Consider the following 55,064-nt stretch of genomic DNA (forward strand, 5'->3'; position numbering starts at 1 on the left):
GGGTGACCACGGCGCTGCTCTGCGTGCGCACGCTCGTCGGCTACCTCACCGGCAGCGTCTTCCTCTACTTCCTCCAACCGACCGTGCAGAACTTCGCGTTCGCCGCGATCCTGCTGGCCACGCTGCCGCTCAACCGGCCGCTGCTGGCCAAGCTGGCCGACGACTTCTGCGCGTTCCCGACCGTGGTCACCGGCCACCCCCACGTGCAGCGGTTCTTCCGTCAGGTCTCGTTCCTGTGGGCGCTGGTGTTCATCACCAACGGCGTCACCACGCTGTGGGCCCTGGCCAGCGCCACCGTGGGCAACTTCCTGATGGTCAGCACCGCCGGCTCCTACAGCATGGTCGCCCTCGGCATCGCCGTGTCCCTGCTGTGGTTCCGTCGCCTGCTGCGGGCCCACGGCATCACGCTCCGCCTGGGCCAGAAGGCCGTCACCGCCTGACTCTCCCGGCGAATCGGGCGTCGTTCTCCGGAACGGCGCCCGATTCGTGTGTTCAGGCTAGGCGCTTCTCGAACCAGTGGTCGGCGTAGGGGGAGCTGTTGTACGCCGGGATCTCCACGTAGCCGTTGCCCGCGTACAGCCGGCGCGCCTCCACCAGATCCTTGCGGGTGTCCAACCGCGCGGTCGTCAGGCCCGCGGCGACGGCCGCCCGCTCGATCGCCGTCAGCAATGCCACGCTGCCGCCGCGGCCGCGCAGCGCCGGCCTCAGGAACACCCGGGTCAGCTCGGCGACGCCGGGGGAGAGCACCCGAAACCCGCCGCAGCCGCCCAGCTCGCCGTCGTAGGAGGCGGCGAGCAGCAGACCCGTCGGCGGAACCAGGTCGTCGCTGGGCTCGTCCTCGAGGACCCGCTCGATCTCGGCCTCGGTGACCGGCCGACCCCAGTAGCGGGCGGCGATGTCCGTGAAGTACTCCCTAATCAGGAGCCCGCCCACCGGCCCGTTCGGATCCACCGCCTCGACAGTCCACGCCACGCCGGCATCGTCATCGAGGAACCGCCGTCGGCGCGACCGAATTTCGCGCATGCCGTTGCCAGTATATTCCCGTTTGGCTATATTCGCGGCCATGGACCCGACACTCGGCACCCACGCCGACGGCCGCCCCGCCCTGCGCTTCGAACGCCACCTCAAGCACGCGCCGCAGACCGTCTGGCAAGCCATCACCGAACCCGACCAGCTCAGCGCCTGGTACCCGTTCCGCGCACTGGAGATCGACCTGCGCGTCGGCGGCCGCATCCGGTTCGAGGGCATCGACGCCGTCGTCACCCAGCTCGACCCGCCCAAGGTCTTCGCCTTCTCCGAACACGCACCGGCCGCGATGACCCGCGAGAGCGACGACCTCATCCACTTCGAACTCATCCCCGACGGCGACGGCTGCGTGCTCGTCTTCACCCACGTATTCGACGACCGCCCCGCGGCCGCCAGCTACGGCAGCGGCTGGGCGATGTGCCTCAACGCCCTCGAAGCGCACGTCAACGGCGACGAATTCCGCATGGAACGGCCCTCCGACGCCCACCACGAGCAGCTCGTGCACGCCTTCGGTCTGGACCAGGGGAGTGTCGAACGCGTCGGCGACGGCTACCAGGTCCGCTTCGAACGCCAGCTCACCCGGCCCGTCGAGACCGTCCAAGCGGCGCTCGGCGACCTGGCCGAACACGTCCAGCTGTCGCAAGGCACCGGCCACGGCGCGCGCCTCGAGCTCACGCATACCGTGGCCAGCGAGGCCGACGCCGACCTCGACGGCTGGCGCCGACGCATCGAGGACCTGGTCCGCCGCCTCACAACCGGTTGAGCGCAGCCTTCAGGAACTCGTCCCGACGAGCGTTCAGGGTCGGCCCATCCAGATCGGGGCGGCCCTGGTCGACGGCGTTCGGCACCCACTCGCCGACGTCCGGCGGGGTGCTCAGCGACGCCACCACGTCCCAGTACGCGACATCCGGGGCCGGCTTCCCGGCCCGCTCCTGCCACCCCCGCAGCACAACATCCGCGTACTCCGGGCCGAAGAACAGGGCCGCATCCGCACGCAGCGACCCGATGTCCACGCCCGGATGCCCGACGCCGGAACAGTCCCAGTCGATGACCGCCGTCAGCGCGCCGTCCAGCCACATCGTGTTGCCCTGCCACAGATCCCCGTGCACGAACACCGTCGGATGCGGCGGCTCCGGCCGTGCGCCAACGGCTTCCAGCGCCTCCAGGAGCAGGGGAGAGGCGCCCTTGAGCTCGCGCCAGCGGTCGAAGTCCTCAAGCTCGATCGGACGGTGGCGCACCGGCAAATCCTTGCTGGGAGCCAACTCCACGGTGTGGATCACCGCCGCGGCCGCGCCGAGCGCCTCCAGCCGGCCCGACTCCGGCGTCAGGGGAATCTTGCTCGTGCCAGGGATCACCGACAGCAGCAGACCCTTGTCGCCGAAGTCGACAATGCGCGGCGCGGGCACACCGTGCTCGGCGGCGACGGTGAGCGCCGCGATCTCCGTCTCGAACGGGCCCCGGTCGCGCAGCACCGCCCGCTGGCCGTCCGCGAACGTCAACAGCCACGGCGTCTTGCCTTCGCGCAGGCCCTTGCGCTCGATCACATCCGAATCCGGCCACATGATCGGGCAGCGTAGGGGAGACCCCATACTGGGCGCAGGCCATTTCACGCAGGGGAGCACTTGAACAACATCGTCACCAAACTCCGCGCCGCCGGTTGCGTGTTCGCCGAGGACGAGGCCGAACTGCTCACCGCCGCCGCGGCGACGCCGGAGGAGCTGGCGTCCATGGTGGACCGGCGCGTGTCGGGGCTGCCGCTGGAGCAGATCGTCGGCTGGGCCGAGTTCTGCGGGCTGCGCATCGCCGTCGAACCGAGCGTGTTCGTGCCACGTCGCCGTACAGAGTTTCTGGTCGAACAGGCCTCCGCACTGGTTTCGCCGGGCGGCGCGGTCGTGGACCTGTGCTGCGGCACCGGCGCGATCGGTGTGGCAGTAGTGGCCGGTATGTCCGAATTCTCGCTGTACGCCGCCGACATCGACCCGGCCGCCGTCCGCTGCGCCCGCCGCAACGTCGAGCCCGTCGGCGGCCAGGTGTTCGAGGGGGACCTGTACGCCGCGCTGCCACCGGAGATCCGTGGGCGCGTCGACGTGCTGGTGGTCAACGCTCCGTATGTGCCGACCGACGACATCGCGCTCATGCCGCCGGAGGCCCGTGACCACGAGGCACCCGTGGCCCTCGACGGCGGCTACGACGGTCTCGCGGTGCACCGCCGCGTCGCCGCTGAGGCTCCCGCGTGGCTTCGGCCCGGCGGTCACGTCCTCATCGAGACCAGCGTTCGCCAGGCGGCCTCCACAGAGCGTTTGCTCGCCGACGCCGGTCTCACTGCTCGTGTCGAGCACTCAGAGGAGGTCTCCGGCACCGTCGCGATCGGTCGACGGCCGGTCTAGCCGGAACATCCTGCTGCGGCGTTGGGTCCCGTCGCGCCGCACGCGGGTGTCCCGGTGCACGCCCAGATCCCGTGCACCAAGCTTGCGAATCGCCGCCGCCGACCGTCCGTTGCGTTCATCGGTACGGAACCGGATCCAGTCCGCACCGTGCTCGAAGATCGCCGCGATCAGCAGCCGCTTCGCCCGGCCGTTGACGCCCGTACCCCAGATCGCCGGATCCAGCTGCGTCCCACCGACTTCCACGCCAGCCGCATCGTTCGCGTCGTACAGAACGGCAGTCATGCCGACGACTCGGCCGCCAGAGCGAACGGTCAACGACACACGTTGACCGTCGGCCAGGTTGCCCTGAATCGCCATGTCGAGTTCGACGGGGCTCACGGGAATCGGGTGCGGTATGTGTTCCCAAGCGCGGACGTCAGCGAGCGCGTTGAACATCGCAGTGCTGTCGGCTTGGTCGTAGGGCCGGAGCGAGACCACGCCATCGGTCAACTCGTCCGGCAACCGCAGGGGCCACCGCATGTCGATCATTCTGCACGGCGGCGCAGGGGAGACCCCGTCAATTCCGCTTCCGTCGCGGGCCGGTGAGCGCATCGAGGTCAATGGTCACCTCGTGGCCGCCTATGGCACCGGTGTAGCGGCCGGTCATTGGAGACGTGAAGTGGTACTGACCCGTGTCGTCGAGCGTGTAGACCGTCAGGCTGAGCGGATTCTCCTGAATGTCGATCACCCAGGTGTTCGGGATGCCATTGGCGGCGTACTCGGCCGGCTTCTTGATGTAGTCGCGGGCGGCCGACTCGCCAGGCGACACAATCTCAATAGCGAGCAGGATCTGCTCGGCCCGCACCCGGACCTGGTCACAGGCATCGGCCCCACACACGACGACATCGGGAATCCGACGCGGCGACGCGCCCACCAACTCAGCCTGGAACTCCAGCATCGCCTCAAGTTCGTCAGGGAGCTGGTCGTTGAGATGGCTGACCAATCGCTGGGCCGCCTTGATATGCGGGCCAGCCGGGCGGTTCATCACGAGCAGTCGACCGTCCTCGATCTCCAAGCGGTGCGAGCTGTCCGCGGGCAGCTCGTCAAATTCCACGACGCTGATCGGGTGGCCCTCACGTGCGAGTGCTGTGCTCACCGGGCTCGCTCCGATCGATTGGGTCAGCGGGGACGCCCTCAGCATGCCGTAACTCTAGCGGCAAGGCTGCGCCGAATGGAGTAGGACCCGTTCGGTCGCCACGAGAGAGGCCCGAGATCATCACTACTTAACATAATGTAGATTATCGGCCTAATGCGTATCAGGCTGACGAGCTGTACGGAAGGCGTTGTCGCCGAGCCGACTCGGCCCAGACATCGCCTCCACGGGCAAACGCCGCCGACGTTCACACACCGAGAGCCATCGTCGGCACGATGCCGTCACAGGAGCCAGCGCGGAGGGGCGACGGGGCGCTCAGGCGTGTCACAGGAGCGTCGGATCCCCCTGGAGGCGCCGCCACACGAACCGCCCGAGACAAGCGGACTTTTCATGCATAATCGCAATTATGCAGCAAAACGGACAGTGATCCAGTCTAGCTCAGTGGGCACAGGGGAGTCACGCATGTCGGAGGAGGGAGACGTTCAGGTCCCCGGCCAGGCGCTCGCGGAGTTGGCGGTCGGCACTCGGGCGTCTTCTCCCCTGCCGCAGAGTGACACGACCGGCGGGAAGATCACGGAGCTGACGGTCGTGCGCGGAAAACTGTCAGGGGTGTGCGGTACAAGATCCACATGAGGCTTGTGGACGCTCAGCAGGCGTTCTTCGCGGCCCGGCGGCCGCGCAAGGACTCGCCGCACACGACGGACGCCTACCGGCGCGACCTGACGGGCATCACCGCGCTGCTGGTGGCCGAGGTGGGCGGCGACGCGGAGATGCTGACGGTGGACGACCTGACGGGACCGGCGCTGCGGGCGGCGTTCGGCGCGTTCGCGGACACGCACGCGAAGTCCTCGGTGCTGCGGGCCTGGTCGACGTGGAACCAGTTCCTGACGTTCTGCGTGGCGGACGGGTTGTTGGCGGGCAATCCGATCGGGGCGGTGGCCCGCCCGCGCACTCCTCCCCTGTCCCCCAAGCCGCTGCGCGGCGAGGACACACCGGAGCGGCTGCTCCAGGCGGTGGCGCACGGCGAGCGCAAGGCGCGGGATCCCTGGCCGGAGCGGGACGTGCTGGTGATCGCGCTGGGTCTGCTGGCGGGCCTGCGGTCTGCGGAGATGCGCACCCTGACGACGAATTCCCTGGTGGGAAGGTCGGGTGAGATGCGTCTGCACGTCCACGGCAAGGGCAGCCGGGACCGGTCGATCCCGGTGGAGCCGTCGATGGAGAAGGTGATCAAGACGTACCTGACCTCGTGCCGGACGAGGTTCCCGCACGAGCGGTTCGGGCGCGGTGCTCCCCTGCTGCGCGACCGGTCGGGCGGCCCGATCGGCCGGGGCGCGCTGGAGTACCTGGTGAAGTCCTGCTACCGGTGGGCGGGTCTGCACGACCGGGTGCCGGTGGGGGCGAGTCTGCACGCGCTGCGGCACACCTTCGCCACGCGGCTGGCCGAGGACGGGGCGACGGCGTCGGAGATCATGGCTCTGCTGGGGCACGCGAGCCTGGCGACGAGTCAGAACTACATCGAGGCGACGGGCCGGGAGCAGCGGGCTGCGGTGGCCAGCAACCGGACCTATCGTGCGCTGGAAGGTGTCGAGACTCCCCCGTCGGCTCCGACCTCGCCGTGACGGGTTCGCGAGGAGGATGCGCTGTGAAGTACCTGCTGATGATCTACATGAACGACCAGACCTGGGTGGGGCTGTCCGAGCAGGAGCGGAGCGCGCTGATGGCCGGGCACGACGAGCTCCAGCGGGTGACGCGGGAGTCGGGCGAGCTGGTGGACACCAATGCCCTGGGCAGTCCGGAGACGTCGTCGGTGGTGCGGGTGCGCGACGGCGAGCCGGTGGTGACGGACGGCCCTTTTCTGGAGGCGAAGGAGTACCTGGCGGGGTATTACCTGATGGACTGTGAGTCGCGGGAGCGGGCGCTGGAGCTGGCGGCGCTGATCCCGGATTCGAGGCACTGCGCGACGGAGGTATGGCCGGTGATGATCTCCGCTGGGGTGGATGTGTGACTCCTGAGATGACGGTGGAGGGCCTGCTGCGCGAGTTGGCGCCGCAGGTCCTCGGCCTGCTGGTGCGCCGGCACGGTCAGTTCGACGCGTGTGAGGACGCGGTGCAGGAGGCGTTGCTGGCGGCGGCGACGCAGTGGCCGGTGGAGGGGGTGCCGGACAGTCCGCGGGCGTGGTTGTTGACGGTGGCGTCGCGGCGGTTGGCGGATGCGTGGCGCAGCGAGAGCGCGCGGCGGCGGCGCGAGGAGGCGGTGTTCGTTGCGGAGGTCGACGACGCCGAGGTGCCGGCGCAGGACGACACGTTGACGCTGCTGTTCCTGTGCTGCCATCCGGCGTTGACGCCGGTGTCGCAGGTGGCGTTGACGGTGCGGGCGGTGGGCGGGTTGACCACGGCGCAGGTGGCGCGGGCGTTCCTGGTGCCGGAGGCGACGATGGCGCAGCGGATCTCCCGTGCGAAGTCGAGGATCAAGGCGGCCGGGGCGCGGTTCTCGCTGCCGCCGGAGGGTGAGCGGGACGAGCGGCTGCGGGCGGTGCTGCACGTGCTGTACCTGATCTTCAACGAGGGCTACACGGCGACCGCCGGTGATCAGTTGTTGCAGGGCGAGCTGACGGGTGAGGCGATTCGGCTGACGCGGGCGGTGCGGGGGTTGCTGCCGGCGGACGGCGAGGTGGCCGGGCTGTTGGCGTTGATGTTGTTGACGGAGTCGCGGCGGGCGGCGCGGTCGCTGCCGGACGGGTCGCTGGTGCCGTTGGCGGAGCAGGACCGGTCGCTGTGGGACGCGGCGGCGATCGCGGAGGGCGTGAAGCTGGTCAGCGATGCGTTGTCGACGACACGGTTGGGGTCCTTCCAGCTCCAGGCGGCGATCGCGGCGGTGCATGCGGAGGCGCCGTCGGCGGCGGAGACGGACTGGGCGGAGATCGCGGGCCTGTACGGGTTGTTGGCGCAGATGGCGCCGAATCCGGTGGTGACGTTGAACCATGCGGTGGCGGTGGCGATGGTGCGCGGGCCGGAGGCGGGGCTGGCGATGCTGGCCGAGCTGGAGGGTGACGACCGGGTGGCGGAGCACCATCGGGTGGCGGCGGTGCGGGCGCATCTGTTGGAGATGGCCGGCGACGTTGCGGGTGCCCGGGAGTCGTATCTACGGGCGGCGCGGTTGACGTTGAGCATGCCGGAGCAGCGGTATCTGCTGGCGAAGGCCGACCGGGTGTCTTGACAACATGTTGTCACCATGACAAGCTGTTGTCATGGTGAGCTTGGTGCATGTCGCGGTGTACGAGGGCCTGTCGGACTGGGAGATCGGGCACACGGTGGCGAACCTGCGGGGCGGGATCGGTCAGCACTCCCCCGGCTCGTTCGACGTGCGGACGGTCGGCCTCACGGCGGAGCCGATCGTGACGATGGGCGGGCTGCGGATCGTGCCGGACATGGTGCTGGCCGATCTGGAGCCCGCTGACAGCGCGATGCTGGTGCTGACCGGTTCGACCGGGTGGAATCCCGGCGACGCGCCGACCGAGGCGTTCGCCGCGAAGGCGCGGGAGTTCCTGGACGCCGGTGTGCCGGTGGCGGCGATCTGCGGCGCGGTGGCGGGCTTGGCGCGGGAGGGCCTGCTGGACGACCGTGGGCACACCAGCGCGGTGCCGGAGTTCCTGGCGGCGACCGGGTATGCGGGCGGTGCGCTGTACCGCGAGGGCGATGCGGTGACGGACGGGGACCTGATCACGGCCGGTCCGACCGAGCCGGTGGCGTTCGCGCGGGAGATCTTCGCGCGGCTGGGCGTCTACAAGCCGGACATGCTGGACGCGTGGTTCCGGCTGCACGCGCACAGCGATGTCGCCGCCTACGCGGAGCTGATGTCGGCGTGACGGCGCCGGAGTTGCTGTCCCGGACGGCGTTGGCGGTCTTCCGGGTGCACGGCCAGATGCTTGAGGTGTCGGAGGAGTTGGCGCGCCCGGTCGGGTTGACGGCGGCGCGCTGGCAGGTGCTGGGCGCGGTGCTGCCGGAGCCGCTGCCGGTGTCGGGGATCGCGCGGGCGATGGGGTTGACCCGGCAGGGTGTGCAGCGGACCGCGGATCTGTTGGTGGAGCAGGGTTTGGCGGAGTACCGGCCGAATCCGGCGCATCAGCGGGCGAAGCTGCTGGCGGTCACCGAGGAGGGGCTGGCGGCGATCCACCGGATCCAGCCGGGGCACCGGGAGTTCGCGCAGCGGCTGTCGGAGAAGCTGGGTGCGGAGAAATTCGCGCAGGTGGCGGAATCGTTGGAGCAGTTGATCGCAGCTCTGGACTCGTTGGAGTGAGCCGATTCCGCGCCCAACTCCTGCACCGCCCTCTCGTCGGTGTGACCGACGTCGTGCGGCAACTGGTGGCGGTGCAGGCGCAGGACGTGTCGGCGTTCCCGCTGGCCATCCGGGTGCGCTCCACCGGTTTGTCGGCGGCGGATGTGGTGGCGGCGCGGGAGCGGCGTGAGATCGTCCGGTGCTGGGGTCCGCGCGGCACGTTGCATCTGATCGCCGTTGACGACCTGCCGTGGCTGTATCCGCTGGTAGCGCCCTCCCCTGCCGCCGCGCTGCGTCGGCTGCGGCAGCTCGACACCGACCCGGCAAAGGACGCCGCCGAGGCGCTCAAGGACCAAGGGCCGGTGACGAAGGCGGAGTTGGGTGAGCTGCTGGGCGCCGAAGGCCAGGCGATCGTGCACCTGGCGGCGTTGGCGGCCGGTCGCGGGCAGCTCGTGCTGGGTCCGGAGCGCGGCGGCAAGGCGACCTACGTGCACGCCGGTGACTGGCTCGGCGCTCCCCTGCCGACCTCTCTCGTCGACCGGGACGACGCCGTGCGGACGTTGGCCGCGCGCTACCGGGCGTCGCATGATCCGTGTGTGCCGGAGGATCTGGCGCAGTGGTCGGGTTTGCCGCTGGGCGAGATCCGACGCGCCTGGGGTACGGAGTCCACTGTGGAGGACGAGCCCGGCGAGGGCGTGCGGCTGTTGCCCGCCTACGACGAGTTCCTGCTGGGGTGGCGGTCGCGGGATCACGCGGTGCCGGCGGCCTACCGGAAGGCGATCCATCCCGGCGGCGGCGTCATCCGCTCCGCGGTCCTGGTGGACGGGCGTGTGGTCGGCACGTGGAAGGCGGGGCCGAAGGTGGAGCTGTTCGAGCCGGTCGACGCCCGTCTCGACGAGGAGATCGCCGACATGGCCCGGTTCCGCTAGGGGCGGGTGGCGCGGTCGAAGGTGTCGGCGAGTTCGCGGCCGAACTCGGTGGCGTCGACTTCGGGGTAGTGCACGAGGCCGATGACCATGGCGTCGATGGCGCCGATGATGGACACGGCCATGGCGTCGACGTTGAACCGGCCGAACTCGCCGGCTTCCTGGCCGGCGCGCAGGTGCCCGGCGAACAGGCCGAAGCGCGCGTCGACGAAGTCGGGGGTGGTCGGTGCGTTGCGGGCGATCTCCATCAGCGCGCGGACGTGGCCGGGGTGGGCGCGGACGAGTTCCATGTTGGACTCGAGGCGGGCGCGCAGCTTGGCGCGGTAGCCGGTGGCGGCCTCCATGCGGGGGCTGACGAAGTCGTACGCGACGGTGGTGGCCTCGGTGAGGACCTCGCGGATGAGGTCGTCCTTGTTGGCGAAGTGGTAGGAGATCATGCCGGTGCTGGACAGGCCGGCCTGTTTGGCGATGCGCGTGAAGGAGGTGGCGGCGTAGCCGTGCTCGGCGATCACGGCGATGGCCGCGGCGACGATCTGGGCGCGCCGGGCGCTCTCGGTGAAGGTCCTCCTCTTGGGCGGGTTTGCGCGCATGAGCAATATGTAGCACGAGTGAGCTAGGGAGGTCGGTTGCGGTGGAGGCGTTCGTGCGGGAGCACACCACTGCCCGGGCGACGGAGTTCGTGCCGGAGGTGGTGTTGCGGGTCGCCGAGGACGTGACGCCGCTGTGGGAGCTCACGGGGGCGTCGGAGCCGCCGTTCTGGGCGTTTCCCTGGGCCGGCGGGCAGGGCGTGGCCCGCTACGTGCTGGACAACCCGCAGGTCGTGGTGGGTAAGCGGGTGTTCGACCTGGCGTGCGGGTCGGGGCTGGTGGCGATCGCCGCGGCGCTGGCCGGGGCGGGTGCTGTGACGGCGTGCGATGTGGACGAGATGGCGCTGGTGGCGGCGCGGATCAATGCCGAGGCGAACGGGGTGACGCTGGAGACGCTGCACGCGGATGTGCTGGCGACGGGCGTCGACGCCGAGGTGGTGCTGGCCGGGGACGTGTTCTACGACCGGGACATGGCCCACGCGGTGCTGCCGTTCCTGCGGCGGGCCGCGGCCGGTGGGGCGGTGGTGTTGGTGGGCGATCCGAGCCGGCCGTACCTGCCGAAGGCGGAGTTCGAGCGGGTGGCCGGGTACGAGGTGCCGGTCCCCCGGTCCCTGGAGGGGGTGGCGGTGCTGCCGACCACGGTGTGGCGACCTAGGGTCTAGATCATGGCTGTTGCGACCACGAATGCGGTGGACCGCGCCGCGCTGACGGAGTTCCTGCGCACGCGGCACCGGGCGATCATCATCACCACGCGGGCCGACGGCGGCCCGCAGTCCTCGCCGGTGACGTGCGGGGTGGACGGGCAGGGCCGGATCGTGGTGTCGACGTATCCGGAGCGGGCCAAGGCGCGCAACGCCCGGCGGGATCCGCGGGTGTCGTTCTGTGTGCTGTCCGACGAGTGGGACGGCCCCTACGTGCACGTTGAGGGCCGGGCGGAGGTGCTGGACCTGCCGGAGGCGCTGGAGCCGCTGGTGGACTACTTCCGGGGCATCTCCGGCGAGCACCCGAACTGGGACGAGTACCGGGAGGCGATGGTCCGTCAGGGCAAGTGCCTGATCCGGGTGGAGCCGACCCGGTGGGGTCCGGTGGCCACGGGTGGTTTCCCGGCGCGGCTGGCCTGAGGCCCTTCCCCGAGTGTCGCTGCGGCGGCATTCGGGGAATTAGCTGACCGAATGCTCGTGAGGGAGATCCCTGGATTCGATTTCGTTGACGGCGTCGCCGTCAACGCCGCCGAAGGAGCTGTGCCGGCCGCTGCCGCCCGGCGTCCAGCACCCGTGCCCCCGGCCGCACACCGGTCGCGTCGAGGATGAAGTCGATCTCAGCGGCGGTCTGGGCCGGCGGCACGGCGGCGCGCCAGAACGTGTTGGCCAGTTCGGTGAAGAAATCCGTGCACCACGGCAAGGTGACTGCGAGAAACGGAAGTCGCTGGGTTCACCGGGCACGGCGAACCACACGCCCGGTGGGTCCGGGGGTGCCCATGGCATCAACCTTTGCCTTGACGGTACGTCGGAGCTGGTCTTACAGCGCCGCCCAGGCGCCGCCCCAGCCGATGGGGTCCTCCAGCAGCGTGCAGACCGTGCCGAACGGGTCGGCGACGGCGGCCATCACGCCGGTGGGGACCTCGCGGGGGTCGATGAGCACCGTGCCGCCGTTCTCGGCGGCGGTGTCGGTGACGAGCTGGATGTCGGTGGCGGCGAGGTAGCACATCCAGGAGGTGCCCATGTCGGCGGCGATGGCCTCGTCGACGAGCAGCCGGCCGGCGATGGCTCGGGCGCCGGTGTCGTCGGGGGCGTCGAACAGGGCGAAGGGCTTGATGTCGGCGCCCTCGCCGGGGGCCCGCAGTGTCCAGCCGAGGTGCTGGGCCCAGTAGTCGTCGGTGGTGTCGGCGGTCATGAGCTCGACCCAGCAGGGTTCGCCGTGCCGGGGCGGGGGCGCCCACGGTCCGTGCCGGACGCGCCCGGGGTCGAGGGTGGCGGTGACGCCGGCGGGGTCGGCCAGCAGCGCCGTCGGCCGGCCGCCGAGTACGACGTGCCAGCCGGGGGTCTCCCACTCGACGGGTCTTCGGATCAGGGCGGCCAGCCGGTCGCCGACCCAGCACCGCATGGTCCCGTCGTCGGCCGGCATCACGATCCAGCCGAACAGGGCGCGGTAGTAGTCGGCCGATCCGGCCGGATCGTTGCTGCGCAGTTCGACGCGGCGCAGTCCCTTGACGGGGACGTCCTCGGGCACGGGGCGGGTCCTTCCCTGGGCGCGTGCGGGCGTGGCGGCGGCAGGCGTCAGGAACGCCCATCCTCGGCCGTGGGCAGGTGGTCGGACAATGCGCCGTCCGGCGGCTTCAGCACGCTGCCCAGGGGTTTGGGCTTGCCGAGGTGGAAGCCCTGGCCGACGGAGACGCCGAGCTTGGACAGCATCTCCACCTGGGCGGGCCGCTCGACCCACTCGGCGACCACGGACAGGTCGAAGCCGCGGGCGATCTCCAGGATGCCGGAGACCAGCACGGCGTCGCGGGTGCCGGAGTCGATGCCGCGGACGAACTCGCCGTCGATCTTGAGGCCGGTGATCGGCAGGTGCTTGAGGTGCACGAAGGAGCCGAAGCCGGCGCCGAAGTCGTCCAGGGCGATCCGGCAGCCGGTGGCGCGGACCTGGTGGGCGAGGCTGCGGGCGGCGTCGAGGTTGGTGACGGCCGCGGTCTCGGTGATCTCGAAGCCGAGCCGGCCCGGGGCGACGCCGGAGGAGGCGAGCCGGTCGAGCACGAAGTCGGCGAAGTCCTCGTCCTCCAGGGTTCGCCCGGAGACGTTGACGTCGAAGCGCAGGTTGGGGTCGGGGTGGGCGACCAGGGTGTCGATGGCCTTGCCGAACACCCAGCGGTCGATCTCCAGGACGAGGTCGCTGCGTTCGGCGGCGGGCAGGAAGTCGGCCGGGCCGAGCAGCGGGAGCTGACCGTCCTCCAGGCGCAGCAGCAGCTCGTAGCCGAGGGTTCGGCCGGAGGACAGGGCGACGATGGGCATGGCGTGCAGCGCCAGGTCGCCGTGTTCGAGGGCCTTGCGCAGGCGGTCCTGCACGGAGACGCGCTTGGCGGTGTCGGCGTAGTGGCCGGGGTCGTAGACGGTGACGCGGTTGCGGCCGGCCGCCTTAGACGCGTAGAGGGCGAGGTCGGCGTTGGCCAGCACCGCTTCCCAGCCCTCGCCGGAGGTGAAGCCGGCGACGCCGGTGCTGACGGTCATCCGGGTGGTCGCGCCGCCGGCGACCAGCGGCAGGCCGGCGACGGCGTCGCGCAGGCGGCCGGCGACCTCGGCGGCGTCCTGCTCCTGGTAGCCGGGCAGCACGACCGCGAACTCGTCGCCGCCGAGGCGGCCGAGCAGCTGGCCGGGGTCGAGGCGTTCGCGCAGGGCGGCGGCCATGGTGCGCATGAGCCGGTCCCCCACGGCGTGGCCGCGCAGGTCGTTGACGTCCTTGAAGTTGTCCAGGTCGAGCAGCAGCAGCGAGCCGGTGCCGCCGGTGGCCAGGTGCCGCTCCAGCTCGCGGGTCAGCGCGCGGCGGTTGGGCAGGCCGGTGAGCGGGTCCTCCTCGGCGAGCTGGCGCAGCTCGTCCTGCAGGCGGCGGTCCTGGGTGACGTCGTGGCAGGTGCCCATCATGCGCACGGGCGTGCCGTCCTCGTCGCAGATGACCTCGCCGAAGCACTCGAAGAAGCGCTCGTTGTCGACGCCGACGAACATGCGGTGGGAGTAGGTGAACCGCTCGCCGTTGGCGCGGGCCACCGCGAGGCTGGTCTCGATCATCTGGCGGTCGTCCGGGTTGACCAGGGCGATGTAGCCGGCGTAGTCCAGCTCGGTGCCGGGCTCCAGGCCGAACATGTCCAGTAGGGCGTCCGACCACAGCACGCGGTCGGTGGTGATGTCCCACTCCCAGTTGCCCATGCGGCCCAGCACCTGGGCCCGGCGCAGCGCGTTGGCCTGCTGGGTGGCCTCCAGCTCGCGGTCGCGCCACGAGGTGATGTCCATGATCCGGTAGAGCAGCTGGTCGCCGCCGGGCAGCGCGGTGCAGCTGATCTCCAGCCAGCGGTGCTCGCCGTCGTCCTGGCCCGCGGCCTGCACGACCAGGCCGGTCTGCGGGGTCTCCGGGGCGCCCGGCAGCAGCGCCGGCAGCGACCTGCCCAACGCCTGGTCGGCGGGCACGCCGATGAGCGTGCCCAGCGCCGGGTTCGCCCAGCTCAGTTTGCCGTGCAGGTCCGTGACCCCGAATCCGACGTCCGCCCAGCGCAGGACGTGGTTGTGCACGGCGCCGTGGTCCGCCACCAGCTCCTCCTTGCCACCCGGCGCCATAGTTGTCGGTTCACCGCCCACTGGGCAAGCCCGCGCCGGTCACCGTAGGCGTTCCAACCCCGTGGCGGTGCCCAGCAGTGCCCGCGCCATGGAGTGCAGTTCGTCCGGTTCCGCCCCGTCGGCGACCGCGGTCGCGATGTCCTCGGCGGCGCACCGGAGCTGGAAAAGTCGGTCCTGGAGGTTGGCCAGCTCGGTGCTGGACAGCACCACGGCGTCCTCGGGCAGGCCGCCGCGCTGCACGGCGCTGCGACGCTCGTAGGCGCGCTGCCGGCAGGTCTGGGCGCAGTACTGGCGGCGGCGCCCGAACTGGCCGTCCGCGGGCAGGCGTTGGCCGCACCACGCGCAGTGGCGTGCCGCCTCCCGTCGCCGGGTGGTGGTGACCTCCATGGGCGGCGAGGTTATCCGTACATCTGATGGACACCGAAAGCGCCACGCCGCTGAGGCAGACTGCGCACTGTGCGAAGTGGACATCCCTACCTTGACGACGGACCGCACCCGCGCGCGCTGGCGCACCGGGGCTGGCACGTGGGCGACCTGGCCGGCATGGAGAACTCGATGAGCGCGTTCCGGCGTGCGATCGAGGAGGGCTACCGGTACATCGAGACCGACGTGCAGGCCACCACGGACGGGGTGGTCGTGGTGCAGCACGACGACGTGCTGGACCGCACCACGGACCGGCAGGGGGTGATCGCGAAGCTGCCGTGGTCGGAGGTCGGGCGGGCGATGGTCGGCGGGCGGGAGCAGATCCCGACGTTGGAGGCCGTGCTGGAGGAGCTGCCGGCCGCGCGGCTGAACGTGGACGTGAAGGCGGACAACGCCGCCGGTCCGGTGCTGCGGGTGCTGGAGCGGTGCAACGCGTGGGACCGGGTGTGCCTGGCGTCGTTCTCCGACGCGCGGCTGGCCCGGCTGCGCAAGATCGCCGGGCCGCGGCTGACCACGTCGATGGGGCCGGGGACGGTGTTCGCGCTGTGGTCCTCGGGGCGGTGGCCGGTGCTGGGGACGCGCCGGTTCGTGCGGGGTCAGATGGCGCAGGTCCCGGAGCAGCAGGGGCCGCTGCGGGTGGTGGACCGCCGGTTCGTGGACGCCGCGCACCGGTTGGGGGTGGAGGTGCACGTGTGGACGATCAACACCGAGGACCGGATGCGGGCGCTGTTGGACCTCGGTGTGGACGGCATCGTCACCGACCGTCCGGATCTGCTGCGTGACGTGCTGAAGTCGCGGGATGCCTGGCCGGCCTAGGGGCGGTAGCCGGCGGGCGGGTTGCCGAGCCAGGCGGCGGTCCAGGTCAGCCGGCCGAGCTGACCGGTGACGGTGATGCCGTTGGTGGCCTGGAGGTCGCGGACGGCCTGGCGGGTGGCGCCGTCGTAGCAGCCGGCGCTGGCGAAGACGTAGCCGAAAGTGGCCATGCGTTGCTGCCAGGTCCGCAGCGGCGGGTCGCAGTCGCCGGCGAGGTAGACCTTGCCGGGCCAGACTGGCACGGCGATGTAGGCGGCGTCGGTGGGTGTGGGGATGCGGCGGGAGGCGGCGTCCGCGTCGGGGGTGAGGCCGAGCTTGCCGCCGCACTCCCACGGCTGCCAGCCGCGCATCCGGTACAGGTAGAGCGCCCGGTAGTCCTGCTCGGCGGGACTGGCCTGGCTCGGCAGTCCGGTGCCGCCGACGCTGGCCCAGGTTGCCTGGTCGAACTGGTAGGCGCCGAAGTACTTCCCGTCCGGGGACACCGCGGTGTAGTTGTCGGTGGACTCGCACATCCGCAGCCGGTACCAGTCCAGCTTGGCGGGATCGGCTGCCGCCACTCCCGCGCACACGATCAGCAGTGCCGCGACGACCAGCGGCAATCGGGTGATCACGGTCCGAAGGTAGGTGCCTTGCGGTGCTGTCACAACTTGGTGACCCGCATGGCTGGCGGCTGGTGATCATGGGTACGGTTTCGCACCACCCCGACGACGACGCCGGAAGGCAGCGATGACTGAGGCCACCACCCAGGCCGCCGGCGACCCGGCGATCAAGCGGCTGCGTTTCGGCTGGTACAGCTACGGCTGGGCGGCGCAGGTGTTCGAGACCACGGTGCTGGCGGTGTTCATGAGCCGCTACCTGCCGGCGGTGGCCACCCACGCGGTCGGCGAGACGGGCCGCCTGCACGTGCTGGGCATCCCGATCGCGCCGGGCTCGCTGTTCACCTACACCATCTCGCTGGGCTCGATCCTGCTGATCGTGCTGATGCCGATCGTGGGGGCGTTCGCCGACCGCACGGGCCGCAAGCGGCAGATGCTGTTCGCGTTCGCCTACGTGGGCGCGTTGTCGTGCGCGTTGATGGTGTTCGTGGGCCTGAACGACTGGGTGCTGGGCTCGGTGCTGTTCATGGTCGCGTTCCTGACGTACAAGTGCGCGCGGGTGGTCTACAACTCGCTGCTGCCGGACCTGGCCGGCTCCGACGAGCGGGACGCGGTGTCGTCGGTGGGCTGGGCGGCCGGCTACCTGGGCGGCGGCACGCTGCTGGCGCTGAACTTCGTGGCGAGCTTCCTGATCAGCGACAGCGCGGTGCTGGCGCGGATCTCCCTGTGCAGCGCCGGCATCTGGTGGGCGGCGTTCATGATCATCCCGGCGGTGATCCTGCGGCACATACCCATGCACTCCGACACCCACGCGCCGGCGGCGGGCTCGGCGTTCACCGCGGGCTTCAAGGAGCTCGGCGACACGCTCAAGCACCTGCGGCTGTACCCGTGGACGCTGCTGTTCCTGCTGGCCTACCTCGTCTACTACGACGGCATCGCGACCACCACCACACTGGCCGCCGACTACGGGCAGAACGAGCTCAAGCTGGGCGAGACGACGCTGCTGTCGGCGATCCTGCTGGTGCAGTTCGCCTCGTTCGGCGGCGTGCTGCTGCTGGGCAAGCTGTCCGAGCGGTGGGGCGCCAAGGTGGTCGTGTCCTGGTCGCTGGTGGTGTGGTCGGTCCTGATCACGCTGGCCTACTTCCTCCAGGCCGGCCAGCCGGTGCAGTTCTACCTGCTGGCGATCGGGATCTCGCTGGTGCTGGGCGGCAGCCAGGCGCTGTCGCGGTCGATGTTCGCCAGCATGATCCCGAACGGCAAGGAGGCGGAGTACTTCAGCCTGTTCGAGATCTCCAGCTCGGGCACGTCGGCGCTGGGCCCGCTGGTGTTCGGGCTGGTGCTCCAGAACACCGGCAGCTACCGGTCGGCGATCTTCTCGCTGATCGCGTTCTTCGTGCTCGGCCTGATCCTGTTGCTGCTGGTCAACGTGCGCAAGGCGATCACCGCCGCGGGCAATCCGCTGCCGGCCACCTTGAACCGTGAGCGGTAACAAATTGAACGTTCAAAATCAATGCCTGCATTGTGTGATGTTGACTACAGCTCTAGGCTGAGACAGTTCTGTCCGGGCTATCTCTCAGCGTGAGGGAAGTGAACCCCCAATGGCGTGGGCATCCGGCAGCGTGACGCCGCGCGCGCTGTTCGACCGCCGCACCGCTCCCATCGACGACCTCGCCGGGCACGCCGAGGACGTCGCACGTGCCTGCCACGCCATGGCCGTCCGCTTCCACCGCGGCGGCAAGCTCGTGGTGTTCGGCAACGGCGGGTCCTGCACCGACGCCCAGCACGTCGCCGTGGAGTTCGTGCACCCGGTGATCGTGGGCAAGCGGGCGCTGCCGGCCATCTCGCTGACCTCCGACGTCGCGACGCTGACGAGCGTGGCGACCGACGAGGGCCTCGAGGAGGTGTTCGCGCATCAGATCCGGTTCCTGGCCGAATCCACCGACATCGCGCTGGCGCTGTCGGTCGACGGCGACTGCCCCAACGTGCTGCGCGGCCTCGCCGCGGCGCGCGAGCTGGGCATGCTGACCGTGGCGCTGATCGGCGGGGACGGCGGCCGGATCGCGCGGGAGCGGGCCGCCGACCATGTGCTGGTGGCCCGCTCCGACGACCCGCGGGTCGTCAAGGAGGTGCACGTGACCACCTACCACGTGCTGTGGGAGCTGGTGCACGTGTTCTTCGAGCAGCCGGGCGTGCTTGATCCGACGGTCCTGCGATGATCACCGGATCAGGGGATTCCCCCCACTGCTCGGCTAACGGCTGCATCACCTGTGGCGACACGGCGGTGGTGGTCACCGTGGTGGAGCTGCTGCCCGACGGGCTGGCGATCGTGGACACCGGCTCGGGTCGGGAGGAGGTCAGCGTCGCCCTGGTGGACGCACACGTCGGCGGCAGCGTGCTCGTGCATGCGAGCGAAGCGATAGCCGTCATCCAGGAAGGTCCGCAATGACCACCGACGAGGTGGAGTCGCTCTACCCGTTCCTCTACGCCGACAAGGTCGACCTGGACGCGGTGCTGGCGCAGGTCAGCGCCTCCACCGCGGCGAAGGCGGCCGAGATCACCCAGCTGCGCGCGAAGGTGCTGGCCGCCGACGGCGACCGGCTCGCCGCATGCGCGGCCGAGATGGCGGCGCGGTTCGCCGACGGCGGGCGGCTGCTGTCGTTCGGCAACGGCGGCTCCTCCACCGACGCGCAGGAGGTCGCGGGCCTGTTCCTGGCCCCCGGCGAGGGTTTCCGGCCGCTGCCGGCGTTCTGCCTGACCAACGACATCGCCGTGGTCACCGCGCTGACCAACGACATCGGCTTCGACGTGGTGTTCGCCCGCCAGCTGGCCGCGCTGGCCCGGCCGGGCGACATCGCGGTGGGGCTGTCCACCAGCGGCAACTCGGCCAACCTGCTGGCCGCCTTCGACGAGGCGGGCCGGCGGGGGCTGCTGACCGTCGGCATCGCCGGCTACGACGGCGGCCGGATGGCCGAGCTCGACTCCATCGACCACCTGTTCACGGTGCCGTCCGCATCGGTGCACCGCGTGCAGGAGGCCCAGACCACCATTTACCACGTGCTGTGGGAACTCGTTCTCGACCAGCTCAGGGGTGATGACCAGTGAGCACCACCGAAGAACAGCCCATCCACATTCTCTGGATCAACGCCGGGCTGAGCTGCGACGGGGACTCCGTCGCGCTGACCGCGGCGACCCAGCCCAGCATCGAGGAGATCGTGCTGGGCGCGCTACCCGGCCTGCCCAAGATCGCCGTGCACTGGCCGCTGATCGACTTCGAGTGCGGTCCGGTGCAGGGCGCGGACAACTTCATCGACTGGTTCCACAAGGCCGACGCCGGCGAGCTCGAACCGTTCGTGCTCGTGGTGGAGGGCTCGATCCCGAACGAGTCGATCAAGTCCGAGGGCTACTGGTGCGGGTTCGGCAACAACCCCGACACCGACCAGCCGATGACCACCAGCGAGTGGCTGGACCGGCTGGCGCCCAAGGCGCTGGCGGTGCTCGCGGTGGGCACCTGCGCCGCCTACGGCGGCATCCACGCGATGGCCGGCAACCCGACCGGCGCGATGGGCGTGCCGGACTACCTCGGCTGGGACTGGAAGTCCAAGGCGGGCATCCCGATCGTGTGCGTGCCGGGCTGCCCGATCCACCCGGACAACCTGTCCGAGACGATCCTGTACCTGCTGTACCTGGCCGCGGGCCAGGCGCCGATGATCCCGCTGGACGAGCAGCTGCGCCCGCAGTGGCTGTTCGGCAACACCGTGCACGAGGGCTGCGACCGGGCCGGCTACTACGAGCAGGGCCAGTTCGCCTCCGAGTACGGCTCCCCCAAGTGCCTGGTCAAGATCGGCTGCTGGGGGCCGGTGGTGAAGTGCAACGTGCCCAAGCGGGGCTGGATCAACGGCATCGGCGGCTGCCCCAACGTGGGCGGCATCTGCATCGGCTGCACCATGCCGGGCTTCCCCGACCAGTTCATGCCGTTCATGGACGAGCCGCCCGGCGCCCGGGTGTCGGCCGCGGCCAGCGGCGCGTACGGGTCGGTGATCCGCCGGCTGCGCGGCATCACGCTGCGCAAGGCCAACCGCGAGCCCAAGTGGCGGGCCAAGGGCAAGGAGCTGCACACCGGCTACACGTCGTCCTGGCGGTAGGAGACCCCACCATGACCACATCATCGGACAACCTCGTTGAGATGTCGTGGGACCCGATCACCCGGATCGTGGGCAGCCTCGGCATCTACACCAAGATCGACTGGGCGGCCAAGCGCGTGGTGGAGTGCCACTCCACCTCCTCGGTGTTCCGCGGCTACAGCATCTTCATGAAGGGCAAGGACCCCCGCGACGCGCACTTCATCACCAGCCGGATCTGCGGGATCTGCGGCGACAACCACGCCACCTGCTCGGTCTACAACCAGAACATGGCCTACGGGGTGCGGCCGCCGCACCTGGGCGAGTGGATCATCAACCTCGGCGAGGCCGCCGAGTACATGTTCGACCACAACATCTTCCAGGAGAACCTGGTCGGCGTGGACTACTGCGAGCGCATGGTCCGCGAGACCAACCCGGGCGTGCTGGAGCTGGCCAACCGCACCGAGGCGCCGCACGCCGCCGAGCACGGCTACCGGTTCATCGGCGACATCATGCGGTCGCTCAACCCGCTGGAGGGCGAGTTCTACCGCGAGGCGCTGCAGGTGTCCCGCTCCACGCGGGAGATGTTCTGCCTGATGGAGGGGCGCCACGTGCACCCGTCCACGCTCTACCCCGGCGGCGTCGGCACGGTGGCGACGGTGCAGCTGTTCACCGACTACCTGACCCGGCTGATGCGGTACGTGGAGTTCATGAAGCGGGTCGTGCCGATGCACGACGACCTGTTCGACTTCTTCTACGAGGCGCTGCCCGGCTACGAGGAGGTCGGCCGCCGCCGCGTGCTGCTGGGCTGCTGGGGCTCGCTCAACGACCCGACCGCCTGCGACTTCACCTACCGCAACATGGCCGACTGGGGCCGCAAGATGTTCGTCACCCCCGGGGTCGTGGTCGACGGCAAGCTGGTCACCACCAGCCTGGTCGACATCAACCTGGGCATCCGGATCCTGCTGGGCTCCTCGTTCTACGAGGACTGGGAGGACCAGGAGATGTTCGTGACGCAGGACCCGCTGGGCAACCCGGTGGACCGGCGCCACCCCTGGAACCAGCACACCATCCCCCGCCCGGCCAAGCGGGACTTCGACGACAAGTACTCGTGGACGATGTCGCCGCGCTGGTTCGACGGCACCGACCACCTCGCCCTGGACACCGGCGGCGGCCCGATCGCCCGGCTGTGGACGACGGCGCTGGCCAACCTGGTGCACACCCCGTACGTGAACTCCACCGGCCACTCGGTGCGCATCGACCTGCCGCGCACGGCGACCAGGCCGGAGGCCAGCTTCGAGTGGAAGATTCCACAGTGGAGCAACGCCCTGGAGCGCAACCGGGCGCGCACCTACTTCCAGGCCTACTCCGCCGGCTTGGCGCTGCACTTCGTGGAGCAGGCGCTGGCCGAGATCCGCGGCGGGCACACCAAGACGTGGGAGAAGTTCGCGGTGCCGGACGAGGCGATCAGCTGCGGCTTCACCGAGGCGGTGCGCGGCGTGCTGTCGCACCACATGGTCATCCGCGGCGGCAAGATCGCCAACTACCACCCGTACCCGCCGACGCCGTGGAACGGCAGCGTGCGGGACTCCTTCGGCACGCCCGGCCCGTACGAGGACGCGGTGCAGAACACACCGATCTTCGAGGAGAACACGCAGGAGAACTTCAAGGGCATCGACATCATGCGCGCGGTGCGCAGCTTCGACCCGTGCCTGCCGTGCGGCGTCCACATGAACCTGTCCACCGGAAAGGTGATCGACAAGATGCACACCCCGCACGCCTTCGGCTCCGCCCTCGGGGAGTGACGGGTGGCCTCGGCTGGTGAGGTCGGCGACCGCGTCGAGCGGCTGCTGGCGGAGTTCGAGCAGGTCGCCGACCCGACGCTGGCGGCCCGCGCGGAGGAGCTGGTCCGCACGGTCGTCGAGTTCTACGGGGCCGCGCTGGAGCGGGTCGTGGAGCTGGCGCCCGAGCCGGTGCTGGAACGGCTGGCCGACGACCCGCTGGTCTCCGGCGTGCTGGTGGTGCACGACCTGCACCCGCACAGCCTCCAGCAGCGGGTGCAGCACGCCCTGGACGCGGTGCGGCCCTACCTGGGGTCGCACTCCGGGGACGTCAGCCTGGTGGAGATCACCGACGAGGGCGTGCTGCGGCTGGCGCTGGGCGGCAGCTGCAACGGCTGCCCGTCCTCGATGGTCACCGTGAAGCTGGCCATCGAGCAGGCGATCGAGCACGCCGCCCCGGAGATCGCCCGCATCGACGTCGAGGGCGCTGTGTCGGATCCTTCTGGTCCGCAGCAGACCGGGCCCGGCGGGCGGCCGCTGCTGCCGATCGTGACCGCCGAAAAAGGATCTTGGGCGGACAAGGCGTCGTGGGTGGAGCTCGGCGAGGCCCGCATGGTCGCGGTCGGCACCGTCTCCTCGGCGCAGGTCCGCGGCGCGGCGACGGTCGTCTGCAACGCCGAGGGCACGTTCTACGCCTACCGGGACCGCTGCCCGGCGTGCCGGGAGGCGTTGTCCGGCGGGCACTTCGACGGCCGGGTGCTGTCCTGCCCGGCGTGCGGCGCGGGCTACGACGTGGTGCTGGCGGGTCGGGCGGTGTCCGGCGACGGGCACCTGGATCCGCTGCCGCTGCTGGCCGAGGACGGGACGATCCGGGTCGCGGTGCCGGCATGACGTCAGGGCTCAGGCGGTTCGCGAAGCGCGTCCCCACCGAGCAGGTGGAGCGGTGCGAGATGTGCGCGCGACCGATCGCCCACGAGCACTCGCACGTGGTCAACACCGAGTCGCGGGCGATCCTGTGCGCCTGCCGGCCGTGCTATCTGCTGTTCACGCACGAGGGCGCCGGCAAGCACCGGGCGATCCCCGAGCGGTACGTGCACGTGGCCGACCTGGCCGGCGGCCGGGCGCTGTGGGAGTCGGCGGGCATCCCGGTGCGGATGGCGTTCGTGTTCACCAACTCCGAGCTGGACGCGCCGGTGGCGTTCTACCCGAGCCCCGCCGGCGCGACGGAGTGCCTGCTGCCGCTGGAGTCCTGGACTCAGCTGCTGGCCGACAACCCCGCGCTGGCCGATCTCGCGCCGGACGTAGAGGCGCTGCTGGTGTGTGTTAATTCCCTTGGGCAGGACGGGGACCGGTTCGAGGGGTTCCTGGTGCCGATCGACGCCTGCTACCGGCTGGTGGGCGTGGTGCGGCTGAACTGGAAGGGTTTCGACGGCGGCACCGAGGCGTGGCGGGAGATCGACGCCTTCTTCGCCGACCTGCGGGAACGGGGCCGTCATGGCTGAGCTGGCCTTCGAGTGCCTGGACGTGCACCCGCTGCGCTACGGCGTGGCGCCGGCGCTGGTGTTCCGGCTGCACATCGCGGAGGTCAACGCCGCCGAGCTGCACGCCATCGCGCTGCGGGTGCAGATCCGCATCGAGCCGCAGCTGCGCCAGTACGCCGAGCACGAGGCCGAGCTGCTGACGTACCTGTTCGGGGAGCGGGCGCGGTGGGGCGAGACGCTCAAGCCGATGCAGTTCACGTCGGCGTCGGTGATGGTGCCCAGCTTCACCGGATCCACCGAGGTGGACCTGGAAGTGCCGTGCACGTACGACATGGAGGTGGCGGCCGGCAAGTACTTCCACGCCCTGGACGACGGCGTGGTGCCGATGGTGCTGCTGTTCTCGGGGACGGTGTTCGCCAAGGGAGACAAGGGTTTCTGGGTGCATCCGATCCCCTGGCACCAGCAGGCCAGCTACCGGATGCCGGTGTCGGTGTGGCGGGACATGATGGATTCCTACTTCCCGCACGAGGCGTGGATCCGGCTGGACCGCGACACCGTGGACGCGATGCTGCGGTACAAGTCCGCGAACGCCATTCCCACCTGGGACGACGCGATCCGGTCCCTGCTGAAGGAGACCGGGACATGAGCTCCTCGTCGCCCCTGGCAGCGATCGACCAGGCTCGGGCAGTGGCGGACGCCGTTCTTTATGAGGGCTATCTGCTCTATCCCTACCGGGCGTCCGCCACCAAGAATCGGATGCGCTGGCAGTTCGGGGTGCTGATGCCAGCGGCGTTCCCCGAGGAGCACTCCTCCAGCGTCACCCAGCTGCTGGTGGAGCCGGGCCTGCACACCACCCTGCACCTGCGGGTGCGGTTCCTTCAGGTGCAGGCCCGCACGGTCGAGGTCGACGGCGCCGCGGTGCCGTCGGTGACCATCGACGACAGCGACTGGACCAGTTGGGACGAGGCCGTGGAGCAGGAGGTCGACGCCGTGCTGCGGTTCGCCGACCTGCTGGCCGGTGACAACGTCGTGCCGTTCACCGTGGCGGGCGGCGTGACATCCGAGCGGCTTTCCGAGGATGCCTGCGTCGTCCGTACGCGATGGCCGCTGGTCGGCCAGCTGCGGCTGCGCGCCGACGCCCTGCCCGGCCCCTACGGGGCGTCGCGGCTGACCGTGGAGCTGGTCAACACCTCGGAGTGGTCCGGCACCGACCGCGACGAGGCGCTCCGGCACGCCCTGATCGCCGCGCACACGGTGATGTCGGTGTCCCCCGGCAAGTTCGTGTCGATGGTCGACCCGCCTGAGTGGGCGAAGCCCGCCGTCGCCGAGTGCCACAACCGGCACACGTGGCCGGTGCTGATCGGGGACGACGACACGGTGCTGTCTTCGCCGATCATCCTCTACGACTACCCGGCGATCGCCGAGGAGAGCGCCGGTGAGCTGTTCGACGGGTTGGAGATCGACGAGATCCTGTCGCTGCGAACGATGGCGCTGACCGACGAGGAGAAGCGCGAGGCGCGGGCGACCGACCCGCGCGCGGCCGAGATCGTGGACCGGGTGGACGCGATGCCGCCGGAGCTGCTGGACCGCCTGCACGGCACCATCCGGTACCTGCGCTCGGTGGAGCAGCAGGAGGACAAGCCCTGGTGGGACCCCGGCGCCGACGCCAGCGTGGATCCCGACACCGACAGCGTGATCGTCTCCGGCGTGCGGGTCGCGCGCGGCTCCCGGGTGCGGCTGCGGCCCGGCAAGAAACGGGCCGACGCGCAGGACATGTTCCTGGCCGGACGGGAGGCGACCGTGCAGGCCGTGCTGCACGACGTGGACGGCGACCTGCACCTGGCCGTGACCCTCGACGGCGACCTGGACCCCGCCTACGGCCGGTTCCGCTACTTCGCGTGCGAGGAGGTGGAGCCGCTGTGACGGTGCTGATCGCCGGCGTGGGCAACATCTTCCTCGGCGACGACGGTTTCGGCGTCGAGGTGGTGCATCGACTGTCCACTCGGGACCTGCCGGACGGGGTGCAGGTCCGCGACTACGGCGTGTCCGGCATGCACCTGGCGTTCGACCTGCTCGACGGCTACGACACCACCATCCTGGTCGACGCCACCTCCCGCGGCGACGCCCCCGGCACGGTGTACGTCGTCGAGCTCGACCCCGTCACCGAACCGTCGGGGCCGGTCGACGCCCACGGCATGCAGCCGGACGTCGTCATGCAGCTGCTCGCGATGCTGGGCGGGCACCCCGGTCGAGTGCTCCTGGTGGGCTGCGAGCCGGCGAGCGTGACCGACCACATCGGACTGTCCCCACTGGTTGCCGCAGCGGTGGAGGTGGCCGTCGAGAAGGTGATCGAACTCGTGGAGGTGTGTGATGTGCCTGGGCATTCCCGGTGAGGTCATCGAGATCCTGACCGACCGGCCCGACCTGGCCAAGGTCGACGTCAGCGGCGTGAAGCGCGCCATCAACATCGGCCTGCTGGAGGGCGAGTCGGTGGCGCCCGGCGACTGGGTGCTCATCCACGTCGGCTTCGCCCTGTCCAAGATCGACGAGGGCGAGGCGCGGGCGGCGATGGAGTTCCTGGAGTCCATCGGCAAGGCCTACGAGGACGAGATGGCCGCGCTGGCCGCCTCCCGGATCGAGGAGTAGACGTGCGTTTCGTCGACGAGTTCCGCGACGCCGACAAGGCGAGGGCGCTGGCGTCGAAGATCGCCGGGCTGTGCGAGCCGGGCCGCCGCTACAAGTTCATGGAGGTCTGCGGCGGGCACACCCACACCATCTACAAGCACGGCCTGGAGGACTACCTGCCCGAGCAGGTGCAGCTGGTGCACGGCCCGGGCTGCCCGGTGTGCGTGATCCCGATGGGCCGGGTCGACGACGCCATCCACATCGCCCGCCGGCCCGAGGTGATCATGACCTCGTTCGGGGACATGATGCGGGTGCCCGGCAGCGGCGGGAACTTCTTCGACTCCAACGCCGAGGGCACGACCATCCGGATGGTGTACTCGCCGCTGGACTCGCTGAAGCTGGCCCGGCAGAACCCCGACAAGCAGGTCGTGTTCATGGCCATCGGGTTCGAGACCACCGCGCCGTCCACCGCGATGACGCTGCTGCGCGCGGCCGCCGAGGGCCTGGACAACTTCTCGGTGTTCTGCAACCACGTGACGATCATCCCGGCGATCAAGGCCATCCTGGACTCGCCCGACCTGCGGCTGGACGGCTTCATCGGCCCCGGGCACGTGTCCACGGTGATCGGCTGCCGGCCGTACGAGTTCATCGCCGGCTCCTACGGCAAGCCGGTGGTGGTGGCCGGCTTCGAGCCGCTGGACATCCTCCAGTCCATCTACATGCTGATGGTGCAGCTGCACGAGGGCCGCTCCGAGGTGGAGAACCAGTACTCGCGGGTGGTGCCGTGGCAGGGCAACCCGGTGGCGCTCAAGGTGATCAACCAGACCATGCAGCTGCGGCCCTACTTCGAGTGGCGGGGCCTGGGCTTCATCTCGCACTCGGCGCTGCGCGTCCGCGACGACTACGCCTCGTTCGACGCCGAGGCCCGCTTCGAGGTGCCCGGCGTGCGGGTGGCCGACCCGAAGGCGTGCCAGTGCGGCGAGGTCCTCAAGGGCGTGCTGAAACCGTGGGAGTGCAAGGTGTTCGGCACCGCCTGCACCCCGGAGACGCCGATCGGCACGTGCATGGTGTCGCCCGAGGGCGCCTGCGCCGCGTACTACAACTTCGGCCGGTTCAGCCGCAAGCGGGTGCAGGAGGTGACGATCGGATGATCGATCGCGAGCAGCAGGTGCTGGACCGGATCGAACGGGCGCGGCGGCGGCCGGCGAAGGTCCGCGAGGAGCGGATCACGCTGTCGCACGGCTCCGGCGGCAAGGCCACCCACACCCTGATCGAGGCGGTGTTCCTCGACGCGTTCGGCAACCCGGCGCTGGCGCCGCTGGAGGACGCCGCCCGGCTGCGGATCGGCGACGCCCGGCTGGCGCTGACCACCGACTCGTACGTGGTGTCGCCGCTGTTCTTCCCCGGCGGCGACATCGGCGACCTGGCCGTCAACGGGACCGTGAACGACCTGGCGGTGTCCGGGGCGACGCCACTGTACCTGACGTGCGGGTTCATCCTCGAGGAGGGCTTCCCGATCGCGGATCTGACCCGGATCGCGGCGTCCATGCGGGCGGCCGCGGACCGGGCCGGGGTCATGATCGTCACCGGCGACACCAAGGTCGTGCAGCGCGGCAAGGCCGACGGCTGCTACGTCAACACCGCCGGCGTCGGGGTCGTCGAGGGCTCGGCCGAACTCGGCGTCGCCGCAGTTCAGCCCGGAGATGCGATCTTGGTTTCCGGGCCCATCGGCGAGCACGGCGTGACCATCATGCTGGCCCGCGGCGAGCTCGACATCGAGGCGGACCTCGTCAGCGACACGGCCCCCTTGAACGGCCTGGTGGCAGAGTTGCTGGCCTCGACGTCCGGGGTGCACGCGATGCGCGACGCCACCCGGGGCGGCGTCGCGACCATCCTCAACGAGATCGCCACCGACGCGCAGGTGTCGGTGATCGTCGACGAGCACGCCATCCCGGTGAAGGCCGAAGTGCGGGGCGCGAGCGAGCTGCTGGGCATCGACCCCCTGTACGTGGCGTGCGAGGGCCGCCTGGTGGCCGCCGTGGCCGGTGATCAGGTCGACGCCGCGCTGGCGGCGATGCGCGCACACCCGTTGGGCACGCAGGCCGCCGTGATCGGGCGCGTGGAGGCCGACCAGCCCGGGATGGTGCTGCTCAACACCGCGTTCGGCGGCACTCGGATCGTGGACATGCTCGTCGGCGACCCTCTGCCCCGGATCTGTTGATGCACGAGCTGTCGCTGACGCAGGGCGTCGTGGAGGCGATCACCGACCGGCTCGGAGACCGCCGGGTCGCGATGGTGCGGCTGGAGATCGGGAAGCTGTCCGGGGTCGTGGTGGACTCCGTGCGGTTCTGCTTCGACCTGGTCGTCGCCGGCACGTCCTTGGAAGGCGCCCGGCTGGAGGTCGTGGAGCCCGGCGGCAGGGCGCGCTGCCGGGACTGCTCCGCGGAGTTCCTGTCCGACGACCCGATCCTGCTGTGTCCCTGCGGCTCCAGCGACGTCGAGGTGCTGGCCGGCATGGAGTTGCTGATCAAAGCCGTTCAATTGGCCCCTGGGGAGGTGGTCCCTGATGTGCGCGACGTGCGGGTGTAGCGACCACTCCCACGAGCACGGCGGCGGCACCGTGATCGACCTGGAGGAACGGCTGCTGGCCCGCAACGACCACCTCGCCTCGCACGTGCGGGAGTGGCTGGCCGGGATCGAGGTGCGGGCCTACAACCTGATGAGCTCCCCCGGCTCCGGCAAGACCACACTGCTGGAACGGACGGTGCGGGAGCTCGGGCTGCCGTGCTCGGTGATCGAGGGCGACCAGGAGACCACCTTCGACGCCGACCGCATCCGGGCCTCCGGGGTGCCCGCCGTGCAGGTCAACACCGGCGCCGGCTGCCACCTGGACGCCGTCATGGTCCGCAAGGCGCTGGCCGAGCTCGACCCGCCCGCCGGCTCCGTGGTGTTCATCGAGAACGTCGGCAACCTGGTGTGCCCCGGCCTGTTCGACCTCGGCGAGAACGGCCGGGTGGTGATCATGTCGGTCACCGAGGGCGAGGACAAGCCGCTGAAGTACCCGCACCTGGTGCGGACCGGCGACATCGTGCTGCTCAACAAGGTGGATCTGCTGCCGTACGTGGACTTCGACCGGGCCAAGTTCCTGCGCTGCCTGCGTCAGGTCAACCCGCACGCCCCGGTCCTGGAGGTGTCGGCGCGGACCGGCGAGGGGCTGGCGGACTGGTACGAGTGGCTGTCCCGGTAGTCCTCACGTCGCAGCTCCAGCTCCATGCCAGGTTCGCCAGAGGTCGGCGTAGTCCCCGCCGCTGTTGACGAGTTCGGTGTGCGTGCCGAGCTCGGCGAGGCGGCCGTCGCGCAGGACGATGATGCGGTCGGCGTCGTGGGCGGTGTGCAGGCGGTGGGCGATGGCGATGACGGTGCGGCCGGCGAGCACGGCGGCGAGGGCGCGTTCGGCGGATCGGGCGGCGGTCGGGTCGAGCATGGCGGTGGCTTCGTCGAGGACGAGGGTGTGCGGGTCGGCGAGGACAACGCGGGACAGCGCGAGTTCCTGGGCCCGGGCGGCGTCGAGATGGAAGGCGGAACGGCCGAGCTCGGTGTCCAGCCCGTGCGGGAGGTCGTCGACCCAGTGGGCGCCGACGGCGTGTAGGGCAGCGCGCAGGTCGTCGTCGGTGGCGGTGGGACGGGCCAGCAGCAGGTTGCCCCGCACGGTGTCACGGAAGACGTGCTGTTCCTGCGTGACCAGCACGATGTGTTCACGCAGCACATCGGGCGGCAGGTCGGCGACGGCGACGCCGCCGACGGTGACGGAACCGACGCGTGGCCGCTCCAAGCCGGCCAGCAGCCGGCCGAGTGTCGACTTGCCGGCACCGGAGGGGCCGACGATGGCGAGGTGTTCGCCGGGGCGGACGCGAAGGTCGATGCCGCTGAGCACGTCGCGGCCGGCGGTGTAGGCGAAGGACAGGCCGCTGACCTCGATCCGGTCGCCGGCAGGAGTGGCCGGTGCGGAAGGTCGGGGCTCGTGGACGGCGACGAGGCCCTCCAGCCGCGCGAACGACGCCGTCGAGCTCTGGAGCTGTTCGAGCCAGATCGACAGCGTCTCCAAGGGACCGGTCAGCTGCCGCACGTACATCGCGCACGTGACGACCGCGCCCAGGCCGAGCACGCCGTCGTCGTACAGCGCGCCACCGACGAGCAGGATCCCGACCAGCGGTAGCACGGCCGACACGTCGAGGACCGGATAGAGCACGGTCCGCAGCGACAGCGTGCGCATGACGTGGGTCCGGGAATCCTCGATGGCCGCGACGACGGCGTCGATCCGCCGGCGCTGAAGGCCGAGCGCCTCGACGGTGCGCGCGCCCGCTGCCGTCGACACGAGGACCTCGGCCAGCCGTGACGTGCTCGCAGCAGCGGCGAGGTAGGCCGACCGGGCCCGGCGCAGGTACCAGCGCAGCACGACGACGATCCCGAACAGTCCGACGACACCGCACGCGCCCAACAGCGGGTTGACGACGAGCACCGCGACCAGCACGAACGCCGCCTGCACGGCCGCCACCAGCAGTTCCGGCACGCCGGAACGCAGCGTCGCGGCGACGGTCGACACGTCGCCAGTCGCCCGTGTGGTCAGGTCGCCGGTCGACACCCTCGCCACCAGAGCCGCCGGCAGCGCGAGAACCCGCTCCAGGAACCGCTCGCGGACGGCGGCCGCCACGCGTTCGCCGAACCGGCCGCCGACGTGGCGGGTGAAGCGGGTCAGCACGAGCTGAGCCAGCGCGCACGCCACGATGAGCAGGGCGAGCCACGTGACGTCGCCGCCGACCTGCACGACGTCGACGATGCGACCCAGCAGGTACGGAGCGCCCAGGCCGGCGACGGTCGACAACGCGGTCAGCGCCAGCGTGAGCGCGAACGCCCCGGGATGGTCGCGGACGAGCGCGACGGCGGCGTGCCGGGCCGCGGCCGGCTCCGACACCGGCAGGGTCATGACGCGGCGTCCTCGGCCAGGCTGGCGAGACCATCCGCCGGTAACCGGGACTGCTCGCCAGCAGTTCACCGTGCGTGCCGGTGGCGGCCACATGGCCGTCGATCAGGTAGTGCACGACGTCGGCCTGCGCCAGCATTGTCGGCGATGTCGTGGTCACCAACGTCGTGGTCACCAACGTCGTGCGACCACGTCGCGCGGCCGGCAGCCGGTGGGCGATCAGTGCCTCGGTGTTCGCGTCCACAGCGGACGTCGGCTCCGTGGCCAGCAGGATCTCGGGGTCGGCGACCAGGGCGCGAGCCAACCGGACGCGTTGCCGCTGGCCGCCGGACAGCGTGCCGCCCAGCGCTGCGACCGCCGCGTCGAGGCCGTCCGGGAGACCGGCCAGGACGTCGTCGGCGGCGGCCGCGTGCACGGCGTGCCGCAGCACGTCGTCGCTCGGCTCCCAGCGACCGCTGAGCACCTCGCGCAGCGTGCCCGCGAAGATGTCGGCTTCGTTGTCGGCGACCAGGATTCGGTCCCGAAGCTGCGCGGCGGCGATGTCCCGCACCGGCACCCGGCCCCATCTCGCGTCGGACGGCGCGAACGCGCCCAGCCGATCGATGACGGCCGCCGATGTCGCGGGCCGGTCGGCGGCCAACGCCGTGAACCGGCCGGCCTCGACCCGCACGCCCGAGCCAGGATCGACCATGTCGGCAAGCCCGGCCGGCGCGTCGCCGCTGCCGGTGTGGGCGGCCGGCAGCGTGAGCACGGCGATCACCCGGCGGGCCGACACCATGGCCTGACTCAGCGCGGTGACGTCGTCGATCACTGCGGCCACCGGCACGACCAGCACGGCGACGTAGCCGTAGACGGCGATGAGGTCGCCGATCGACAGGGTGTGTGCGGCGGCCATACGCGCGGCCACCCACATGACCGCGGCCAGGAAGACCACCGGCAGGCCGACACCGATCGCCGGAATCCAGCTCGACACCGCGGCGACCCGGAACCCTTCCTCACGCAGCCCGGCGGACTGGTCCCGGTAGCGGCGGCCGAACTCGGCCTTGCCGCCGATCCCGTTGAGCACATGCAGGCCGTCGACGATGTCCACCATGCGGGCGGTCAGCCGGCCCTGCCGGGCGCGGTACTCGGTGAGGGTGCCGCGCAGCCGGCCCAGCACGGGTCCGATGACCACGCCGATCACCGGCACGCCCAGCAGCACGATCACCGCCAGCAGCCCGGAGATCGGCACGAGCAGGGCGGCGACGACGAGGTAGGCGATGACCGCGCCGACGCCGGGACCCACGAACGTCAGGCCGGTGCCGACGATCATCACGTCGGAGATGCCGATCGTCGCCACCTCGCCCGCGCCGACCTTGCGGTCCAGCTCGCCGCCGAGCCGCACGTTGTGCTCCACCAGCGCGCGGATGGTCCGGAACATGGCGTCGCGGCGCACCATCGTCAGGGTTCGGTGCCGCAGGATGCCGATGATCGCCGTCGCCACGGACACGCCGAGCAACACGGCGACCCATCCGAGCAGGGTGCCGAAGCGCCCGGAGCGCAACCCGTCGTCGACGGCGCGGGACAGCAGGTAGGGCGGCAGCGTCAGGCTGACCATCCAGGTCGTGCCGAGCACGGTGCCGCGGACGACGCGGCCGAGCTGACTGCCGATGAGCCAGCGCAGATAACGCGAGGCGGAACGAAGATCGGCCGGGCGCGGCTCCCGGAACGGTCGGTCGGCCATTGGTCCCCCCAGGTCCAGACTCCACTCACTGTAACGAGCGGACCCGTTGCCGCCGGCTCAGGAGGTGGTCACCGGGCGCCGCACGGCGGTGGCGACGCCCTGCGCCAACAGCACGAGGAAGCTGACCGCGGCGATGGTCAGCAGGACGTGGCCGTCGGAGGCGTCGCTGGACAGGATGGTGGTGGCATTGCCGGCGGGGTCGAAGCGGACGCTGATCTGCTGGCCCACGGTGATGTCGTCGTACTGCTCGCCGTTGCCGGTGATCGCGGACGGCCGGCCGCCGTCGCAGGCCAGGGCGAGGGTGTCGGTGGTGGCGTAGCCGGTGAGCCCTGGGGTGATGGACGTGACCTGACAGGAGACGTCGCTGCCGCGTTGGTACAGCACGTACGCTTCCGCGCCGGCCGCGCCGGTGACGAACAGGGCGAGCACCCCGGCGAAGGCGAGGATGGCCCCGACGGCGGGAAGGTCAGAGCTCAGCACGAAGATCAGGAACGCGAAGCCGGTGACCAGGAACCCGCCGATGATCGCGATGCCCAGCAGCCCGCCCCACAACCCGTCGGAGCCGTCGATGTGGTTCCAGGCGTAGGCCAGCGAGAGGCCCGCGCACACCAGCGGCAGGCCGAGCCCGAGCAGGATCCGCAGCGCAACCCTCACCCGGTGAGGATGGCATCGGCAAAACCGGGTGCGGGCGGGATTCGTCCTGATGTTGCATGACGGAATGACCGAGGGACCCTTGGCGGCGTTGCGGGAAGCGGTGGAACGGACCAGGGCGGTGACCCGGGATCGGCCGCCGACCGGGCTGGGCCATGACGACGCCGACGACAACGCCGGCACGATCGACACCGACAGCGCCCGGGACTTCGACCCATTGCCGCTGCTGACGGCCCTGCACGAGGCGGGCGCGCGGGTGGCGGTGATCGGGCAGGTGGCGGGCATCCTGCACGGCTCGCGCGAGCTGACCGGGGACCTCGACCTGTTGTGGGACGGCGATCCGGCGCAGGCAGAGGCGTTGGCCGAGGCCTTCACGGCGGTGGGGGCCGAGTTGGTGGACGACGACGGCCGGCCGGTTCCGTTGACGCCGCAGGCGTTCCTGCTGCCGAAAGTCCAGTTCGAGTCGTGCAACGCCAGCGGCGACTGCTGCACGGTGGCCCTGCCGTGGGGGACGCTGCCGGTGCGGGAGTTCCTGGACCGGGCGCTGACGGTGTCGGGCCCGGACGGCTTGGAGGTGCGCTACCTGAGACGGGAGGACCTGATCGCGATGCGGCGCGAGGTGGGGCGGCCGAAGGATCTGCGCCGGGCCGAGGAGCTGGAGCGGCTGTGATCAGGCGCCGGCGATGGCGGCCTGGCCGAGGCTGATGCCGCCGTCGTTGGTGGGCACGCGCCGGTGCGTGAGAACCCGGAAACCGTTGTTCGCCAACAGGTTCACGGCACGCGTGGTGAGCAGGACGTTCTGGAAGACGCCGCCGGACAGGGCGACGGTGTCCAGGCCGCTGCGGTCGCGGGCCTGGCGGCAGCCGGCGAGGATGGCCGCGGCGACGCCGTTGTGGAAGCGGGCGGCGATCACCGGCGGCTCGATGCCGGCGGCGCGGTCGGCGACGATGCCGTGCAGGAGGTCGACGCCTTGCACGATCAGCTCATCGACGCGGACCGGGTAGCCGTCGGCGACGCCGGGGTCGGCGAGTTGTTCGAGCTCGACGGCGGCCTGCCCCTCGTAGTTGATCTCGTCGCGGACGCCGAGCAGCGCGGCGGCGGCGTCGAAGAGCCGGCCGGCGCTGGACGTCACCGGCGAGTTCACGCCCTTGGCGGCCATCGCGACGACCGCGTTCCACTCCGGACGCCAGCTTTCGACCGTGTCGCCGAGGTAGGCGGCCGCCATCCGCCACGGCTGGCGGATCGCGGCCGCGCCGCCGGGCATGGGCACCGGCGCGAGATGCCCGATCCGCTCAAAGCCGTGGAGGGAGGCGATCAGGAACTCGCCGCCCCAGATGGTGCCGTCGGTGCCGTAGCCGGTGCCGTCGAACGCCACGCCGATCACCGGCCCGGGCTCCCGGTTGTCGGCCAGGCAGGAGGCGATGTGCGCGTGGTGGTGCTGCACGCCGACGAGCTCGACGCCGTCCAGTCCGAGCGCGTACTTGGTGGACAGGTACTCGGGGTGCAGGTCGTGGGCGACGACCTGCGGGGTGATCTCGAACAGGCGGGAGAAGTGCTCGACGCCCTCGGTGAACGACCGGTAGGTCTGCATGTTCTCCAGGTCGCCGATGTGGTGCGAGACGAACGCGCGCGAGTCCTTGGCCAGGCAGAACGTGTTCTTCAGCTCCGCCCCGCAGGCCAGCACCGGCCGTCGGCACCGCCGGGTCAGCGTCACCGGCTCGGGCGCGTACCCGCGGGAGCGGCGCAGCAGCGCGCCGGCGCGGACGACGGAGTCGTCGGTGCGGATGTGGATGGGCCGGTCGTGGTCGAGCACGGCGTCGGCGATGCCGGCCAGCGGCGCGGCGTCACGGTAGGCGATCGGCTCCTCGGACAGGTTTCCGCTGGTCAGCACGATCGGCTCGCCGAGGTCGCGCAGCAGTAGGTGGTGCAGCGGTGTGTACGGCAGCATCACGCCCAGGTACCGGTTGCCGGGCGCGACCGCCGCCGCGATGGGGGTGCCGTCCCGGCGCGGCATCAGCACGATCGGCCGGCGGTGCCCGGTGAGGTCGCTCAGCGACTCGCCGTCCACGAAGCACAGCTGCCGCGCCTGGTCGACGTCGGCGGTCATGACCGCGAACGGCTTGTCCTCGCGGTGTTTACGCGCCCGCAGCGTCGCCGCCGCGATCGGGTGAAACGCCGCCACGGCCAGGTGATACCCGCCCAATCCCTTGACCGCCAGCACTTCCCCGTTCCGCAGGCGCCGGACGGCGTCGGCGAGCGGGTCGGCGGCAGCAGCGAGTGACAGTCGCGGCCCGCAGTCGGGGCAGCAGGTGGGCTGCGCGTGGAAGCGGCGGTCGCCAGGGTCGTCGTATTCGGCGCGGCACGGCCCGCACATGTCAAATCCCGCCATGGTCGTCAGCGGCCGGTCGTAGGGGATGTCGCGGACGATGGTGAACCGCGGCCCGCAGTTGGTGCAGTTCACGAACGGGTACCGGTAGCGGCGGTCGGCCGGGTCGAACAGTTCGCGCACGCAGTCCGCGCACGTCGCCGAGTCGGCCGACACCAGCGTGTTGCGGACGCCGGCGGCGTCGGACGGGGCGATCTCGAAGCGCGCCGCGCCGCTCGGGGCGGCCTCGGTGACGCGGACGTGCTCGATGCGGGCCAGCGGCGGGGCGTCGCGCTGCAGCGCGGTCAGGAACTCCCCCACGGCCTCCGGCGCACCCTCGACCTCGACGAACACGCCGGCGACGTCGTTGCCGACCCGGCCGGCCAGCTCCAGGCGGGTGGCCAGCGCGTGCACGTAGGGGCGGAAGCCGACGCCCTGGACGACTCCGTCGACCCGAACGTCCCTGCGGATACGCCGGTCCACGCCCGTAGTGTCGCACCCGTTAGGGTCACCCGCCGTGAGCGAATCCGGATCGATCATCGACGCGACCGACGCGCTGTCCTCGGTGCCCGCGGCGGGCTCGCGCCGCTGCGCCCCGCAGACCGGCCGGATCCGCTGGTACTTCGGGCCGATGGACTGCGGCAAGTCCACGCTGGCTCTCCAGATCGACCACAACCAGGCCCGGCAGGGCCGGCACGGCCTGGTGCTGGTGCGGCACGACCGGTCGGGGCGGCCGCAGATCTCCAGCCGGATCGGCATCAGCCGGCAGGCCACCGAGGTCGCCGACGACGCCGACCTGCGCCGGCTGGTGCGCTCGCGGTGGGCGGCCGGGCAGCGGGTGGACTACCTGGTGGTGGACGAGGCGCAGTTCCTGTCGGCCGAGCAGGTGGAGCAGTTGGCCGAGCTGGCCGACGACGCGCAGGTGGACGTGTACTGCTTCGGCATCGCCACCGACTTCCGCAGCCGGATGTTCGCGGGGGCGCGGCGGCTGTTCGAGCTGGCCGACGAGTTGCACCCGGTGCAGGTGGAGGTGCTGTGCTGGTGCGGGCTGCCGGGCCGGTTCAACGCCCGGGTCAGCGGGGGCCGGGTGCTCCGGGAGGGTGACACGGTGATGGTCGCCGACACCGACCATGCCGATGAGGTGCGCTATCAGGTGCTGTGCCGGCGTCACTTCCGCACCGGCGAGCTGGCGGCGGAGCCGGTGTCGCCGGCGCAGCTGAGCCTGACCTGACAGCAGCCTTGCGTGCCGTACGCCACGTGTCGAACGGGCAGGTTCTGGGGTAACCACTGACCGTGAACAGGTTCGCGTTGGCCATATATGCTACGCTCTGTCATCAGAAGTCGGGGAAAAAGTCACTCATTGATGGTCTTGCTGACACGCTTGGTTGCGGAATGCAGTCAGACGGGACGGCCGCGTCGGGTGGAAGCGACACGGACTAGGCCATTAGAGTGATAGTTGCACTCGGTAGCTGGATAACGCGTCACGACGTCCGACCGATTGCATCCCAGAGACGGGACACTCTGGTTGACACGTGAACGACGTCACCCTGGGTGCCGAAACCCCTCACCGGGGAACGATTGGACCAGTCCCGTCGTTGCACTCGGTAAGCACAACCCGGGGCGTCAGCCCCGAGCCGAGCGAAAGGACACCGTCATGGCCGACCGCGTTCTGCGTGGTAGCCGGCTCGGAGCGGTCAGCTACGAGACTGACCGCAATCACGACCTCGCGCCGCGCCGGTCGGTGCGGTACGCGTGCCCGAAGGGGCACGACTTCGAGGTGCCGTTCTCCGACGACGCCGAGATCCCGCCGGTCTGGGAGTGCCGACTGCACGGCCTTGAGTCGAAGATCATGGACGGCAACGAGCCGGAGCAGAAGAAGATCAAGGCCCCGCGCACGCACTGGGACATGCTGCTGGAGCGCCGCAGCATCCCCGAGCTGGAGGAACTGCTCACCGAGCGCCTCGAGGAGCTCAAGGGCCGCCGCACCCGGACCGCGTGAGGACCGCCGAGCCCACCACGAAGTAACAGAATCACCCCCTGGCGGCCGCCGCCAGGGGGTGATTCGCGTCCAGGACCACCAAGCTAGCGCTTGATGATGCCCAGCTGCTCGGCGCGCCGGCGCAGGCCCCACTTGGTGACCCGCAGCAGCGCCTCCCGCACGATCGAGCCGCTCATCTTGGACTCGCCGATGGCGCGCTCGGTGAACGTGATCGGCACCTCGACGACCTCGAAGCCGGCCTCGATGGTGCGCCAGGTGAGGTCGATCTGGAAGCAGTAGCCCTGCGAGGCCACCGAGTTGATGTTGATCTTCTCCAGGACCGAGCGGCGGAACGCCTTGAAGCCGCCGGTGATGTCCCGGATGGAGGTGCCCAGGGCCAGCCGCGAGTACAGGCCGCCGCCGCGGGAGATCAGCTCCCGGTACTTGGGCCAGTTCACCACGCGTCCGCCGGGCACGTACCGCGAGCCCAGCACCACGTCGGCGTCGGTGAGCGCGTCCAGCAGCCGGGGCAGGTCCTCGGGCGCGTGCGAGCCGTCGGCGTCCATCTCGACGATGACCCCGTAGTCGCGGTCCAGCGCCCAGTTGAAGCCGGCCACGTAGGCGGCGCCCAGGCCCGCCTTCTCGCTGCGGTGCATCACGTGCACCCGCTCGTCGGCCGCGGCCATCTCGTCGGCCAGCTGGCCGGTGCCGTCGGGGCTCCCGTCGTCGACCACGAGCGCGTGCGCCTCGGGCAGCGCCTCGTGCAGCCTCGCGACGATCGGGCCGATGTTGTCCCGCTCGTTGTACGTGGGGATCACCACCAGCACCTGGCCGAGCTCCGCGCGGCTGTCCTGGTCCGCCATCAAAAGGTCCTCTTCCGGTGTTCTCGTGTCTGTCAGGTCGTGTTGGCCCGGCGCCGTCGCAGGCGTGAGCCGATCGCGATCGCCAGCGCTGCCAGACCGGCCGCGGACACCACCCATTCGGGCCAACCGCCGAGCCGGGTGGCCAGCGTAGCGGTCGTCCGCAGCGGCACCGACGCCACCAGCGTCGCCGCCGTGTAGAGCTCACTCTGCCGTGTGACGGATCCGTCCGGTTGCACGATGGCGCTCACGCCGCTGGTCGCCGAGACCGCCACCGCGCGGCCGTACTCCACCGCGGCGACCCTGGACATGGCCAGCTGCTGGTAGCTCATCTCGCCAGGTCCGTACCACGCGTTGTTGGTGGGGATGGCGAGCATTGTCGCACCGGCCCGAACCGCGTCGCCGACCACCTGCTCGTAGGCGACCTCGTAGCAGATGGCGACGCCGACGGTGGTGCCGTCGATGGGCAGGGCGCCGGGCTTGTCGCCGGGGATCATGTCGCGGGTGTCGGCGACGAACGGGGTGACCGCGGCGGAGATCGTCCGCAGCGGGATGAACTCGGCGAACGGCACCAGCTTCTGCTTGGCGTAGCGAGGGCCCGGCCCGCTGCGGGGGTCCCACACCTGCACCACGTTCTGGATGGTGGTGGGGTTCTCGATGAGCCGGCCGCCGATCAGGAACGGCACGCCCACGTCGGCGATGGCCTTGGACAGCTCCGGGTCGTCGGTCGGGTCGGGGTCCAGGTCGGTGGCGACCTCGGGCCACACCACGATGTCGGGCTTGGCGACCTTGCCGGCCCTGATGTCGGCGGCGAGCCTCTCGGTGGCGGCGATGTGGTTGCGGCGCAGGATCGGCGTGTCGTACATGAGGTTGATACCGTCGTCGGGGGCGTTGCCCTGGATGATCGCGACGGTGCGGGTGCCGGCCTCGGCGTTGGTGGAGATCAGCGGCCAGCTCGCCGCCCCTGCCACCACCGGCAGCACCAGCAGCGCGACCGGCAGCACCAGGGCACGGCGGCGGTCGCCGGCCCGCCAGCGTGCGACGAGTTCGGCGGCGCCCGCGCCGGTGGCGATGACGGCGAAGCCCAGCAGCATCGTGCCGCCGATCGCGGCCAGCGGCAGGAACAGGCCCTCCGGCTGGCCGAAGGCGACCTTGCCCCACGGGAACCCGTCGAACGGGAAGTAGGTGCGCAGCACCTCGCTGCCCAGGAACACCAGCGACATCCAGATCGGCGCGCCGCGCAGCTTGCTCACCACCGCCATCGCCGCGCCGGCGATCGCCATGTACAGCGACACCACCAGTGACAGGCCCACCCATGGGAACGGGCCGAAGTCGGCGCCGAGGAAGCTCTGGAGCCACGTCAGCAGCGGCAGCATGAATCCCATGCCGAAGCACAGGCCGTAGACGAAGCCGCCGCGGGCGCTGCGGTGCCGCAGGGCGGCCGTGAACAGCGCGAACGCCAGCGGCGCGAGGTACCAGAGGGTGCGCGGCGGGTAGCTGGCGTAGAGGATGCCGCCGCCGGCCAGGGCGGCGGCCATGCGCATCAGCACGGGGACAGCGCGGCGACGTCGGGACGGCAGCGCGAGCGGAATGTCGGATTCCGACGTCACAGCGGGTGCAACCACCCGTTCAGCCTACGGGCCGGCTGTGAGACCTCTGTCGAGTGCAGATCACGAAACGGCGTTGGTGGCGCCGGCCCGGTCCAGTGCTGTGCACACGCCGACGCCGGCGAGCAGGAACCCGGCGGCCGCGGCGAGCAGGTGGGCCTCGGGGTAACCGCTGGCCAGCACATAGCCGGCGGCCGCGCCGGCGACTCCGGCCGCTGCGGCCAGGGCGAGGCGTCCCAGGTATCGGCGGTCCCAGCCGCGCCACAGCGCGGCGGCGACGATGACCGCTCCGGCGAGCATCGACACGCCGGCGGTGCCGAAGTTGAAGCCGTATCGCAGCGGCAGCGCCGGCACCATGAACAGCACCAGGAACCACTCCAGCGACGCGGTGACCGAGGCCATGTTCGGTCCGTGCGTCGCCGGGCGGCGCGCCCACCAGCGGGCCACCGCCAGCACGACCAGCGCCACGGCGACGGTCGGCAGCCACGAGACGGTGTGGCCGAGGTTGTAGAGGGTGACGGTGTCGTACACCGCCAGCACGACGCAGCCCAGCGCGCCGAGGGAGGCGACGAACGGTGCCAACCGCGGCGGCCCGGCCGCGCCTTCGGACAGCAGCGGCAGCAGCAGGGGTGTCACCACGCCGGACACCACCCGGATCGCGATGTCACCGGTCGTGTACGGGCTGGGCAGATCCCACTCGATCAGGCAGAACGTCACCGTGTAGGAGGCCGACAGCAGCCACCGCGCGTGCACGGCCCGGCGGAACGCCGCCGCGCTGAACCACCGGCACACCAGCAGGTACGACAGCACGCCGAGCGGCAGCTCGATGGCCGACTGGACGTGCAGCACCGTCCACGGCCACGCCGGCAGCACGGAGGCCAGCCCGCCGAGGTCGGCCAGGTCGAACCAGCCCGGCGGCATCAATCGGGCGATACGCGAGGTGTCGCCGTGCCAGGCCTGATCGACATACGCCGTGAACAGGACCTGGTTGACGAAGAACAGGGCGATCACGGCCACCAGCCAGGTGCCCGGATGACGCGGCCAGCTGCCGCCCGGCCGTTCCGGCGCTCCCCCGCGCGGCACCCACCACAGGCCGGCAACGGTTGCCACGACGATCAACGCCGCCAATATCAACTCCCCCACCCGCGCAGCGTAAGGCCCCCGATCGTGGGGACGGATCCCCGGCTCACCGACCGATTCCTTTTCGCGCCGAGCCGGGTCTACCTGTCGGAGGGGTCGGAACGTCCGGCCCCGACGAGGGAGGCATCATGCGCAGGCTCATCGCGTCGGCGTTCGTCACGCTGGACGGCGTGGTGCAGGATCCGGGCGGGTTCGGGGAGCTCGACGGGGGCGGCTGGGCGTTGGAGTACTTCGACGCGGCCGCGGTGGAGAGGGCGACGGCGGCGATCCTGGCCAGCGACACGTTCCTGATGGGGCGGGCGACGTTCGAGACGGTGGAACGGGCGTGGGGGCACAACACCGGGCCGTACGCCGAGGCGATGCACAAGATCGCCAAGGTCGTGGTGTCTCGCACTGTGACCGGTCCCCTGCCGTGGAACGCCACCGCGTTGACCGGCGACGCGGCGCGGACGGTCGCGCAGCTCAAGGAGGGGCCGGGCGCGGACATCATCATGTACGGCAGCTTCACGCTGATGCGGACCCTGTTGCGGCACAACCTGATCGACGAGCTCAGCCTCGGCGTGCACCCGCGTGTCCTCGGCGAGGGCACGCGCCTGTTCGACGGCTCGGCCCCGCACACCCTGCGGCTCGTGGCTGCCGAGACCGGCGCGACGGGCGTCGTCACGCTGACCTACGCGCCGTAGATTCGACGCCGATGGGAGATTTCTCGACCGACACCGAGCCCTACCGGCGCGAGCTGCTCGCCCACTGCTACCGCATGCTCGGCTCATTCGACGACGCCGAGGACGCGGTGCAGGAGACCTACCTGCGGGCGTGGCGGGCGTACGAGGGGTTCGAGGGCCGGGCGTCGGTGCGCACGTGGCTGCACCAGATCGCCACCAACGCCTGCCTTTCGGCGTTGTCGCACCGCAGCCGGCGGTTCCTGCCGTCCGGTCTCGGCGGGCCGGTGGACGACCCGGCGGCTGTGCCGGTGACCGCCGATGTGGCGTGGGTGCAGCCCGTGCCGGACTCGGTGCTGGATCCGGCGACGATCGTGGCGTCGCGGGACAGCCTACGGCTGGCGTTGATCGCCACGCTTCAGGCGCTGCCGGGGCGTCAGCGGGCGGTGTTCATCCTGCGCGACGTCATGTCGTGGCCGGCTTCAGACGTCGCGCAGGTCATGGGCACCAGCACTGCCGCCGTGAAGAGCACGCTGCAACGCGCGCGGGCCCGGCTGGCCGAAGAACCGCCCGACGTGGAGCGGGCGGTCGAGCCGGGGCAGCTGGAACCCGTGCTGGGGCACTACATCGCCGCCGTCGAACACGCCGACGGCGCCGCGCTGGAACGCGTGCTGCGCGCCGACGCCTGCCTGGAGGCGACGCCGTTCAGCACCTGGTTCTCTGGCCGCGCCACCTGCGTGCCATACCTGGTGCGGCAGGTGCTGGGCTCCCCCGGCGACTGGCGACTGCTCCCCACCAGCGCCAATGGCCAACCCGCCGCCGTCGGCTACCACCGCGGCGCCGCCTACGGCCTGCTCGTACTCACGGTGACTCCCACAGGCATCGCCCGCATCCACGCCTTCGGCGACCCCGCGCTGGTGAAACGCTTCGGCTTCCCGCCAACGCTGTGAACCCCGCGAGTCGCGCCCACAGCCAGGACGAATGTATGAACCGGAATTCATACCTTCGTTCTGGTGCTCAGCGCGACTCGCGGGGGTTTCAGGACTGGGGGACTACTACGGTGCCGGTGGCCTGGGTGGCGATCACCGGCTCCGTGAGGACCTCGGCGGCGGAGGCGCCCTTGTCGGGGGTGGCCCGGCACACGACCCGGAGTTCGAACGACACGCCGCGGGAGCGGGTGCCGATGCGGGTGAGGGTGGCGGTGGCCTCGACGACGTCACCGGCGCGCAGCGGCGCCAGGAACTTCACGGAGTCGTAGCCGGCGAACAGCCCCTCGTCGCCGTCGGTGCGGATGCACAACTCGGTGGCGACATCGCCGAACATGCCCAGCCCGTACGCGCCGTCGACCAGGTTGCCGCCGTAATGCGCATGCGAGTACGGCACGTACCGCCGATGCGTCACGGAGAAGCCCTCGACCAGACTCACGCTGCCACGCCCCTCTGCGAAATGGTGTGCACGAGATAACTGGCGACCTCGCCCGGAGTGGTGCCACGCCCGAACACGCGGTCCACGCCCAGCTCACCGGCCATCAGCGGATCGAAACGCGGACCGCCGGCGACCAGGGTGGGCCGGGAAGAGCCCATGGCCTCCCGGAACGCCGCCGACATCTCCTGGGTGTTGAGGATGTGCGCGTCCCGCTGCGTGACGACCTGCGACACCAGCACGGCGTCGGCCCGCTCCGACCGCGCCCGCTTCACCAGCTCCGGCACCGACACCTGCGCGCCCAGGTTCACCACCCGCAGCTCCCGGTAGTACTCCAGGCCCTTCTCGCCGGCGAAGCCCTTGATGTTGAGGATCGCGTCGATGCCGACGGTGTGCGCGTCGGTCCCGATGCACGCCCCGACGACTACCAGCTTGCGCCCCAACGAGTTCTTCACGGTCGAGTTGACCTCGTGCGGCGACAGGAGCGGATACTCCCGCTCCACCACACGCACCTCGTCGAGGTCCACGAGGTGGCTGACCGACCCGTACACGACGACGAACGTGAAGTCCGAGCCGATGGCGTGCGAGTGCACGACCATCGCCGGGTCCATACCCATCTTGTTCGCCAACTGCTGCGCGGCGCCCTCCGCACGCGGACCGTGCGGCACCGGCAGCGTGAACGACATCTGCACCATGCCGTCGCCGGTCGTGTCGCCATAGGGCCGCACATAACGCTTCTCGCTCACAGCCCCGCCTCCAGCAGCTCACTCGCCGGGTTCACGTAACCGTCGGCCTTCGCCACCACGCCGTCCGCGCCCTTGCCGCCATCGGCGGGACGCTTCATCAACCCGAACGTGCCCTCGGCGATCGCCCGCAGCAGACCCTCGTCCACGATCCGCTCCAGCAGGTCGACGGCCTCCCCCAGCACCTGCTCGGCCCGCTTCACGATGAACCCGTCGGGCGAGGGCCGGAAGTCCTCGGCCAGGTTGCCGGCCGCGCCCAGCACGTACTTCACGTTGGCCAGCGCCAGGTCCCGGTCGGACAGGAACGGCGTCACCACCGCCTCGGTCATCATGCCCACCAACAGGATCGACTGACCCGTGAGGACACCGGCCAGGTTGAAGAACCCGTCGAGCAGGTAGCCGTTGAACACGTCGCCGGTCATGTGCTTGGTCGGCGGCATCCACTTCAGCGGCGCGTCCGGGAACAACTCCCGCGCCAGCAGCGCGTGCGCCAGCTCCAGACGGAACGAGTCCGGCACCTTCGGGTTGATCTCGAACGCGTGCCCCAGCCCCAGCAGCTCGTCGGGCAGGCCGGCCTCGTGCGCGAACCGCTCGTTGAGCAGCTGCGACACCGTCACGGTGTGCGCGGCGTCCACGGCGTCGGCGGTGGTGAGGTAGTTGTCCTCGCCGGTGTTGATGATGATCCCCGCCCGCGCGTGCACCTGCCGCGAGAACCGCTGGTCCACGAACGTCCGGATCGGGTTGATGTCCCGGAACAGGATCCCGTACATCGAGTCGTTCAACATCATGTCCAGCCGCTCGAGGCCCGCCAGCACGGCGATCTCCGGCATGCACAGGCCCGACGCGTAGTTGGTCAGCCGCACGTACCGGCCGACCTCCTTGGACACCTCGTCCAGCGCCGCCCGCATGATCCGGAAGTTCTCCTGCGTGGCGTACGTGCCGGCGAACCCGTGGTGCGTGGCGCCTTCCGGCACGTAGTCCAGCAGCGACTGACCGGTGGAGCGGATCACCGCGATGATGTCCGCGCCGGCCCGCGCGGCGTTGCACGCCTGCACGACGTCCTCGTCGATGTCACCGGTCGCGACGATCAGATAGATCCACGGGCGCTGCGGCGGATCCCCCAGCTTCGCCACCAGCTTGTCCCGCTGCCCGCGGTTGCGGTCGACGGTGCGCAGGCCCTTCGCGACGGCGGTCCTCGCCGCCTTCCCGGCGCGCTCCGCGTCCTTCCCGGACGGCACCGTGAACTGGATCTGCCCGGCGGCGGTCGCCTCGGCGAGCTCGGTCAACGACCCCAGGTCGTGCTCGCGCAGCGCGTGGAACGCCGGCAGCACCGCGCCGTGCTCCAGCCCGCACTGCTCCCTGATCGTGTCGACGACCCGGTTGACCCACGGCACGTCACCCGCGCGATGCGTGGTGTCCGCGCCGGTGATCCCCGCCAACCGCAACGTCGCCCGCTCCACCGCGACCGTCGTGTGCGCACGCGCCAGCTCGATCACCGGCTCCGCGGCCCGCGCCGCCAGCGCGCGAGCCCGCCCGGTGACCTCCGGGTCCAGATCCAGCAACGTCACCCAAGCGCCCCTTCCCGTTCGTAGATCACCTGACCGCACAACACCGTGCGCAGGCACTCCGGCAGCACCGCCCCCGGCTCCAGCACCGGCAGCGCCGGCACCCGCGACCGCGGATCCGTCGACCACCGCTGCACCCGCGAATCCGACGCCCCCACCACCAGCTCATCCGCACGCCACACCGCGTACGTCGCCGGCGCGCCCGGCACCAACGTCCCCGTCACGCCGTCATCCACGCCCGCCGCGCGCCAACCGCCGCGCGTGTGCGCCGTGAACGCCGCGCGTGGCAACACACCGAAGCCGTCGGTGCGGTGGTGCACCGCCGCGCGCACCGACTCCCACGGATCGACCCGCGTCACCGGGGCGTCCGAGCCCAGCGCGAGCAAAGCCCCGGCCGCCGCGAGCTGCGAGAACGGGTTCAGCTGCGTACCCCGCTCCGCACCCAGCCGCCGCACATACATGCCGTCCGGCCCGCCCCACGTCGCGTCGAACAACGGCTGCACCGACGCCACCACACCCCAGCTCGCCAGCTTCGCCGCCTGCTCCGCGGACACCATCTCCACGTGCTCCAGACGATGCCGGCACGCCGCCAGCTCCGGCGCACCCACCTGCTTCTCCGCCAACTCGAACCCGGCCACCACCTCGGCCACCGCGGCGTCACCAATCACGTGAAAACCGGCCTGCATGCCGGCCACGGTGCACGCCAGCACGTGATCCGCGATAGCCGCCGCGTCCAGGTACAGCGCGCCGGAGTTGCCGGGATCGTCGACGTACGGCGAGCACAGCGCGGCCGTCCGCGAGCCGAGAGCGCCATCGACGAACAGGTCACCGGCCGCGCCACGTGCGCCCAGCGCCTTGGCGGTGCCCACACCGCCGAGCTCGCCCCAGTATCCGACGACCTGCGGGCCACCGGTCAACGCCAACAGCTCTGCCAAATCCTCACGCGAGGAGATGTCCGGCCCCGCGCACTCGTGCACCGAAGCCACACCCCGCGACGCCGCCAACGCCAGAAACGCCTCCTGCGCCTGCCGCCGCTGCGCCGGCGCCACCGCGTCCTTCGCCGCCCGCCGCACCTCGTGATGCGCCGCCCGCGACAACGGCCCCGACTCCGACCAGCCGTCCGAGTCCCGCGCGCGAGACGCCAACTCGACCAACGCCGTCGACACCAGCGCGGAGTGCACGTCGATCCGCGACAGATACACCGGCCGACCGCTCGCCGCCTCGTCCAGCTCCGCACGCGTCGGCGGCCGGCCCTCGGCGAAGCGCGTCTCGTCCCAGCCGTGACCCCACACCGCGGCACCCGGAGCCTGCTTCACCGCCGACAACACGTCCTGCACCGACCGCGCGCCCGTCAGGTCGACACCGGTCAGCAACAACCCCGCGGACGTCGCATGCACGTGGGCATCCACGAACGCCGGCGCCACGAACGCGCCGTCCAGATGCACCACCTCTGCACTCTCGCCGTACAACGCGACACCAGGCGTGTCCTGACCCACCCACACGACCTGACCGTCCGCCACCGCCATCGCAGTGGCATCCGGCGACGCCGAGGAGTAGATCCGGCCACCGACCAACAGGGTTGTTTGCCCAAAAAATTGACGCTGCACAGTGCTCACGATCCGGCAGTCTGCCGCTCCCGGCCACGGAACAGCGCCAGCACCCCCGGCGTCCGCCGCACCAGATCCAGCGCGAACTCCGCATGTCCGGGCACATATCCGTTGCCGATGAGCATCTCCACGTCCGCCGCCACGCCCTCCGCGCCCAGCGCGGCCGCCGAGAACGACGTCGCCATCGAGAAGAAGATCACAGTGCCGCCCGCCGCCGTGGCCAGGATCGCCCCGTGCTCGCAGCCCGCGACGTCCACGCACACCACGGTCACCTCAACCGGCTCACCCACCGCCTCCGCGACCGCCACCGGGTTCCGCGCGTCCGCGATGACCACCTCGTCGGCCAGGCCGGTCTCACGAACCGCGGCCGCCTCGCCCTCGGTGGGAACCAGCGCCACCAGCCGGGTGGCACCTGCCGCGCGGGCGGCCGCCAGCGACAGCGACCCCGACTTGCCGCCGCCACCCAACACGCACACCGACTTCGCCCCGCGCGCCCGCACCACGCGGTCCGTCAACGCCGGCGCGCCGCACACGTCCAGGACGGACAACGCCAGCTCATCGGGCATGTCGTCGGGCAGAACCGCGGCGATCGACCGCCCGAACAGCACCGCGGTGCCCTCGCACGGCACCTGCTCGCCGAGGCCATCCCACTGGGCCAAGCCGTCGGTGATGCGGAGCGGCGTCAACGTCAGAGACACCAGAGTCGCAACACGGTCGCCCTTGCGAAGGCCGAGAGGGGAGTCCGGACCGACGGCGGCGACCGTGCCCAGCAGCATGCCGCCGGACCCCGTCACCGGATTCTGCATCTTCCCCCGCGCGCCCACGATGTCCAGCACGGCCTGGCGCACGGCAGCCCCGGAGCCGTGCGCCTCCCTCAGCTGCCGATACGACGCGGCATCCAAGTTCAACCGCTCCACCGCGACCACCACCTCGTCCGGCCACGGCGACGGATCCGCGTCCAGCACCTCGGCCTGCTGCGGCAGCACGCCCGACGGCGCCAACACCCGGTGCAACCCGATCGGCGACCCGGTCACGTCACCCGTCATCCCGAACTCCTTCGCAACTGGACGCGGCCACGCCGGAAGATTTACGTTCAGCCGACGCTCTGGCAGCATATCTTTACGTACCCCTGAGGGCGAGGAGTAGGGATGACAGCGCTGTACGACACCCGTGCCGCCGCGGTTACCACTGCGGCCACCGCCGCCGACCAGCAGCCGTACGAGTACGTCCGGCGAGAACTCGTCGAACCCGACTGGCGCCGCTACCCCGGCTGGCGCGACGTCACCGACGCCCAATGGCGCGACGCCCAGTGGCAGCGATCCCACTGCGTCAAGAACGCCAAACAGCTCCGCGCCGTCGTCGGCGACCTGCTCACCGAGCGCTTCTACGACGACCTCGCCGCCGACCAGCAGAACCTCGCCACCATGTCGATGCTGCTGCCGCCGCAGATGCTCAACACCATGGCCATCTCCGCGGAGCTGACCCCCGAGGCGTTCACCGAGGCGTTCTACGCCGACCCGGTCCGCCGCTACATGCTCCCCGTCGCCAGCGACCGCATGACCGCCTGGGCCAGCCACCCCCACAGCGCCCGCGACTCACTGCACGAGGCCGAGATGTGGGTCGTGGAGGGCCTCACCCACCGCTACCCCACCAAGGTCCTCGCCGAAATGGTGTCGACCTGCCCCCAGTACTGCGGCCACTGCACCCGCATGGACCTGGTCGGCAACTCCACCCCCCAGATCGACAAGCACAAACTCCTGCTCAAACCGGTCGACCGGCAAGACGCCATGATCGACTACCTCAAGCGCACCCCCGGCGTCCGCGACGTCGTCGTCTCCGGCGGCGACGTCGCCAACATGCCCTGGCCCCAGCTCGAGTCCTTCCTCATGCGCCTGCTGGACATTCCCACCGTCCGCGACGTCCGACTCGCCACCAAGGCCCTGGCCGGCATGCCCCAGCACTGGATCCAGCCCAAGGTCGTCGAGGGCCTCGAACGCGTCGCCCGCACCGCCCACCGGCGCGGCGTCAACCTCGCCATCCACACCCACGTCAACCACGCCCAGTCGGTCACCCCGCTGGTCGCCGAGGCCGCCCGCACCGCACTCGACGTCGGCGTCCGCGACGTCCGCAACCAGGGCGTGCTCATGCGCGGCGTCAACAACACCGCCGAGAACCTGCTCGACCTCTGCTTCGCGCTCCAGGGCGAGGCCAACATCCTCCCGTACTACTTCTACATGTGCGACATGATCCCCAACGCCGAACACTGGCGGCTGGCGGTCTGGGAGGCGCAGGAACTCCAGCACGCGATCATGGGCTACCTGCCCGGCTACGCCACCCCGCGCATCGTCTGCGACGTCCCCTACGTCGGCAAGCGCTGGGTCCACCAGCTCTCCGAATACGACCGCGAGCTGGGCATCTCCTACTGGACCAAGAACTACCTGACCAGCGTGGATAGGGCGACCAGCGCCGTCGGCGCGGACCTGCTGGCGCAGCGCTACCCGTACTACGACCCGATCTACACCCTCGACCAGGCCGGCCAGAACTGGTGGGCCAACCAGGGGGACTGAGACCCACCCGGCGGAGGCTCGCCAGGCGTCGAACCAGACCGTTCACACGCCTGGCGGGCCGACCCGACCGAAAACCTCATACCCGCTGGTCAGCGCCCGTTGAGTCTCGTTGCGTCTTGACGTCTGACGGCCCCAGAGCGGCCCGGCTTTGTCCACAGTGGACACCCGTGATGGCGGGCGCACAGGCCGCCAGATGAACACGATCCATCAGCAGCTGACAGCGCAGGCTCTGAGCCAAGGAACTACGGGCGTACGGCGGACCCGGAATAGAGTTTCGGCGCACCTTTCTCGCCAATCTTGTCCGCTGGTTGACGCTGGGCTGAGATTATTGAGATTTGAGCCCGTGCTCACGGTAGGTTGCACCTTCACTAGTAGCCGTGTGGACATGTGGGGCAATCTCGTGTTGCGGGCTCTCTAACCGCTGCCTTCCGTCCGCCCTTTGGAGTATCCCTCCAGCTGTCAGAAGAAACGCAACGCCCTCCTCGACGACGCCCCGCAATAGGCCACCGGAACCGGAGTGGCAGGAATTTTCCAGTTCGGTCTCCTGTCGCAGTGCCGGCTGTTCCGCACCGTTGACGATGAGGTGGGCTGCCGGGCATGTGATGGCCTTGAAGAATTCGCGGCCGAACGCCATGCTCGGGTAACGCTCTCTGCCGCCCTGCTTTCCGCTCCGCGATCCCCCAGTCCACCGGCTGAGCCAGCGACGGAGAGGGCCGAGAAATGCGCTAGTCTCTCAATGGCGTTGATCACCACGCCATAACCGCCCGATCGTCGCCGTTCGCAGTGGAAAGCGGCAGATGGACGTTGACCCGAGAAGACGACATTGGCTGGGTGGGGGCCGCGGCCGGCCGCGGGAACAGCTAACGGACTCCTGATGATCCTGCCATTACCGCCCGACCGCCTCGTGCCGTGTTCGCGACGGACAGTCCTACCCGCGACCAGTTCGGTTCGTCCGCAGGAGTGATGCGAGCGAGCTTAGCGAGTTCCCTTGATGGAGCCGGCATTTCACTGGCCTCTACGAGAACGGGAATCCGGTCCAGGTTGTCGCGCGGCGTTTCTCCGGAGACTGATCCTCTCTTGCGACTCCGCCTGAACGATCCCCACGCGGCCGACGTGCTGGCCCCGCTGCTGGCAGATCCAAAGTTGGAGCGGACCAACCGTATCCTGCAATACTCTCGTCGACTTGGACTCCCACCCGAAGATCTTACAGGACTACCGTGAGTGAGTGATCCAAAACTTAACAGCCTCGGCTATCCGCGCGCCGTCGCCGTCGACGAATAGTGTCGACCCCTGGGTGCAGATCCTGGCATTATCACAGCCGAGGACATTCGGAGGTTGTGGTGCGGGAGAGGGTGCAGTTCCGCGTTCAGCGAGCGTCTTGATACTGGTGTCCAGACTGACACAAGGCCCGATTGTTCGAGATGTTGCCGACCCACGACCCGGCCGGCGCAGCCGCTGGGCCGGGCCGTGGTGTTCGCCGAGGAGATGTGATGGCCAGGCTGATGTCGGTGTCGTTCACCGAGCAGGCGGTTCGCGACCGCGCCAAGACGGTGACCCGCCGGAAGGGATGGCGGTTCCTCCGCCCGGGCGAGCGGCTCACGCTGTGCCGCAAGGTCATCGGCCGCAAGCCCGGCGAGCTCCTGGTCCGCATCGTCGACATAGAGGTGGTCGACGTCCGGCGTGAACCGCTGGCCGACATCACCGACGACGATCTCGCCCGCGAAGGCTTCCCCGACATGTCCAGGGAAGAGTTCATCCAGCGCTTGTTCGTCGAGGCGCAGGGCATCCGGCCAGGCGACACCGTCACCCGCATCGAGTGGGTGTACTGCCGCTGACCAGAAGATCACCGATTTCTGCCTGAGGAGAATCACCGTCATGACGCCGGCGCCCTGCGCCACCACCCGGTCGACCACGCCTGGGTGGAACACGGGCCGGACCGCAGCATCAAGTTCCTCGACGCCGCCGCCGGCGTTGAAGGCTTGCAGTTGTCTTTGTGGTTGTTAGAGTATTGAATTTAGTCGCCACTGAAGCTATAGTGACATTGTCCACCTAGAGGAGGCGGGGGTTCGCCCGCACGGACTCCGCTAGCTCCCAACCCGCATCACCCGGCCGAAGGCCTGGTCCCCGAAACGACTGTCAAAGCCCAGCGTCCCGGCCGCTCCAACTCCCCCAGCAGCCGAGTCCGGGCCATCAGCACCGGCGCGATGTCGGTGTCCGGCATCGCGCCGCGCCGGATGCGTGCTGCGCCGGCGGGTGCTGGCGCAGCACGCATCCGGCGGTCGCCCAGCTGCATCTGGCGCACGGTGGACTGCTTGTCAGAAGGTCCAGCACCGCTGCCCAACTCGCTCTCGGGCTGGACCTGGAGGGTGCGGAGCATGGCCGTCACGCGCTGGCCCGGGCGGCGGGACAACCCGGCTAGCTCATCGGCTCCGCGAACCGCCCATGAGAGTGATCGCCGGCCAGATCACCGCGGCGTCCGACAGCTGAATGATCACCATCAGTCCGGCAAGCCGAAGTCCTCGATGAACACCCCCTCCGCCAGCAGCAGCCTGAGCAGATTCGGCAACCGCGGATCCGCCTGGAAGCGGCGCAGGTTCACCAGGACGCTCTCCGCGTCGGCCACCAGCGTGGCCACGTGGTACGCGGTGGCCACGACCGCCAGCACCGCCGGGACGCCCAACGACGTGGACTTGTTCGCCATCGAACTGCCTTTCCCTCGAGTCAGCGCACCCGCTGCGGCGACCGCCGCCGCAACAGGGAGAAGCCGAGCGGCTCCTTGTCCAACCACTATCCGCCTGCACACGGCGCCCAGGGACAGTTCGGGGTGGCCAATCAGGTGTAATTTCCATAGCGTGGAGACGATCATCGGCCCGGGCACGATCGACGACCTGGTCGCCGACGCCCGCCGGACCGGCTACCAGGGGCCGGTCAACCGACGCCTGATCCGCGACTGGACCCAGGCCGGCCTGCTGGACTACCCCCGCCGCAGGACCGCCGGCAAGGGACACGGCGCGCGGCCGGCGTTGTACCCGGCCCACCAGCGACTGCTGCTGCTCACCCTGCTGCGCCACCGACCCACCAACGGCATCCGCAGCCTCGCGCGCATCCCGGTCGGGATCTGGATGTACTGGGGCGACGCCTTCATCCCCCTGCGCCAGGTTCGCCGGGCGATGACCACCTGGCTCGGCGACCCCCGCGACAGCCGGCGCGGCGCCACCGAGACCGCCCGGGAACTGGTGCGGCTACTGGACAACCCCGCCGCCACGACCACCGCCCGGGCCACCCTGCGGCGCGTGCTCAGCGACATCGCCTACACCGGGCAGGCTGATTTCGAGCAACTGGAGCAGGCCGTGCGCGAGGTGTTCGAGCCCGGCGCACGCCAGATCCAGCGGGCCGTCGGCCATCCCGCAGCGCCGCTGACCGCGCACGGCCTGGTCACGGTGATCCAGGCCCGGCTGGTGGCCGTGGACCGGCTCGCCAAGGGCGAGGTCACCGACGCCGAGTTCCTTCGGGCTCGGCACAACCACCTCGTGGCCTACGCCCAGTACGCCGCCGACCAGGCTCAACTCGCGGCCGACGCCCCGACGAACAACCCCGACATGTACGAGGCCGTCACGGCCGAACGCGCGCTCAACGACTGCTGCGCCAATCTGCTCAGCCACCTGGGCCTGGCGACCCTATCCCCGGAGGGCGCCGCCCGAATCAGCCGTGAGCCCTCCCCCACCGTGGATCCGGGTCCTACGCCCGCCGGCGGGAGTTCTACACCGAGCGCGCCGAGGCGGTCGCCCGAGTACTGCGGACCCGCCTGGCCGACCAGGCGGCCGGAGACATATCCGCCGCTGTGACCGTCCTCGACGCGGCCGCCGAGGACGTGCTCGGCGACACCGCGTCCATTCGCGCCGAGCTGGCTCGAATTGAGGCGAACTTGCTCCGCGATCCAGGCGCGGCGATCGGCAAGGCCAAGAACCTGGTGGAGGCGACCGCCAAGGCGGTGCTGATCGAGCTGGGCAAGCCCTACAACGACAAGGACGACGTCAACGACCACGTTCGGGACGCCATGGTCGCCCTGGGGATCGACCGCAAGTCAGTCGCCGCGCACGACGTGGACATGGCCAACGTGATGGGGCGGCTCAACAGCCTCACCATCACGCTTTCGGACCTGCACAACCACGCAGGCGACGGGCACGGCCTGTCGAGCCCGGCGGCGGGCCTGGATCTGCGGCACGGCAGGCTGGCGGTGCGCGGCGATTGCGTGGTCGGCGTTCATGCTCGACACCCTGCGCGACCAGTCGAGCTGACCAAGATCCCCACAAGCAACCGGCAGCAGGCCCGGTCACCGGAACAGCGCTGGCGACATCGCGCGCGTCGCGTCGACGACGATGGGCGCCATCGCGCTGGCCAGCGAGCCGCGCATGGTCGCGCGCCTGCGCGACGAAGCGGCGCACCGACGCCCGGTAGTTGATGCCGCGCCCGTCGAACTCCGGGCGCGCGATCCCGTACAAGCGGAACGCCGCACATCCGCCGGCCACGATCGTCCAGTCCGGCTGGACAGCCGCCCTCAGCACGGGCTCCGGCCGGACACCGCCCGCGCGCCGCTGCCACCAGAGAGCTGCTCATGTTTTGCTCGTGCCGCCGACCGGCGCCAAGGGCATGAACCTCGCCGTCGCCGACGTTCGGCTACTGTCCATGGCGCTGACGGAACTG

61 protein-coding genes and 1 pseudogene (2 of these 62 cut by a window edge) are annotated in these 55,064 nt (G+C 70.5%); 38 read left to right on the top strand and 24 right to left on the bottom strand.

The features are described 5' to 3' along the window. Positions 1-440, top strand: the 3' portion of a protein-coding gene (locus tag BCF44_RS20200; protein ID WP_246015306.1) for a septation protein IspZ. 205 nt of this gene lie to the left of the window's left edge; the window shows 440 of its 645 coding nt (coding positions 206-645); its start codon lies off the left edge, out of view; the stop codon is at positions 438-440. A gap of 52 nt (positions 441-492) precedes the next feature. On the opposite strand, the gene BCF44_RS20205 is transcribed toward BCF44_RS20200, so the two are convergent. After that, positions 493-972, bottom strand: a complete 480-nt coding sequence (locus BCF44_RS20205; protein ID WP_246015308.1) for a GNAT family N-acetyltransferase — start codon at positions 970-972, stop codon at positions 493-495. Positions 973-1,063: 91 nt separating this feature from the next. On the opposite strand from BCF44_RS20205, the gene BCF44_RS20210 reads away from it, so the two are divergent. Continuing rightward, positions 1,064-1,789, top strand: coding sequence for an SRPBCC family protein (locus tag BCF44_RS20210; RefSeq protein ID WP_116175862.1), 726 nt, complete (start codon positions 1,064-1,066; stop codon positions 1,787-1,789). Here the strand turns inward: BCF44_RS20210 and BCF44_RS20215 are convergent. Continuing rightward, on the bottom strand, positions 1,776-2,588 hold the full coding sequence (locus tag BCF44_RS20215) for an aminoglycoside phosphotransferase family protein (protein WP_170217634.1): 813 nt from the start codon (positions 2,586-2,588) through the stop codon (positions 1,776-1,778). The two genes, BCF44_RS20210 and BCF44_RS20215, sit on opposite strands and share 14 nt — an antisense overlap. Before the next feature lie 60 nt (positions 2,589-2,648). On the opposite strand from BCF44_RS20215, the gene BCF44_RS20220 reads away from it, so the two are divergent. Next, complete coding sequence (locus tag BCF44_RS20220; protein WP_116175864.1) at positions 2,649-3,413, top strand: putative protein N(5)-glutamine methyltransferase; 765 nt, start codon at positions 2,649-2,651, stop codon at positions 3,411-3,413. On the opposite strand, the gene BCF44_RS20225 is transcribed toward BCF44_RS20220, so the two are convergent. Next, complete coding sequence (locus tag BCF44_RS20225; protein ID WP_170217635.1) at positions 3,366-3,932, bottom strand: GNAT family N-acetyltransferase; 567 nt, start codon at positions 3,930-3,932, stop codon at positions 3,366-3,368. The two genes, BCF44_RS20220 and BCF44_RS20225, sit on opposite strands and share 48 nt — an antisense overlap. A gap of 37 nt (positions 3,933-3,969) precedes the next feature. Next, on the bottom strand, positions 3,970-4,593 hold the full coding sequence (locus BCF44_RS20230; RefSeq protein WP_116175866.1) for a Uma2 family endonuclease: 624 nt from the start codon (positions 4,591-4,593) through the stop codon (positions 3,970-3,972). Between the two features lie 563 nt (positions 4,594-5,156). On the opposite strand from BCF44_RS20230, the gene BCF44_RS20235 reads away from it, so the two are divergent. Genes BCF44_RS20235 through BCF44_RS20260 form a run of 6 tightly spaced genes read left to right on the top strand, consistent with a single transcriptional unit; the run spans position 5,157 to position 9,749 of the window. Beyond that, a complete protein-coding gene (locus BCF44_RS20235) occupies positions 5,157-6,164 on the top strand; it encodes a tyrosine-type recombinase/integrase (protein WP_116175867.1) in 1,008 nt (335 codons plus the stop codon). Between the two features lie 23 nt (positions 6,165-6,187). Then, positions 6,188-6,550, top strand: coding sequence for a YciI family protein (locus tag BCF44_RS20240; protein WP_116175868.1), 363 nt, complete (start codon positions 6,188-6,190; stop codon positions 6,548-6,550). A gap of 8 nt (positions 6,551-6,558) precedes the next feature. Beyond that, entirely contained in the window at positions 6,559-7,761 is a 1,203-nt protein-coding gene (locus tag BCF44_RS20245; protein WP_116175869.1) for an RNA polymerase sigma factor, read from the top strand. 31 nt (positions 7,762-7,792) lie between these two features. After that, positions 7,793-8,410, top strand: coding sequence for a DJ-1/PfpI family protein (locus BCF44_RS20250; protein ID WP_116175870.1), 618 nt, complete (start codon positions 7,793-7,795; stop codon positions 8,408-8,410). Then, positions 8,407-8,841 carry a MarR family winged helix-turn-helix transcriptional regulator gene (locus BCF44_RS20255; RefSeq protein ID WP_246015310.1) on the top strand — a complete coding sequence of 145 codons (435 nt, stop codon included), beginning with the start codon at positions 8,407-8,409 and terminating at the stop codon, positions 8,839-8,841. The genes BCF44_RS20250 and BCF44_RS20255 overlap by 4 nt, the downstream gene beginning before the upstream one ends. Continuing rightward, positions 8,838-9,749: a winged helix DNA-binding domain-containing protein gene (locus BCF44_RS20260; RefSeq protein ID WP_170217636.1), complete on the top strand. Its 912-nt coding sequence runs from the start codon at positions 8,838-8,840 to the stop codon at positions 9,747-9,749. Before BCF44_RS20255 ends, BCF44_RS20260 begins: the two co-directional genes overlap by 4 nt. Here BCF44_RS20260 and BCF44_RS20265 read toward each other — a convergent pair. Beyond that, entirely contained in the window at positions 9,746-10,336 is a 591-nt protein-coding gene (locus BCF44_RS20265) for a TetR/AcrR family transcriptional regulator (protein WP_246015312.1), read from the bottom strand. The genes BCF44_RS20260 and BCF44_RS20265 overlap by 4 nt on opposite strands. 41 nt (positions 10,337-10,377) lie before the next feature. On the opposite strand from BCF44_RS20265, the gene BCF44_RS20270 reads away from it, so the two are divergent. After that, positions 10,378-10,995: a class I SAM-dependent methyltransferase gene (locus tag BCF44_RS20270; RefSeq protein WP_116175873.1), complete on the top strand. Its 618-nt coding sequence runs from the start codon at positions 10,378-10,380 to the stop codon at positions 10,993-10,995. Between the two features lie 3 nt (positions 10,996-10,998). After that, the gene (locus tag BCF44_RS20275) at positions 10,999-11,454 is read left to right on the top strand and encodes a PPOX class F420-dependent oxidoreductase (protein ID WP_116175874.1); all 456 of its coding nucleotides are present in this window, start codon (positions 10,999-11,001) and stop codon (positions 11,452-11,454) included. Between the two features lie 100 nt (positions 11,455-11,554). Here the strand turns inward: BCF44_RS20275 and BCF44_RS20280 are convergent, their stop codons facing one another. The 4 genes from BCF44_RS20280 to BCF44_RS20295 form a co-directional block, all read right to left on the bottom strand. Continuing rightward, on the bottom strand, positions 11,555-11,734 hold the full coding sequence (locus BCF44_RS20280) for a hypothetical protein (RefSeq protein ID WP_116175875.1): 180 nt from the start codon (positions 11,732-11,734) through the stop codon (positions 11,555-11,557). Positions 11,735-11,851: 117 nt separating this feature from the next. Next, entirely contained in the window at positions 11,852-12,562 is a 711-nt protein-coding gene (locus tag BCF44_RS20285) for a VOC family protein (protein WP_116175876.1), read from the bottom strand. A gap of 47 nt (positions 12,563-12,609) precedes the next feature. Further along, positions 12,610-14,628 carry a putative bifunctional diguanylate cyclase/phosphodiesterase gene (locus BCF44_RS20290; RefSeq protein ID WP_246015314.1) on the bottom strand — a complete coding sequence of 673 codons (2,019 nt, stop codon included), beginning with the start codon at positions 14,626-14,628 and terminating at the stop codon, positions 12,610-12,612. A 66-nt stretch (positions 14,629-14,694) separates the two neighbouring features. After that, positions 14,695-15,042: a hypothetical protein gene (locus BCF44_RS20295; protein ID WP_116175878.1), complete on the bottom strand. Its 348-nt coding sequence runs from the start codon at positions 15,040-15,042 to the stop codon at positions 14,695-14,697. Between the two features lie 69 nt (positions 15,043-15,111). On the opposite strand from BCF44_RS20295, the gene BCF44_RS20300 reads away from it, so the two are divergent. Beyond that, on the top strand, positions 15,112-15,894 hold the full coding sequence (locus tag BCF44_RS20300; RefSeq protein ID WP_116175879.1) for a glycerophosphodiester phosphodiesterase family protein: 783 nt from the start codon (positions 15,112-15,114) through the stop codon (positions 15,892-15,894). Here BCF44_RS20300 and BCF44_RS20305 read toward each other — a convergent pair. Continuing rightward, a complete protein-coding gene (locus tag BCF44_RS20305; protein ID WP_246015316.1) occupies positions 15,891-16,502 on the bottom strand; it encodes a transglycosylase family protein in 612 nt (203 codons plus the stop codon). The genes BCF44_RS20300 and BCF44_RS20305 overlap by 4 nt on opposite strands. Positions 16,503-16,554: 52 nt before the next feature. Here BCF44_RS20305 and BCF44_RS20310 point away from each other — a divergent pair, with 52 nt between their 5' ends. The 16 genes from BCF44_RS20310 to hypB all read left to right on the top strand — a co-directional run bounded on the left by BCF44_RS20310 (position 16,555) and on the right by hypB (position 29,739). After that, entirely contained in the window at positions 16,555-17,976 is a 1,422-nt protein-coding gene (locus BCF44_RS20310) for an MFS transporter (protein WP_281283131.1), read from the top strand. 109 nt (positions 17,977-18,085) lie between these two features. Next, the gene (locus tag BCF44_RS20315) at positions 18,086-18,703 is read left to right on the top strand and encodes a D-sedoheptulose-7-phosphate isomerase (protein ID WP_116175881.1); all 618 of its coding nucleotides are present in this window, start codon (positions 18,086-18,088) and stop codon (positions 18,701-18,703) included. After that, positions 18,700-18,933, top strand: a complete 234-nt coding sequence (locus BCF44_RS20320) for a HypC/HybG/HupF family hydrogenase formation chaperone (RefSeq protein WP_116175882.1) — start codon at positions 18,700-18,702, stop codon at positions 18,931-18,933. Before BCF44_RS20315 ends, BCF44_RS20320 begins: the two co-directional genes overlap by 4 nt. Further along, positions 18,930-19,589: a D-sedoheptulose-7-phosphate isomerase gene (locus BCF44_RS20325; RefSeq protein WP_116175883.1), complete on the top strand. Its 660-nt coding sequence runs from the start codon at positions 18,930-18,932 to the stop codon at positions 19,587-19,589. Before BCF44_RS20320 ends, BCF44_RS20325 begins: the two co-directional genes overlap by 4 nt. Continuing rightward, positions 19,586-20,629 carry an NADH-quinone oxidoreductase subunit B family protein gene (locus BCF44_RS20330; RefSeq protein WP_116175884.1) on the top strand — a complete coding sequence of 348 codons (1,044 nt, stop codon included), beginning with the start codon at positions 19,586-19,588 and terminating at the stop codon, positions 20,627-20,629. Before BCF44_RS20325 ends, BCF44_RS20330 begins: the two co-directional genes overlap by 4 nt. A gap of 11 nt (positions 20,630-20,640) precedes the next feature. Continuing rightward, a complete protein-coding gene (locus BCF44_RS20335) occupies positions 20,641-22,410 on the top strand; it encodes a nickel-dependent hydrogenase large subunit (protein ID WP_116175885.1) in 1,770 nt (589 codons plus the stop codon). Positions 22,411-22,413: 3 nt separating this feature from the next. Continuing rightward, entirely contained in the window at positions 22,414-23,277 is an 864-nt protein-coding gene (locus BCF44_RS20340) for a NifU family protein (protein WP_116175886.1), read from the top strand. Beyond that, positions 23,274-23,888, top strand: a complete 615-nt coding sequence (locus BCF44_RS20345; RefSeq protein ID WP_170217637.1) for a DUF5947 family protein — start codon at positions 23,274-23,276, stop codon at positions 23,886-23,888. Before BCF44_RS20340 ends, BCF44_RS20345 begins: the two co-directional genes overlap by 4 nt. Beyond that, on the top strand, positions 23,881-24,513 hold the full coding sequence (locus tag BCF44_RS20350) for a DUF6084 family protein (RefSeq protein WP_116175887.1): 633 nt from the start codon (positions 23,881-23,883) through the stop codon (positions 24,511-24,513). Before BCF44_RS20345 ends, BCF44_RS20350 begins: the two co-directional genes overlap by 8 nt. Further along, positions 24,510-25,790, top strand: a complete 1,281-nt coding sequence (locus BCF44_RS20355; protein ID WP_116175888.1) for a hypothetical protein — start codon at positions 24,510-24,512, stop codon at positions 25,788-25,790. The genes BCF44_RS20350 and BCF44_RS20355 overlap by 4 nt, the downstream gene beginning before the upstream one ends. A gap of 2 nt (positions 25,791-25,792) precedes the next feature. Beyond that, positions 25,793-26,260 (top strand): hydrogenase maturation protease, encoded by a 468-nt coding sequence (locus BCF44_RS20360; RefSeq protein ID WP_246015345.1) that lies wholly within the window; start codon positions 25,793-25,795, stop codon positions 26,258-26,260. Beyond that, positions 26,238-26,513: a HypC/HybG/HupF family hydrogenase formation chaperone gene (locus BCF44_RS20365; protein WP_116175889.1), complete on the top strand. Its 276-nt coding sequence runs from the start codon at positions 26,238-26,240 to the stop codon at positions 26,511-26,513. Before BCF44_RS20360 ends, BCF44_RS20365 begins: the two co-directional genes overlap by 23 nt. A 2-nt stretch (positions 26,514-26,515) precedes the next feature. Continuing rightward, positions 26,516-27,643 (top strand): hydrogenase formation protein HypD, encoded by a 1,128-nt coding sequence (gene hypD, locus BCF44_RS20370; RefSeq protein WP_116175890.1) that lies wholly within the window; start codon positions 26,516-26,518, stop codon positions 27,641-27,643. Then, positions 27,640-28,713, top strand: a complete 1,074-nt coding sequence (gene hypE, locus BCF44_RS20375; protein WP_116175891.1) for a hydrogenase expression/formation protein HypE — start codon at positions 27,640-27,642, stop codon at positions 28,711-28,713. The genes hypD and hypE overlap by 4 nt, the downstream gene beginning before the upstream one ends. Continuing rightward, positions 28,713-29,081: a hydrogenase maturation nickel metallochaperone HypA/HybF gene (locus tag BCF44_RS20380; RefSeq protein WP_116175892.1), complete on the top strand. Its 369-nt coding sequence runs from the start codon at positions 28,713-28,715 to the stop codon at positions 29,079-29,081. The genes hypE and BCF44_RS20380 overlap by 1 nt, the downstream gene beginning before the upstream one ends. Continuing rightward, positions 29,059-29,739, top strand: coding sequence for a hydrogenase nickel incorporation protein HypB (gene hypB, locus BCF44_RS20385; RefSeq protein WP_116175893.1), 681 nt, complete (start codon positions 29,059-29,061; stop codon positions 29,737-29,739). The genes BCF44_RS20380 and hypB overlap by 23 nt, the downstream gene beginning before the upstream one ends. A 3-nt stretch (positions 29,740-29,742) precedes the next feature. Here hypB and BCF44_RS20390 read toward each other — a convergent pair whose 3' ends face one another. The 3 genes and pseudogenes from BCF44_RS20390 to BCF44_RS20400 all read right to left on the bottom strand — a co-directional run bounded on the left by BCF44_RS20390 (position 29,743) and on the right by BCF44_RS20400 (position 33,850). Further along, positions 29,743-31,476 (bottom strand): ABC transporter ATP-binding protein, encoded by a 1,734-nt coding sequence (locus BCF44_RS20390; RefSeq protein WP_116175894.1) that lies wholly within the window; start codon positions 31,474-31,476, stop codon positions 29,743-29,745. A 304-nt stretch (positions 31,477-31,780) separates the two neighbouring features. Then, positions 31,781-33,196 (bottom strand): annotated as a pseudogene (locus tag BCF44_RS20395) (ABC transporter transmembrane domain-containing protein); the annotation flags it as partial. A 57-nt stretch (positions 33,197-33,253) separates the two neighbouring features. Next, on the bottom strand, positions 33,254-33,850 hold the full coding sequence (locus tag BCF44_RS20400; protein WP_116175895.1) for a hypothetical protein: 597 nt from the start codon (positions 33,848-33,850) through the stop codon (positions 33,254-33,256). A gap of 64 nt (positions 33,851-33,914) precedes the next feature. Between BCF44_RS20400 and BCF44_RS20405 the strand changes: the two genes are divergently transcribed. Continuing rightward, positions 33,915-34,517 (top strand): hypothetical protein, encoded by a 603-nt coding sequence (locus BCF44_RS20405; RefSeq protein WP_116176037.1) that lies wholly within the window; start codon positions 33,915-33,917, stop codon positions 34,515-34,517. Here the strand turns inward: BCF44_RS20405 and hypF are convergent, their stop codons facing one another. Beyond that, entirely contained in the window at positions 34,518-36,683 is a 2,166-nt protein-coding gene (hypF, locus tag BCF44_RS20410; RefSeq protein ID WP_246015346.1) for a carbamoyltransferase HypF, read from the bottom strand. 46 nt (positions 36,684-36,729) lie between these two features. Here hypF and BCF44_RS20415 point away from each other — a divergent pair, with 46 nt between their 5' ends. Both BCF44_RS20415 and BCF44_RS20420 read left to right on the top strand, forming a co-directional pair. Next, entirely contained in the window at positions 36,730-37,443 is a 714-nt protein-coding gene (locus BCF44_RS20415; RefSeq protein WP_246015318.1) for a thymidine kinase, read from the top strand. 423 nt (positions 37,444-37,866) lie between these two features. Further along, complete coding sequence (locus tag BCF44_RS20420; RefSeq protein ID WP_043714016.1) at positions 37,867-38,211, top strand: RNA polymerase-binding protein RbpA; 345 nt, start codon at positions 37,867-37,869, stop codon at positions 38,209-38,211. Between the two features lie 83 nt (positions 38,212-38,294). Here BCF44_RS20420 and BCF44_RS20425 read toward each other — a convergent pair whose 3' ends face one another. From BCF44_RS20425 to BCF44_RS20435, 3 genes are read right to left on the bottom strand one after another with little or no spacing between them, the layout of a single operon-like run. Beyond that, the gene (locus BCF44_RS20425) at positions 38,295-39,053 is read right to left on the bottom strand and encodes a polyprenol monophosphomannose synthase (protein ID WP_116175896.1); all 759 of its coding nucleotides are present in this window, start codon (positions 39,051-39,053) and stop codon (positions 38,295-38,297) included. Positions 39,054-39,085: 32 nt separating this feature from the next. Continuing rightward, on the bottom strand, positions 39,086-40,675 hold the full coding sequence (gene lnt, locus BCF44_RS20430) for an apolipoprotein N-acyltransferase (protein ID WP_246015320.1): 1,590 nt from the start codon (positions 40,673-40,675) through the stop codon (positions 39,086-39,088). 45 nt (positions 40,676-40,720) lie between these two features. Beyond that, the gene (locus BCF44_RS20435; RefSeq protein WP_147328551.1) at positions 40,721-41,800 is read right to left on the bottom strand and encodes a hypothetical protein; all 1,080 of its coding nucleotides are present in this window, start codon (positions 41,798-41,800) and stop codon (positions 40,721-40,723) included. 125 nt (positions 41,801-41,925) lie between these two features. Here BCF44_RS20435 and BCF44_RS20440 point away from each other — a divergent pair, with 125 nt between their 5' ends. Beyond that, positions 41,926-42,480: a dihydrofolate reductase family protein gene (locus BCF44_RS20440; protein ID WP_116175898.1), complete on the top strand. Its 555-nt coding sequence runs from the start codon at positions 41,926-41,928 to the stop codon at positions 42,478-42,480. Between the two features lie 11 nt (positions 42,481-42,491). Then, entirely contained in the window at positions 42,492-43,406 is a 915-nt protein-coding gene (locus tag BCF44_RS20445; protein WP_116175899.1) for an RNA polymerase subunit sigma-70, read from the top strand. 88 nt (positions 43,407-43,494) lie between these two features. On the opposite strand, the gene kal is transcribed toward BCF44_RS20445, so the two are convergent. The 5 genes from kal to kdd form a co-directional block, all read right to left on the bottom strand. Continuing rightward, positions 43,495-43,881 (bottom strand): 3-aminobutyryl-CoA ammonia lyase, encoded by a 387-nt coding sequence (gene kal / locus BCF44_RS20450; protein WP_211353116.1) that lies wholly within the window; start codon positions 43,879-43,881, stop codon positions 43,495-43,497. Then, positions 43,878-44,624, bottom strand: a complete 747-nt coding sequence (gene kamE / locus BCF44_RS20455; RefSeq protein ID WP_116175900.1) for a lysine 5,6-aminomutase subunit beta — start codon at positions 44,622-44,624, stop codon at positions 43,878-43,880. Before kamE ends, kal begins: the two co-directional genes overlap by 4 nt. Then, a complete protein-coding gene (gene kamD, locus BCF44_RS20460; protein ID WP_116175901.1) occupies positions 44,621-46,189 on the bottom strand; it encodes a lysine 5,6-aminomutase subunit alpha in 1,569 nt (522 codons plus the stop codon). The genes kamE and kamD overlap by 4 nt, the downstream gene beginning before the upstream one ends. Further along, positions 46,186-47,712, bottom strand: a complete 1,527-nt coding sequence (locus BCF44_RS20465; RefSeq protein WP_116176042.1) for an amidohydrolase — start codon at positions 47,710-47,712, stop codon at positions 46,186-46,188. The genes kamD and BCF44_RS20465 overlap by 4 nt, the downstream gene beginning before the upstream one ends. An 86-nt stretch (positions 47,713-47,798) precedes the next feature. Then, on the bottom strand, positions 47,799-48,839 hold the full coding sequence (gene kdd / locus BCF44_RS20470; protein WP_116175902.1) for an L-erythro-3,5-diaminohexanoate dehydrogenase: 1,041 nt from the start codon (positions 48,837-48,839) through the stop codon (positions 47,799-47,801). A gap of 102 nt (positions 48,840-48,941) precedes the next feature. Here kdd and BCF44_RS20475 point away from each other — a divergent pair, with 102 nt between their 5' ends. Both BCF44_RS20475 and BCF44_RS20480 read left to right on the top strand, forming a co-directional pair. Next, a complete protein-coding gene (locus tag BCF44_RS20475; protein WP_246015322.1) occupies positions 48,942-50,360 on the top strand; it encodes a KamA family radical SAM protein in 1,419 nt (472 codons plus the stop codon). Positions 50,361-51,850: 1,490 nt separating this feature from the next. Beyond that, positions 51,851-52,195, top strand: coding sequence for an ASCH domain-containing protein (locus BCF44_RS20480; RefSeq protein WP_211353117.1), 345 nt, complete (start codon positions 51,851-51,853; stop codon positions 52,193-52,195). Between the two features lie 266 nt (positions 52,196-52,461). On the opposite strand, the gene BCF44_RS20485 is transcribed toward BCF44_RS20480, so the two are convergent. Next, the gene (locus tag BCF44_RS20485) at positions 52,462-52,737 is read right to left on the bottom strand and encodes a hypothetical protein (RefSeq protein ID WP_147328552.1); all 276 of its coding nucleotides are present in this window, start codon (positions 52,735-52,737) and stop codon (positions 52,462-52,464) included. Between the two features lie 120 nt (positions 52,738-52,857). Then, positions 52,858-53,061: a hypothetical protein gene (locus BCF44_RS20490; protein ID WP_116175904.1), complete on the bottom strand. Its 204-nt coding sequence runs from the start codon at positions 53,059-53,061 to the stop codon at positions 52,858-52,860. A gap of 151 nt (positions 53,062-53,212) precedes the next feature. Here BCF44_RS20490 and BCF44_RS20495 point away from each other — a divergent pair, with 151 nt between their 5' ends. The 3 genes in view from BCF44_RS20495 to BCF44_RS20505 are tightly spaced (each overlapping or abutting the next) and all read left to right on the top strand, a layout consistent with a single transcriptional unit that may run on beyond the window. After that, a complete protein-coding gene (locus tag BCF44_RS20495; RefSeq protein WP_116175905.1) occupies positions 53,213-54,205 on the top strand; it encodes a hypothetical protein in 993 nt (330 codons plus the stop codon). Next, on the top strand, positions 54,202-54,822 hold the full coding sequence (locus tag BCF44_RS20500) for an abortive infection family protein (RefSeq protein WP_116175906.1): 621 nt from the start codon (positions 54,202-54,204) through the stop codon (positions 54,820-54,822). The genes BCF44_RS20495 and BCF44_RS20500 overlap by 4 nt, the downstream gene beginning before the upstream one ends. Next, positions 54,822-55,064, top strand: the 5' end (the start) of a protein-coding gene (locus BCF44_RS20505; RefSeq protein ID WP_116175907.1) for an FAD-dependent monooxygenase. It continues 264 nt past the right edge of the window; the window shows 243 of its 507 coding nt (coding positions 1-243); the start codon lies at positions 54,822-54,824; the stop codon falls past the right edge of the window. The genes BCF44_RS20500 and BCF44_RS20505 overlap by 1 nt, the downstream gene beginning before the upstream one ends.

It is taken from the genome of Kutzneria buriramensis (assembly GCF_003387475.1).
Taxonomy (GTDB): Bacteria; Actinomycetota; Actinomycetes; order Mycobacteriales; family Pseudonocardiaceae; genus Kutzneria; species Kutzneria buriramensis.

Bases quoted from the DNA above. Each gene is read 5' to 3' on its own strand.
- BCF44_RS20210 (WP_116175862.1), top strand. From the start codon at position 1,064: ATGGACCCGACACTCGGCACCCACGCCGACGGCCGCCCCGCCCTGCGC.
- BCF44_RS20215 (WP_170217634.1), bottom strand. From the start codon at position 2,588: ATGTGGCCGGATTCGGATGTGATCGAGCGCAAGGGCCTGCGCGAAGGC.
- BCF44_RS20225 (WP_170217635.1), bottom strand. From the start codon at position 3,932: ATGCGGTGGCCCCTGCGGTTGCCGGACGAGTTGACCGATGGCGTGGTC.
- BCF44_RS20230 (WP_116175866.1), bottom strand. From the start codon at position 4,593: ATGCTGAGGGCGTCCCCGCTGACCCAATCGATCGGAGCGAGCCCGGTG.
- BCF44_RS20245 (WP_116175869.1), top strand. From the start codon at position 6,559: ATGACGGTGGAGGGCCTGCTGCGCGAGTTGGCGCCGCAGGTCCTCGGC.
- BCF44_RS20250 (WP_116175870.1), top strand. From the start codon at position 7,793: ATGGTGAGCTTGGTGCATGTCGCGGTGTACGAGGGCCTGTCGGACTGG.
- BCF44_RS20265 (WP_246015312.1), bottom strand. From the start codon at position 10,336: ATGCGCGCAAACCCGCCCAAGAGGAGGACCTTCACCGAGAGCGCCCGG.
- BCF44_RS20275 (WP_116175874.1), top strand. From the start codon at position 10,999: ATGGCTGTTGCGACCACGAATGCGGTGGACCGCGCCGCGCTGACGGAG.
- BCF44_RS20295 (WP_116175878.1), bottom strand. From the start codon at position 15,042: ATGGAGGTCACCACCACCCGGCGACGGGAGGCGGCACGCCACTGCGCG.
- BCF44_RS20315 (WP_116175881.1), top strand. From the start codon at position 18,086: ATGGCGTGGGCATCCGGCAGCGTGACGCCGCGCGCGCTGTTCGACCGC.
- BCF44_RS20320 (WP_116175882.1), top strand. From the start codon at position 18,700: ATGATCACCGGATCAGGGGATTCCCCCCACTGCTCGGCTAACGGCTGC.
- BCF44_RS20325 (WP_116175883.1), top strand. From the start codon at position 18,930: ATGACCACCGACGAGGTGGAGTCGCTCTACCCGTTCCTCTACGCCGAC.
- BCF44_RS20335 (WP_116175885.1), top strand. From the start codon at position 20,641: ATGACCACATCATCGGACAACCTCGTTGAGATGTCGTGGGACCCGATC.
- BCF44_RS20345 (WP_170217637.1), top strand. From the start codon at position 23,274: ATGACGTCAGGGCTCAGGCGGTTCGCGAAGCGCGTCCCCACCGAGCAG.
- BCF44_RS20350 (WP_116175887.1), top strand. From the start codon at position 23,881: ATGGCTGAGCTGGCCTTCGAGTGCCTGGACGTGCACCCGCTGCGCTAC.
- BCF44_RS20355 (WP_116175888.1), top strand. From the start codon at position 24,510: ATGAGCTCCTCGTCGCCCCTGGCAGCGATCGACCAGGCTCGGGCAGTG.
- BCF44_RS20365 (WP_116175889.1), top strand. From the start codon at position 26,238: ATGTGCCTGGGCATTCCCGGTGAGGTCATCGAGATCCTGACCGACCGG.
- hypE (WP_116175891.1), top strand. From the start codon at position 27,640: ATGATCGATCGCGAGCAGCAGGTGCTGGACCGGATCGAACGGGCGCGG.
- BCF44_RS20380 (WP_116175892.1), top strand. From the start codon at position 28,713: ATGCACGAGCTGTCGCTGACGCAGGGCGTCGTGGAGGCGATCACCGAC.
- hypB (WP_116175893.1), top strand. From the start codon at position 29,059: ATGTGCGCGACGTGCGGGTGTAGCGACCACTCCCACGAGCACGGCGGC.
- BCF44_RS20390 (WP_116175894.1), bottom strand. From the start codon at position 31,476: ATGACCCTGCCGGTGTCGGAGCCGGCCGCGGCCCGGCACGCCGCCGTC.
- BCF44_RS20405 (WP_116176037.1), top strand. From the start codon at position 33,915: ATGACCGAGGGACCCTTGGCGGCGTTGCGGGAAGCGGTGGAACGGACC.
- BCF44_RS20420 (WP_043714016.1), top strand. From the start codon at position 37,867: ATGGCCGACCGCGTTCTGCGTGGTAGCCGGCTCGGAGCGGTCAGCTAC.
- BCF44_RS20425 (WP_116175896.1), bottom strand. From the start codon at position 39,053: ATGGCGGACCAGGACAGCCGCGCGGAGCTCGGCCAGGTGCTGGTGGTG.
- BCF44_RS20440 (WP_116175898.1), top strand. From the start codon at position 41,926: ATGCGCAGGCTCATCGCGTCGGCGTTCGTCACGCTGGACGGCGTGGTG.
- BCF44_RS20445 (WP_116175899.1), top strand. From the start codon at position 42,492: ATGGGAGATTTCTCGACCGACACCGAGCCCTACCGGCGCGAGCTGCTC.
- BCF44_RS20465 (WP_116176042.1), bottom strand. From the start codon at position 47,712: ATGGCGGTGGCGGACGGTCAGGTCGTGTGGGTGGGTCAGGACACGCCT.
- kdd (WP_116175902.1), bottom strand. From the start codon at position 48,839: ATGACGGGTGACGTGACCGGGTCGCCGATCGGGTTGCACCGGGTGTTG.
- BCF44_RS20475 (WP_246015322.1), top strand. From the start codon at position 48,942: ATGACAGCGCTGTACGACACCCGTGCCGCCGCGGTTACCACTGCGGCC.
- BCF44_RS20480 (WP_211353117.1), top strand. From the start codon at position 51,851: ATGGCCAGGCTGATGTCGGTGTCGTTCACCGAGCAGGCGGTTCGCGAC.
- BCF44_RS20485 (WP_147328552.1), bottom strand. From the start codon at position 52,737: ATGCTCCGCACCCTCCAGGTCCAGCCCGAGAGCGAGTTGGGCAGCGGT.
- BCF44_RS20490 (WP_116175904.1), bottom strand. From the start codon at position 53,061: ATGGCGAACAAGTCCACGTCGTTGGGCGTCCCGGCGGTGCTGGCGGTC.